The sequence below is a fragment of the Blastococcus sp. KM273129 genome (assembly GCF_021698995.1).
Classification (GTDB): domain Bacteria; phylum Actinomycetota; class Actinomycetes; order Mycobacteriales; family Geodermatophilaceae; genus Blastococcus.
Window position 1 is genome coordinate 55552 of record NZ_SSXB01000014.1, and the last position, 48992, is coordinate 104543.

Annotated in this window: 44 protein-coding genes and 1 pseudogene (1 of these 45 running past the window's edge); 19 read left to right on the plus strand and 26 right to left on the minus strand. The window is 75.3% G+C overall.

What is annotated here, in order from left to right; genetic code table 11:
- The 5 genes from moaA to E9565_RS06365 form a co-directional block, all read left to right on the plus strand.
- Positions 1-738, plus strand: the 3' portion of a protein-coding gene (gene moaA, locus E9565_RS06345) for a GTP 3',8-cyclase MoaA (RefSeq protein ID WP_236834343.1). The gene continues 318 nt to the left of window position 1, outside the view; only the last 738 of its 1056 coding nucleotides appear in the window; its start codon lies off the left edge, out of view; the stop codon is at positions 736-738.
- 1 nt (position 739) lies between these two features.
- A complete protein-coding gene (locus tag E9565_RS06350; protein ID WP_236825445.1) occupies positions 740-985 on the plus strand; it encodes a MoaD/ThiS family protein in 246 nt (81 codons plus the stop codon).
- An 85-nt stretch (positions 986-1070) separates the two neighbouring features.
- Positions 1071-1265, plus strand: a complete 195-nt coding sequence (locus E9565_RS06355) for a hypothetical protein (RefSeq protein WP_236825446.1) — start codon at positions 1071-1073, stop codon at positions 1263-1265.
- A gap of 48 nt (positions 1266-1313) precedes the next feature.
- Positions 1314-1823 (plus strand): histidine kinase, encoded by a 510-nt coding sequence (locus tag E9565_RS06360; RefSeq protein ID WP_236825447.1) that lies wholly within the window; start codon positions 1314-1316, stop codon positions 1821-1823.
- Positions 1824-1827: 4 nt separating this feature from the next.
- A complete protein-coding gene (locus tag E9565_RS06365; protein ID WP_236834344.1) occupies positions 1828-2667 on the plus strand; it encodes an SMP-30/gluconolactonase/LRE family protein in 840 nt (279 codons plus the stop codon).
- Positions 2668-2676: 9 nt separating this feature from the next.
- Here E9565_RS06365 and E9565_RS06370 read toward each other — a convergent pair whose 3' ends face one another.
- The 6 genes from E9565_RS06370 to E9565_RS06395 form a co-directional block, all read right to left on the minus strand.
- Positions 2677-3087 carry a molybdenum cofactor biosynthesis protein MoaE gene (locus E9565_RS06370; protein WP_236825449.1) on the minus strand — a complete coding sequence of 137 codons (411 nt, stop codon included), beginning with the start codon at positions 3085-3087 and terminating at the stop codon, positions 2677-2679.
- On the minus strand, positions 3084-3662 hold the full coding sequence (locus E9565_RS06375) for an NTP transferase domain-containing protein (RefSeq protein ID WP_236825450.1): 579 nt from the start codon (positions 3660-3662) through the stop codon (positions 3084-3086). The genes E9565_RS06370 and E9565_RS06375 overlap by 4 nt, the downstream gene beginning before the upstream one ends.
- A gap of 13 nt (positions 3663-3675) precedes the next feature.
- Positions 3676-4722, minus strand: coding sequence for an ABC transporter ATP-binding protein (locus tag E9565_RS06380; RefSeq protein ID WP_236834345.1), 1047 nt, complete (start codon positions 4720-4722; stop codon positions 3676-3678).
- Positions 4719-5519 carry an ABC transporter permease gene (locus tag E9565_RS06385; protein ID WP_236825452.1) on the minus strand — a complete coding sequence of 267 codons (801 nt, stop codon included), beginning with the start codon at positions 5517-5519 and terminating at the stop codon, positions 4719-4721. The genes E9565_RS06380 and E9565_RS06385 overlap by 4 nt, the downstream gene beginning before the upstream one ends.
- On the minus strand, positions 5516-6268 hold the full coding sequence (modA, locus tag E9565_RS06390) for a molybdate ABC transporter substrate-binding protein (RefSeq protein WP_236834346.1): 753 nt from the start codon (positions 6266-6268) through the stop codon (positions 5516-5518). Before modA ends, E9565_RS06385 begins: the two co-directional genes overlap by 4 nt.
- Before the next feature lie 107 nt (positions 6269-6375).
- Entirely contained in the window at positions 6376-6768 is a 393-nt protein-coding gene (locus E9565_RS06395; protein WP_236825454.1) for a molybdopterin-binding protein, read from the minus strand.
- 90 nt (positions 6769-6858) lie between these two features.
- Here E9565_RS06395 and E9565_RS06400 point away from each other — a divergent pair, with 90 nt between their 5' ends.
- The 6 genes from E9565_RS06400 to E9565_RS06425 all read left to right on the plus strand — a co-directional run bounded on the left by E9565_RS06400 (position 6859) and on the right by E9565_RS06425 (position 15399).
- A complete protein-coding gene (locus E9565_RS06400) occupies positions 6859-8097 on the plus strand; it encodes a DUF2786 domain-containing protein (protein ID WP_236834347.1) in 1239 nt (412 codons plus the stop codon).
- Positions 8098-8846: 749 nt separating this feature from the next.
- Positions 8847-9842 (plus strand): HNH endonuclease signature motif containing protein, encoded by a 996-nt coding sequence (locus tag E9565_RS06405; RefSeq protein ID WP_236834348.1) that lies wholly within the window; start codon positions 8847-8849, stop codon positions 9840-9842.
- Between the two features lie 126 nt (positions 9843-9968).
- Positions 9969-11681 (plus strand): ATP-dependent DNA helicase RecQ, encoded by a 1713-nt coding sequence (locus E9565_RS06410; RefSeq protein WP_236825457.1) that lies wholly within the window; start codon positions 9969-9971, stop codon positions 11679-11681.
- 116 nt (positions 11682-11797) lie between these two features.
- Positions 11798-13453, plus strand: a complete 1656-nt coding sequence (locus tag E9565_RS06415; RefSeq protein ID WP_236825458.1) for a carbamoyltransferase C-terminal domain-containing protein — start codon at positions 11798-11800, stop codon at positions 13451-13453.
- A 145-nt stretch (positions 13454-13598) separates the two neighbouring features.
- A complete protein-coding gene (locus E9565_RS06420) occupies positions 13599-14042 on the plus strand; it encodes a DUF4383 domain-containing protein (protein ID WP_236825459.1) in 444 nt (147 codons plus the stop codon).
- 145 nt (positions 14043-14187) lie between these two features.
- Complete coding sequence (locus E9565_RS06425) at positions 14188-15399, plus strand: acyl-CoA dehydrogenase family protein (RefSeq protein WP_236825460.1); 1212 nt, start codon at positions 14188-14190, stop codon at positions 15397-15399.
- A gap of 19 nt (positions 15400-15418) precedes the next feature.
- Here E9565_RS06425 and E9565_RS06430 read toward each other — a convergent pair whose 3' ends face one another.
- On the minus strand, positions 15419-15619 hold the full coding sequence (locus E9565_RS06430; RefSeq protein WP_236834349.1) for a hypothetical protein: 201 nt from the start codon (positions 15617-15619) through the stop codon (positions 15419-15421).
- Between the two features lie 72 nt (positions 15620-15691).
- The gene (locus E9565_RS06435; protein ID WP_236825462.1) at positions 15692-15907 is read right to left on the minus strand and encodes a hypothetical protein; all 216 of its coding nucleotides are present in this window, start codon (positions 15905-15907) and stop codon (positions 15692-15694) included.
- A gap of 137 nt (positions 15908-16044) precedes the next feature.
- Here E9565_RS06435 and E9565_RS06440 point away from each other — a divergent pair, with 137 nt between their 5' ends.
- A complete protein-coding gene (locus E9565_RS06440; protein ID WP_236825463.1) occupies positions 16045-16995 on the plus strand; it encodes an acyl-ACP desaturase in 951 nt (316 codons plus the stop codon).
- A gap of 10 nt (positions 16996-17005) precedes the next feature.
- On the opposite strand, the gene E9565_RS06445 is transcribed toward E9565_RS06440, so the two are convergent.
- Both E9565_RS06445 and E9565_RS23135 read right to left on the minus strand, forming a co-directional pair.
- The gene (locus E9565_RS06445; RefSeq protein WP_236825464.1) at positions 17006-17524 is read right to left on the minus strand and encodes a GNAT family N-acetyltransferase; all 519 of its coding nucleotides are present in this window, start codon (positions 17522-17524) and stop codon (positions 17006-17008) included.
- Positions 17525-17568: 44 nt separating this feature from the next.
- Positions 17569-19092: an LCP family protein gene (locus E9565_RS23135; RefSeq protein WP_236834350.1), complete on the minus strand. Its 1524-nt coding sequence runs from the start codon at positions 19090-19092 to the stop codon at positions 17569-17571.
- Positions 19093-19226: 134 nt separating this feature from the next.
- On the opposite strand from E9565_RS23135, the gene E9565_RS06455 reads away from it, so the two are divergent.
- The 3 genes from E9565_RS06455 (at position 19227) to E9565_RS06465 (ending at position 23548) form a co-directional block, all read left to right on the plus strand.
- The gene (locus E9565_RS06455) at positions 19227-20030 is read left to right on the plus strand and encodes an exodeoxyribonuclease III (RefSeq protein WP_236825466.1); all 804 of its coding nucleotides are present in this window, start codon (positions 19227-19229) and stop codon (positions 20028-20030) included.
- Between the two features lie 30 nt (positions 20031-20060).
- Positions 20061-20807 carry a peroxide stress protein YaaA gene (gene yaaA, locus E9565_RS06460; protein WP_236825467.1) on the plus strand — a complete coding sequence of 249 codons (747 nt, stop codon included), beginning with the start codon at positions 20061-20063 and terminating at the stop codon, positions 20805-20807.
- A gap of 140 nt (positions 20808-20947) precedes the next feature.
- Positions 20948-23548, plus strand: coding sequence for a SpoIIE family protein phosphatase (locus E9565_RS06465; RefSeq protein ID WP_236834351.1), 2601 nt, complete (start codon positions 20948-20950; stop codon positions 23546-23548).
- 12 nt (positions 23549-23560) lie between these two features.
- On the opposite strand, the gene E9565_RS06470 is transcribed toward E9565_RS06465, so the two are convergent.
- Complete coding sequence (locus E9565_RS06470; RefSeq protein ID WP_236825469.1) at positions 23561-25270, minus strand: DEAD/DEAH box helicase; 1710 nt, start codon at positions 25268-25270, stop codon at positions 23561-23563.
- A gap of 63 nt (positions 25271-25333) precedes the next feature.
- Here E9565_RS06470 and E9565_RS06475 point away from each other — a divergent pair, with 63 nt between their 5' ends.
- Positions 25334-26752, plus strand: coding sequence for an amidase (locus E9565_RS06475; protein ID WP_236834352.1), 1419 nt, complete (start codon positions 25334-25336; stop codon positions 26750-26752).
- Between the two features lie 67 nt (positions 26753-26819).
- Here E9565_RS06475 and E9565_RS06480 read toward each other — a convergent pair whose 3' ends face one another.
- The 4 genes from E9565_RS06480 to E9565_RS06495 all read right to left on the minus strand — a co-directional run bounded on the left by E9565_RS06480 (position 26820) and on the right by E9565_RS06495 (position 35752).
- The gene (locus E9565_RS06480; protein ID WP_236834353.1) at positions 26820-28205 is read right to left on the minus strand and encodes a glucose-6-phosphate dehydrogenase; all 1386 of its coding nucleotides are present in this window, start codon (positions 28203-28205) and stop codon (positions 26820-26822) included.
- Positions 28202-30061 carry a glycoside hydrolase family 15 protein gene (locus E9565_RS06485; protein WP_236834354.1) on the minus strand — a complete coding sequence of 620 codons (1860 nt, stop codon included), beginning with the start codon at positions 30059-30061 and terminating at the stop codon, positions 28202-28204. The genes E9565_RS06480 and E9565_RS06485 overlap by 4 nt, the downstream gene beginning before the upstream one ends.
- A gap of 251 nt (positions 30062-30312) precedes the next feature.
- Positions 30313-35334 carry an NAD-glutamate dehydrogenase gene (locus tag E9565_RS06490; RefSeq protein ID WP_236825473.1) on the minus strand — a complete coding sequence of 1674 codons (5022 nt, stop codon included), beginning with the start codon at positions 35332-35334 and terminating at the stop codon, positions 30313-30315.
- A gap of 46 nt (positions 35335-35380) precedes the next feature.
- On the minus strand, positions 35381-35752 hold the full coding sequence (locus E9565_RS06495) for a phage holin family protein (protein ID WP_236825474.1): 372 nt from the start codon (positions 35750-35752) through the stop codon (positions 35381-35383).
- Between the two features lie 114 nt (positions 35753-35866).
- Between E9565_RS06495 and E9565_RS06500 the strand changes: the two genes are divergently transcribed.
- Both E9565_RS06500 and E9565_RS06505 read left to right on the plus strand, forming a co-directional pair.
- Positions 35867-36322, plus strand: a complete 456-nt coding sequence (locus tag E9565_RS06500; protein ID WP_236825475.1) for a hypothetical protein — start codon at positions 35867-35869, stop codon at positions 36320-36322.
- A gap of 124 nt (positions 36323-36446) precedes the next feature.
- Positions 36447-37652 carry an ATP-binding protein gene (locus E9565_RS06505; protein ID WP_236825476.1) on the plus strand — a complete coding sequence of 402 codons (1206 nt, stop codon included), beginning with the start codon at positions 36447-36449 and terminating at the stop codon, positions 37650-37652.
- A 12-nt stretch (positions 37653-37664) separates the two neighbouring features.
- Here E9565_RS06505 and E9565_RS06510 read toward each other — a convergent pair whose 3' ends face one another.
- Entirely contained in the window at positions 37665-39431 is a 1767-nt protein-coding gene (locus tag E9565_RS06510) for a PP2C family protein-serine/threonine phosphatase (protein WP_236825477.1), read from the minus strand.
- 218 nt (positions 39432-39649) lie between these two features.
- On the opposite strand from E9565_RS06510, the gene E9565_RS06515 reads away from it, so the two are divergent.
- Positions 39650-40099: an ATP-binding protein gene (locus E9565_RS06515; RefSeq protein WP_236834355.1), complete on the plus strand. Its 450-nt coding sequence runs from the start codon at positions 39650-39652 to the stop codon at positions 40097-40099.
- Positions 40100-40280: 181 nt separating this feature from the next.
- Here the strand turns inward: E9565_RS06515 and E9565_RS06520 are convergent, their stop codons facing one another.
- The 10 genes and pseudogenes from E9565_RS06520 to E9565_RS06565 all read right to left on the minus strand — a co-directional run.
- Positions 40281-40775, minus strand: a complete 495-nt coding sequence (locus E9565_RS06520; protein ID WP_236825479.1) for a hypothetical protein — start codon at positions 40773-40775, stop codon at positions 40281-40283.
- Complete coding sequence (locus E9565_RS06525) at positions 40772-41134, minus strand: response regulator (protein WP_236825480.1); 363 nt, start codon at positions 41132-41134, stop codon at positions 40772-40774. Before E9565_RS06525 ends, E9565_RS06520 begins: the two co-directional genes overlap by 4 nt.
- On the minus strand, positions 41135-41674 hold the full coding sequence (locus E9565_RS06530; RefSeq protein WP_236834356.1) for a chemotaxis protein CheX: 540 nt from the start codon (positions 41672-41674) through the stop codon (positions 41135-41137).
- Positions 41671-42054 (minus strand): response regulator, encoded by a 384-nt coding sequence (locus tag E9565_RS06535; RefSeq protein ID WP_236825482.1) that lies wholly within the window; start codon positions 42052-42054, stop codon positions 41671-41673. Before E9565_RS06535 ends, E9565_RS06530 begins: the two co-directional genes overlap by 4 nt.
- A gap of 1 nt (position 42055) precedes the next feature.
- Positions 42056-42880, minus strand: a complete 825-nt coding sequence (locus E9565_RS06540) for a protein-glutamate O-methyltransferase CheR (RefSeq protein WP_236825483.1) — start codon at positions 42878-42880, stop codon at positions 42056-42058.
- Positions 42877-43986, minus strand: coding sequence for a chemotaxis response regulator protein-glutamate methylesterase (locus E9565_RS06545; RefSeq protein ID WP_236834357.1), 1110 nt, complete (start codon positions 43984-43986; stop codon positions 42877-42879). Before E9565_RS06545 ends, E9565_RS06540 begins: the two co-directional genes overlap by 4 nt.
- A gap of 552 nt (positions 43987-44538) precedes the next feature.
- Complete coding sequence (locus E9565_RS06550; RefSeq protein WP_236834358.1) at positions 44539-45441, minus strand: hypothetical protein; 903 nt, start codon at positions 45439-45441, stop codon at positions 44539-44541.
- 255 nt (positions 45442-45696) lie between these two features.
- Entirely contained in the window at positions 45697-46149 is a 453-nt protein-coding gene (locus E9565_RS06555) for a chemotaxis protein CheW (RefSeq protein ID WP_236834359.1), read from the minus strand.
- Between the two features lies 1 nt (position 46150).
- Positions 46151-48583: a chemotaxis protein CheW gene (locus E9565_RS06560; protein WP_236834360.1), complete on the minus strand. Its 2433-nt coding sequence runs from the start codon at positions 48581-48583 to the stop codon at positions 46151-46153.
- A 187-nt stretch (positions 48584-48770) separates the two neighbouring features.
- Positions 48771-48992 (minus strand): annotated as a pseudogene (locus tag E9565_RS06565) (methyl-accepting chemotaxis protein); the annotation flags it as partial.

Consider the following 48992-nt stretch of genomic DNA (forward strand, 5'->3'; position numbering starts at 1 on the left):
GCGACGGCGCTGCGCCCGCGGCCCGAGGTCAGCCTGACCACCAACGCCATCGGGCTGTCCCGGATGGCGCCCGCGCTGGCCGGGGCCGGGCTGGACCGCATCAACGTCAGCCTCGACACGCTGGACCGCGAGCGGTTCAAGCAGCTGACCCACCGCGACCGGCTGGACGACGTCCTCGCCGGGCTCGCCGCCGCGCGCGACGCCGGGCTCACCCCGGTGAAGGTCAACGCCGTCCTGCTGCACGGGATCAACGACGTCGACGCCGTCCCGCTGCTCGACTTCTGCCTGGAGCAGGGGTACGAGCTGCGTTTCATCGAGCAGATGCCGCTGGACGCCCACCACGCCTGGACGCGCGGGCGGATGGTCACCGCCGAGGACATCCTGGAGCGGCTGACGGCGGCCCACGAGCTCGCGCCCGACAGCGAGGAGCGGGGCTCCGCGCCGGCCGAGCGCTGGCTGGTCGACGGCGGTCCGGCGACCGTGGGCGTCATCGCCTCGGTCACCCGGTCCTTCTGCGGCGCCTGCGACCGCACCCGGCTCACCGCCGACGGGCAGGTCCGCAACTGCCTGTTCGCCCGCGAGGAGTCCGACCTGCGCACGGCGCTGCGCGAGGGCGCCACCGACGCCGAGCTGGCCGACCGCTGGCGGATCGCCACGCTGGGCAAGCTGCCCGGCCACGGCATCGACGACCCGTCCTTCCTCCAGCCGAGCCGCCCCATGTCGGCGATCGGGGGCTGAGGTGCCCGCCGTCACCGTCCGCTACTTCGCCGGCGCCCGCGCGGCGGCCGGCGTCGACACCGAGCCCTGCGAGGCCGACACGCTGGACGAGCTCGTCGTGCGGGTCTCCGGCGCGCACGGTGCGCGGCTGGAGCGGGTGCTCGCCGCCTGCTCGTTCCTCGTCGACGGCGCCCAGCCCCGCGACCGGGCGGCCCCGCTGCCCGCCGGTGCGGTCGTCGACGTCCTCCCGCCCTTCGCCGGGGGCTGAGCCGCGCTCCACCGGGGTCCAACGCCCTCCCCCGGGAGCCGGACGGCCTTTGCCCCGAGCCGACCGCACCGGGAGGATGGGCGCCATGAGCATCTTCGACAAGGCGAAGGCGAAGGCCGAGGAGCTGTTCGGCCGCGCCGAGGAGCTGTACGGGGAGTCCCACGGCGACGCCGCGGCGAAGGTCGACGGGGAGGCCCACCGGCTGGAGGCCGAGGCCGAGGAGGCCGAGCTGGAGCGCGACGAGCGGACCGACGACGACGGGCTCGCCGGGGCCCGCTGATCCTGCTGCGGGCGGTTGGCGCCGCCCGCCCCGGGTAATACGGTCGCCATGGTTCCGCTAGGGATCGCAGACGTCGCACCGTGGCCGGACTGGCGAGCGGCCGCGGAGGGCGCGCTCGCGTTCCTGGCCGAGCACGTCGGCTGGGATCTCTGGATGGTCACCCAGGTCGTGGAGGACCGGCAGGTCGTCCTCCTGGCCCATCCCGACCGGGCCGTGCGCCCCGGCCTGGTGCTGCCCTGGGAGCGCAGCTTCTGCCGGCAGATGGTGGAGGGCAGCGCCCCCCGGCTGGCCACGGTGACGGCCGCGGTCCCCGAGTACGCCTCGCGGACGACCGGCCCGCTGCGCGACATCGCCGCCTACGTCGGCATCCCGCTGCTCACCCGGGACCTGCAGCTGTTCGGCACGCTGTGCGGGGTCGCCTACCGGGCCAAGCCACGCAGCGCCGCCCGGGAGCTCTCCGTCGTGGAGGCCGCCGCCCGCATGCTGAGCACCCTGATGGCCGCGGGGTGGGACCCACCGCCGCTGCCGGGCGAGCCCGACCGGGAGGTGGTGTGCTGAGCCGGTGCGCGCCGAACAGCTGACCGGTCCCGTCTGCCACCACGGCGAGGGGCCCGTGTGGTCACCGGCCTGGGGAGGGCTGCGCTGCGTCGACATGCTCGCCGGCGACGTCCTCGCGGTGGGTGACGACGGCGCGGTGACCCGCCGGCACGTCGGTGCGGTCGCGGCGGCGCTCCGCCCGCGCCGCGGGGGTGGCGCGGTCATCGCCGTCGAGCGCGGCTTCGCGCTGGAGGCCCCCGACGGGGCGGTCACCCCGCTGCCCCCGGTGTGGAGCGATCCCGGCGTCCGCATGAACGACGGCGGCTGCGACCCCGACGGCCGGTTCTGGTGCGGCTCGATGGCCTACGAGCAGACGCCGGGCGCCGCCGCGCTGTACCGGCTGGACCCCGACGGCAGCGTGCACGAGGCGTTCGGCGGCGTCACGGTGTCCAACGGGCTGGCGTGGAACCCCGACGGGTCGCTGGCCTACTACGCCGACACGGCCACCCACCGCATCGACGTCCTCGACTACGACCGGGACGCCGGGCTGACCGGCCGCCGCCCGTTCGTGACCTTCGCCGGCGACGGCAACCCCGACGGGCTCACCGTCGACGCGGAGGGCGGCGTCTGGGTGGCGCTCTACGGCAGCGGCGAGGTGCACCGCTACGACGCCGGCGGCCGGCGGGACGCCGTGGTGGAGCTGCCCACCCCCCAGGTGACCGCCTGCACCCTGGGCGGCCCCGGCCTGGACCGGCTCTTCGTCACCACGTCGGCCGAGGGTGGCCCGGACGACGGCATCGCGGGGTCGTTGTTCACCGTGGACGCCGGCGTGCGCGGGTTGCCGGTGCGGGAGTTCGCCGGCTGAGGGGGCCGCCTACGGGCAGGCGACCCACTCCTCCTCGCCGTCGCCGAAGACCTGCCGCTTCCAGATCGGCAGCCGCCTCTTCACCTCGTCGACGAGCTCGGCGCAGGCGGTGAAGGCCTGGCCGCGGTGGGAGGCGCTGACCGCGCAGGCGAGCGCGACGTCCCCGATGCCCAGCAGGCCGACGCGGTGGCTGACGGCGACGGCGTGCACCTCGGGGCGGGCGGCGAACTCCTCGGCCAGCTCGACGAGGACCTCGGCCGCGCTCGGGTGGCCGACGTACTCGAGCTCGGTCACCGTGCGGCCGCCGTCGTGGTCGCGGACGACGCCGGCGAAGGAGACCACCGCCCCCGCCGCGGCGACGGAGACGGCCTCCTCGTGCTCGGCGACGGACAGCGGCGCGTCGAGGACCCTGGCGATCACGGCGCCGACGCTACCCCCGGCGGCGGCACGTCGAGGTCGACCGGATCGGCCAGGCCGGTGCAGTCCACCTCGACGACGTCGTGCGCGGCCAGGTACCGGCGGGCGCCCTCGTCGCCGGTCGCGGTCTCCGCGACGCCGGCCCAGTGGTCGCGCCCGATCAGCACCGGGTGGCCGCGGACGCCGTCGTAGGTGGCGGTCGCGAGCGCGTCCGGGGCGGCGTGGGCGGCGACGGCCCGCAGCGCCTCGGGCGTCATGCCGGGCATGTCGACCAGGGTGACCAGCGCGGCGTCCACCCTCCCCGGGAAACCGCGCAGCCCGTCCAGGCCGGTGCGCAGCGAGGAGGCCATGCCCGACTCCCAGTCCTTGTTCGCCAGCACCACGGCGTTCGCGAGGCGGGCGCTGCGCCAGACGTCGACCGCCCGCGCGCCGAGCACGACGAGCACCGGGTCGCAGACAGCGCCCGCCGTCGCCACGGCGCGCTCGACCAGCAGGCTGCCCTCGTACTCGACCAGCGCCTTGGGCATCCCGTAGCGGCGGCCGCCCCCGGCGGCCAGGACGACGGCTGCGGTCCTCATGCGCCCCACTCTCTCAGCGCGCGTAGACGGCGACCTCGGAGGCCTTGACACCGGCCCACACCTCGGCGCCCGGGACGAGTCCCATCTCGGCGAACGAGGTGGCGGTGACGTCGGCGACCAGCGGTACCTCGCCGTCGAGCTCGCAGCGCACCGTGGCCCCGTGCGGGGTGGCACCCACCACCCGCTCCCGCCAGAGGTTGCGCGTGCTGCCGTCCGGCCGGGTGGTGTAGAGGGCCACCGACTCGGGGCGGATCGCGGCGAACACCGGCCCGGCGGCCTCCTCGGCGATGGCCACCGCCGCCCCGCAGTCGAGCCGCACCGACCGGCCCGCGCCGGTGCCCGGCAGCAGCGACAGCCCCACGAGCCGGGCCACGTAGTCGGTGCGCGGCCGGCGGGCCACCTCGGCCGGGGTGCCCGTCTGCACGACCCGCCCCTCCTCGAGGACGACGACGCGGTCGGCGAGCGCCATCGCGTCCACCGGGTCGTGGGTGACCAGCACGGTGCTGCCGCGGAAGCCGGCCAGGTGGCGGCGCAGCTCGGCGCGGACGGTCAGCCGGGTGCGCGCGTCCAGGGCCGACAGCGGCTCGTCGAGCAGCAGCAGGGCCGGGTCGCCGACCAGCGCGCGGGCCAGCGCCGCCCGTTGCGCCTGCCCCCCGGAGAGCTCGGCCGGCCGCCGGGCGCCCAGCCCGTCGAGCCCCACCCGGGTGAGCCAGGCCGCCGCGGCCGCCCGCGCCTCCCCGCGGCGGGCGCCCCGCGTGCGGAGGCCGAAGGCGACGTTGTCGGCCACGCTCAGGTGCGGGAAGAGCAGGGCGTCCTGGAAGACCATGCCCAGCGCCCGCCGGTGCGCCGGGCGGGAGGTGACCCCGTCGTCCCAGACCTCGCCGCCGACGACGACCCGCCCGCGGTCGGGGGGCAGCAGGCCGGCCAGCACCCGGACGAACGTGGACTTGCCCGCGCCGTTCGGGCCGAGGAGGGCCAGCACCTCGCCGTCGGCCACCTCGACGTCGACGCGGAGGTCGAGCTCGCCGCGGCGGGTGCCGACGGACGCCTCCAGGCTCATGCGGCCCCCGCCCGGCCGAGCCAGCGGTCGCGGAGCAGCAGCAGGGTGGCCAGCGAGACCGCGAGCAGCACCACCGAGAGGACGATCGCCGCGTCCGGGTCCCGCTGCAGCGCCAGGTAGACCGCCAGCGGCATCGTCTGCGTGGTGCCGGGGAAGTTGCCGGCGAAGGTGATCGTGGCGCCGAACTCCCCGAGCGCCCGGGCCCAGCAGAGCACCGCGCCGGCCGCGATCCCCGGCGCGACGAGGGGGAGCGTGACCCGGCGGAACGTCGTCCAGCGGCCGGCGCCGAGCGTGGCGGCGACGTCCTCGAAGCGGCTGTCCGCGGCGCGCAGCGCACCCTCGACGCTGATGACCAGGAACGGCATCGCGACGAAGGTCTCGGCGATGACGACGGCGGCGGTGGTGAACGGGATCGTGATGCCGAAGGCGTCGTCCAGCCAGGAGCCGACGATGCCCTGCCGCCCCAGCACGAGGAACAGCGCGACGCCGCCCACGACCGGCGGCAGCACCAGCGGCACGGTGACCAGCGCCCGGAGCACCGAGCGGCCGCGGGCCCGCGAGCGGGCCAGCACCCACGCCAGCGGGACGCCGAGCACCAGCGAGAGCGCGGTGGCGAGCGTGGCCGACACAAGGGAGAGCCGCAGCGCCTGCCCGACCGCCGGTTCCGCCAGCTGGCCGGCCAGCTGCGACCACGGGGTGCGGACCAGCAGGCCGAGCAGCGGGAGCACGAGGAAGGCGACGCCGAGCGCGGCGGGGACGAGCAGCGGGCCCGGGACGCGGGTGGCGGGGCGGGTCACGGCGTCCGGAACCCGGCGTCCCGCAGCAGCTCGCGGCCCTCGGCGGAGAGCACCAGGTCGACGAACGCCTGCGCCGCGGCGGGGTCCCGGGCACCCGCCAGCACGCTGATCGGGTACCGGTTGGCGGCCGCCGCGGCCTCCGGCACCTCGATCGCGTCGACGGTCTGCTGCCGGGCGGCTGCGTCGGTGACGTACACGAGCGCCGCGTCCACCTCCCCGAGCTCCACCTTCTGCAGGGTGGCGCGGGCGTCCTCCTCGTAGGTGTCCGGCCGAGCGGTCACGCCGGCGGCGGCGAGGAGCCGCTCCGCCGCCGCACCGCAGGGCGCGTCCGGCGCGCAGAGGGCGACGGCCAGGTCCTCCCGGGCCAGGTCGGCGAGCCCGGTGACGCCGGCCGGGTTCCCCTCGGGCACGGCGAGGGTCAGCACGTTCTCGGCGAAGACCTGCGGGTCCTCGGCCAGGCCCGCGTCGGCGACCACCTGCATCTGCCGCTCGTCGGCGGAGGCGAAGACGTCGATCGGGGCGCCCTGGCTGATCGCCGTCGCCGCACCGGCGCTGCTGAGGTAGCCGAAGTCCACGTCGACGTCCGGGTGGCGCTCGCGGTACGCCGCCTCCACCCGCTCGAAGACGTCGATGAGCGAGGCCGCCGCGTACACCGTGAGCGTGCCGCCGGGCCGGTCGGCGTCCGGGTCGTCGGCGCCGCACCCGGCGAGGAGCGCGGCTGCCGCGAGCAGCACGAGCAGCGGACGCATGCCCTCCCCTCCCGGACGCCGGCTCCGGTGGCCGCGTCTGCGGAGCATCAGAGCAGCCTTCTCCGCGGCTGCGCAAGAGGCGCGAGGGGAGCCGCCCGCAGCTGCGGCTAGGGCACGTCGACGCTGACCTGGGTGGCCTTGACGGTGGCGACCGCCCGGACGCCGACAACCAGCCCGAGCTCGTCGGCCGCCTCCCGGGACATGAGGGAGACGACGCGGAAGGGCCCGGCCTGGATCTCCACCTGCGCCATGACGCCGTCGCGGACCACGTTGGTGACGATGCCGGCCAGCCGGTTGCGGGCCGACGACGGCGTCGTCCCGGGCTCGGGGGCGTCCCGGAGCTGGGTGGCGAGGCGGGCGAGGTCGGCGCCCTCGATGACCGCCGGGCCTCCGCCGTCCCGGTGCGCCGGCAGCCGTCCGCCGTCCACCCAGCGGCGGACCGTGTCGTCGCTGACGCCGAGCAGCGCGGCCGCCTCGGCGATGCGGTAGGTGGCGCCCACGGCAAGACCCTAGCCGCGGCCTGTGGACGACGGGCGCAGTCCACGGGCCGCTCCTCCCGGGCGTCGGCCCGGGCGGGCACCATGCCCCGCGTGATCGACGACGCCTGGCTCGCAGACCTGCTCCGGCACCGGGCCCCGAGGCTCACCGACGCCGGGGCGGCCGCCGAGCTGGCGGGGGTGCTGAGCGCGCGCGGGGTCCCGCTCGACGAGGACGGGGTGCTCACACGCACGCTGCTCGCCGCGCTGGACGAGACGTGGGAGCGGGGCTGGCAGCCGGCCGACGTCGCGCACGCCGCCCGGCGGCAGGCCGGTGCCGGGTCGGTGCCGCTGCTCGTGGCGCTGGTCGCCGAGCACGCGCGCCGGTCCGACGCCGTGTCCCGGGCGCCGGAGGGCTGGGTGCGGCAGCTGCGCGAGCTCGGGGCGCTGGACGCCGACCCTCCAGCCGGCGCTCTCGCCTGCACGGTCGTCGCCGCGTGGCACCGGGCGGAGCAACGGGCCCCGGCCGAGGCGTGGCGCATCGTGCTGCAGCTCACCGGCGTGCTGCGCACCGCCGCGCGGCTCGAGCTGCTGGTGCCGCCGCCCTCGCGGTGGGGCGCTCCGCGGGCGCGCGCGGACCGACCGGCTGCGGACGGCGACCGGGCGCTCCGCCGGATCCGCGGGCTGCTGGCCAAGGCGGAGTCGACCGCGTTCCCCGAGGAGGCGGAGGCGCTGACCGCCAAGGCGCAGGAGCTCATGACCCGGCACGCCGTGGACGCGGCCCTGCTCGGCGACGGCACACCGTCCGGCATCGACGTCGACGCCCGCCGGGTGCACCTCGCCGACCCGTACGCGCGGGCCAAGACGCAGCTGCTGGGCGCCGTCGCGGAAGCGAACGGGGTGCGGCTGGTCTGGTACCAGGGCCTGGGCATCGCCACCCTGGTCGGCGTGCGGGCCGATCTGGACGCGGTGGAGCTGCTGTTCACCTCGCTGCTGCTCCAGGTCGCCCACGCGCTCGCCGCCGCGGAGCGGCAGGACGGGCGGCGCTCGGGTTCGCGCACGTTCCGCCGCGCGTTCCTGCTGGGTTACGCCCACCGCATCGGGGAGCGGCTGGCCGCGGCGCGCCGGAGGGCGACCGAGGAGGCCGCTGCGGAGGCGGCGGCGGAACGCGGCGCGGACCTGCTGCCGGTGCTGCGGTCGCGGCAGGCGGCGGTCGAGGCGCGCACGGCGGAGCTCTTCCCGAAGGTGCGAGCCGGCCGCAGCCGGTCCTCGGTGGACGCGGGCGGCTGGTACGCGGGCAGGGCCGCCGCGGAACGCGCCGACGTCGCCCCTCGGCGGGCACCCCTCCGCTGACGCCCCGGAGCCGGACCGAGTCACCGGTCCGGCGTTCCCCACGCGGGCCGGCCCGCCACCGCGCGAGCGCCACCGCGATCACGTTTCCGCGGGAACGCCTTCAGCCCTCCCAGTGCGGGCCGGCCCACCACCCCTCGACCGTGTCGAGCGGTCCCCGCGGGAACGCTCGCCCCCCTCCCCGCCCGGGCCGGCGGTGCCACGGCAGGCGGGCGCCGACCTGTCACCGCTCCCCGTGAGATCGCCTCGGGCATCCCACGCTGGCCGGTCGGGCCACGCGTCGTGGCGTCACCGCGCCAAGGCGTTCCTGCGGGAACGCCGCACCCTCGTGGGCAGCGGTTGTGTCACACCTCGCCGTCAGCTTTCGTACATGTGTTCGACATTCGTGGATGACGGCCCGGTCGCAGAGACACCACTGGAGCAGCTCGCCCTGGCCATCACGAGCGGGGCGGTGCGGTTGGCGGCGGCGACGGCCACCTGGCTCCGGCTGGTCGCCGAGTTCGACCAGCGGGGCGGCTGGCACGGGGTCGGCATCCTCTCCTGCGCCCACTGGCTCGCCTGGCAGTGCGGCATGGGCCCCGGCGCCGCCCGGGAGCACGTCCGCGTCGCCCGGGCCCTGCGCGGCCTGCCGCGGATCGAGGCGGCGTTCGCCGCAGGCCGGCTGTCCTACTCGAAGGTGCGCGCCCTGACCCGGGTCGCCGAGCCGGACTCCGAGGCGGCGCTGCTCGAGTTCGCCTTCGCCGCCACCGGCGGTGACCGCCCTCGCCGAGGCGCGCGCCGCGCTGGACCGCCGCCCCGGCGACCCCCCGCGGCGAGAGGTCGTCGTCCACGTCGACACCGCCGTCCTGGCAGACGACACCGCTGCCGGCCGCGCCCACGTCCAGGGCGGGCCCGCGCTCACCGGCGCCCAGGCCCGCCGGCTGCTCTGCGGGGCGACCGTCGTGGCGATGATCGAGCGCGGGCGGGAGCCGCTGGCCGTGGGACGCCGGAAGCGGCGGGCCACCGGGGCGCAGCGCCGGGCCCTGCTGCGGCGGGAGGGTGGCTGCGCCCGCCCGGGCTGCCCCGAGTCCCGGCCCGAGCGCCTGCACGTGCACCACATGCACCACTGGATCCTCGGCGGCCGGACCGACGTGGCCGACATGGTGCTCCTGTGCGACGTCGACCACGGCCTCGTCCACGAGCGCGGCCTGGTGATGAGCCGCCAGGAGGGCCGGCTGGTGGTGACCACCCCCGAGGGGCAGCGCGTCTGGGGCACCGCCGACGCCGCCTTCACCGGCGGCCTGCACGGGGCGCCCCCGGACCCCGCACGCGGGGACGACCCCTACGCCGGTGTCGCGCCGATCGACACCACGGTCGGACGCCGCCCCGCCGACGCGCCCGCTCCCGAACGCAAGACCCGCCGCAGCCCCGGGGCGCCGGGCCACCGCAGGCGGTCACCGGCCCGGCCGGACCGTGGGGCCGGGCCCACCTCGAGCCGCAGCGACCGAGGACGTCGCCGCCCGGGTCGATCCCCCGGGCACGGCCGCGTCGGCGCATCCCCGGCGACCACGAGATCCCGGCTGCCCCTCTCGACCGCGACGGCCCGGCTCGACCGGGTCCTGTCCGCCGAGGGCCCGCCGGACCTGCCCGCTGCGGGACCCGCACCCTACGAGCGGCTGGACATGCACTGGGCGATCGGCGTCCTCATGGGCAACCGCGACCTCCTCCGGCGGCTGGACGCGGAGGGGAGGTCCCCCCTCGGCGGCTGAGCCGGCGTTCCCGCGGGAACGTCGTGAGCACCGCAGGGACGCCGGAGCACCTCGGGAGCACCGCGGGGGATGCGGCGTGGGCCAGCGCACCGTTTGCCGCACACCCCCGCCGGGGAGAGGCAGCCGGTGCCTCCCTCCTCCGAGCGGGACAACCCCGCCGGCGCCAGCGCCTCCGTCCGCACCCGCCGCATCCGCGAGTTCGCCCGCGAGGTCCTCGGCTACGAGGAGTTCCGCCCCGGCCAGGAGCGGGCCATGCAGTCCGTGGTCAGCGGCCGCGACACCCTCGCCGTGCTGCCGTCGGGCGCCGGCAAGACGGCGATCTACCAGGTCGCCGGCCAGCTGCTGGACGGGCCGGTGCTGGTCGTCTCCCCGCTCATCGCCCTGCAGCGCGACCAGGTCGAGCGGCTCACCGAGCTGGCCGACGACGCCGGTGGCGCGGCGCAGCTGAACTCCGCCCTCTCGGCCGGGGACCAGCAGGAGGCCCTCGACGGGCTGCGGGACGGAACGGTCCGCTTCCTCTTCCTCGCCCCGGAGCAGCTGGCCAAGCCCGAGGTCGTCGACGTGATCGCAGCCGCCGAGCCCGCCCTGTTCGTCGTCGACGAGGCCCACTGCGTCTCCGCCTGGGGCCACGACTTCCGCCCCGACTACCTGCGCCTGGGCACCGTGATCGAGCAGCTGGGCCACCCGACGGTGCTGGCGCTCACCGCCACGGCCGCCCCGCCCGTGCGCGCCGAGATCGTCGAGCAGCTCGGCATGCGCGAGCCCGAGGTCGTCGTCGCCGGGTTCGACCGGCCGGAGATCCGGCTGGAGGTGGACCAGCACGCCGACGCGCGGAGCAAGCAGGACGCCGTCCTGGAGCGGGTGCTCACCGAGGTCGGCGAGGGGCGCGGCCCCGGCATCGTCTACAGCGCCACCCGCAAGGGCACCGAGGAGATCGCCGCCGCCCTCGCCGACCGCGGGCTGCGCACGCACCCCTACCACGCGGGGCTCAAGAAGTCCGACCGCGAGGAGACCCAGCGCGCCTGGATGGACGACGAGCTGGACGTCGTCGTCGCCACCACCGCGTTCGGCATGGGCATCGACAAGCCCGGCACCCGGTTCGTCGTCCACGCCGAGCCGGCCGATTCCGTGGACAGCTACTACCAGGAGATCGGCCGGGCCGGTCGCGACGGCGACCCGGCCCTCGCCCTCCTGGTCTACCGACAGGAGGACCTCGGGCTGCGCCGGTTCTTCGCCGCCGGCGCCCCCGCCGAGGAGGAGCTGCAGCAGGTCGCGGGCCTCGTGCAGGCCGCCGCCGCGGCGGGCATCGACGACGGCGTCGACGTCAAGGCCCTCCGGGAGGAGACCGGTCGCGCCGCCACCCCGCTGGTGCGCGACCTCAACCTGCTCGAGCAGGTCTCGGCCGTCGTGCTGGACGAGGACGGCGCGGCCCACCCCGCCGACGGCGCCCCGCCGCCCGGGGAGGCGGCCGCGCAGGCCCGCGAGCTCGCCGAGCACCACGAGAAGGTCGACCAGTCCCGCGTGGAGATGATGCGCGGCTACGCCGAGACCACCGAGTGCCGCCGCCAGTTCCTCCTCGGCTACTTCGGCGAGCAGCTCGACGAGCCGTGCGGCAACTGCGACAACTGCTCGGCCGGCACCGCCCGCGAGCACGTCGCCACCGAGCCCGACGACACGCCCTTCCCCGTGGAGACACCGGTCCAGCACACCGAGTGGGGCCCCGGCGTCGTCATGCGGGTCGAGGACGACCGGCTCACCGTGCTGTTCGACGAGGTCGGCTACAAGACCCTCGGCCTGGCCGCGGTCGTCGAGCACGACCTGCTCCGCCCGCGGAGCTGACCGGCCACCCGCCTCGACCTGCGGGACCGGCCGAACCCACCCATGATCACCAGCAGGAGAGCGGGTCGAGGCGCCTGGAGCAGACAGGGCACGGACCCGGGAGAAGGAGTGCACGCGTGAAGGTCCTCGGCATCAACGCGATCTACCACGACCCCGCGGCGGCGCTGGTCGTCGACGGCCGGGTCGTGGCCGCCGCGGAGGAGGAGCGGTTCAGCCGCCGCAAGCACGGCAAGCGCCCGCTGCCGTGGAGCGCGTGGGAGCTGCCCGAGCTCTCGGCCGCGTGGTGCCTCGAGCACGCCGGCGTCCGCCCCGAGGAGCTCGACGCCGTCGCCTACTCCTTCGACCCCGCGCTGATGGGCACGCCCGAGGACTCCGGCCTGTTCGACGACGGCGACACCATGCGCAAGAAGTACGCCGAGATGGCGCCGGACTTCCTCGCCCACGCCCTCCCCGGCCTGGACCCGGCGAAGGTGCGCTTCGTGAAGCACCACGTCGCGCACGCCGCCTCCGCCGGGAAGGCCGCTCCCCAGCGCGACAACGCGGTGCTCGTCCTCGACGGCCGCGGCGAGGCGCACAGCCACCTCGCCGGCCGCTACGTCGACGGGCAGCTGGAGGTGCTCGCCGGCCAGGCGCTCCCCCACTCCCTCGGCCTCATGTACGAGGAGCTCACCGACCACCTGGGCTTCCTGCGCAGCTCCGACGAGTTCAAGGTCATGGCGATGGCCTCCTACGGCAAGCCGCGCTTCCTCGGCGAGCTGTCCGAGCTCATCCGCGCCACCGACGACGGCGGCTTCCGCACCGAGCGGATCGACTTCGCCGAGTTCGCACCCCGCCTGCGCAAGGGGGACGACTGGACCGAGGCGCATGCCGACCTCGCCGCCAGCGTGCAGACCCGCCTGGAGGAGGTGCTGGTCGACCTCGCCCGCTGGGTGCACGAGCAGACCGGCGAGAAGACGCTCACCATGGCCGGCGGCACCGCGCTGAACTGCGTGGCCAACACCCGCATCCTGGCCGAGAGCCCGTTCGAGCAGGTGTGGGTGCAGCCGGCCGCCGGCGACGCGGGCACGGCGCTGGGCGCGGCCCTGCACGTCGCCGCCGAACTGGGCGAGCGCACCGAGCCGATGGCCGGCGCAGACCTCGGCCGCGGCTGGAGCGACGCCGAGATCGAGCGGGTCCTGCAGACGGCCGCGATCACCTACGAGCGCCCCGACGACGTCGCCGAGGCCGTCGCCGAGGTGCTCGCCGACAACGGCATCGTCGCCTGGTTCCAGGGCCGCAGCGAGTACGGCCCCCGCGCGCTGGGCCACCGCTCGCTGCTCGCCCACCCCGGCTTCGAGGCCAACCTCGAGCGGATGAACGACGTCAAGGGCCGCGAGCAGTTCCGCCCCGTCGCCCCGATGGTGCTGCTGGAGCGCGCGCCGGAGATCTTCAGCCGCGGGCCGATCCCCTCGCCGTACATGCTCTTCGTCCACGACGTCGCCGAGGAGTGGCGCGACCGCATCCCCACGGTCACCCACGTCGACGGCACGGCGCGGATCCAGACCATCGACCCGGCGGACGAGCCGCTGGTGCACCGGATGATCTCCGCCTTCGAGCGGCGGACCGGGCTGCCGGTGGTGGTGAACACCAGCCTGAACACCGCCGGCCGCCCGATGGTCGACGACCCGCGGGACGCCCTGGAGTGCTTCGGCTCCGCCCCGGTCGACCTGCTGGCGATCGGCCCGTTCGTCGTCCGCCGGTCGCAGGCCACCCCCCGCCCCGGCCAGGGCTGAGCCGGGCGGGCCGGCCGCGTATCGGTTCGGCAACGCCGGTCGCGCGCACGGGTGGCGGCCGTTACCCGGGCCCTGCCACGGGTAACGGCTCCCTGGCAGTGACCTGTCAAGCACCTGGCAGGCCGGACGACTATGGGAGGACATCATGTCTGCAACCCGCGGTAACACCGGCGCGGACCGGGGCCTGACCTGGCCGCAGATGCTCGCGGCGGTCATCGGGGCCGTCTATCTGCTCGTCGGGATCGTCGGATTCTTCGTCACCGGGTTCGACGACTTCTTCGCGCACGACACCGGGGAGACCATCCTCGGGTTCGAGGTCAACCCGTTCCACAACATCGTGCACATCCTGATCGGTGCGGCGGGCCTGGCGCTGTTCCGGACGCTGAGCGGCGCCCGGACCTACGGCTGGCTGCTGGCCATCGGGTACGGCGCGGCCTTCGTCTACGGCCTCTTCGCCGTCGACCAGGACTGGGACTTCCTGAGCCTGAACTGGGCCGACAACTGGCTGCACCTGGTCAGCGCCCTGGCCGGCCTGGTCATCGCGCTGGGCCCGGTGAAGCGCGCCGTCGAGGGCCGCACCCGCGTCTGAGCAGCTCGGGCGGGCCCCGGACGGGGCCGCACCGCGGAGCCGGGTCCCGTCGTCCCCGAGGACGGCGGGGCCCGGCTCCGCGCTTCTCCGGGCACCCGGCACCCCCGATGCGACGGCCGTCACGTCCGGCGCTACGTTGCCGGGCATGGACTTCGCTCTCTCCGCCAAGGCCGAGGACGTCTGCGCACGCGCGTGGGACTTCATGCGGGAGCACGTGTTCCCCGCCGAGCCGGTGTACGACGCCTGGCGCGCGGAGCGCGGTCACGACGACCACGAGCACCCGCCGATCCTCGAGGAGCTCAAGGCGGAGGCGCGCAAGCGCGGCCTGTGGAACCTCTTCCACCACGAGGTGGGCGGGCTCACCAACCTCGAGTACGCCTCCGTCGCCGAGATCACCGGCTGGTCCCCCGTCATCGCCCCCGAGTCGATGAACGTGGGCGCGCCGGACACCGGCAACATGGAGACGCTCATGCTGTTCGGCACCCCCGAGCACAAGGAGCGCTGGCTGAACCCGCTGCTGGAGGGCGAGATCCGCTCCGGGTTCGCGATGACCGAGCCCGACGTCGCCAGCTCCGACGCCCGCAACATCCAGACCTCGATCGTCCGCGACGGCGACGAGTACGTGATCAACGGCCGCAAGTGGTGGACCTCCGGCGCCGCCGACCCGCGCTGCCAGATCTTCATCGTCATGGGCAAGACCGACCCCGACGGCCCGCCGCACCGCCAGCAGTCGATGGTGCTCGTCCCCCGCGACACCCCGGGCCTGGAGATCATCCGGCACCTGCCGGTCTTCGGGTACCAGGACCAGCACGGCCACTCGGAGCTGCGGTTCACCGACGTCCGCGTGCCGGTCAGCAACATCCTCTCCGGCGAGGGCGACGGCTTCATGATCGCTCAGGCCCGGCTGGGCCCCGGACGCATCCACCACTGCATGCGCGCCATCGGCATGGCCGAGCGGGCGCTGGCGCTGATGGTGGAGCGGAGCAAGAACCGGGTCGCGTTCGGGCGCCCGCTGGCCGACCAGGGCACCGTCCGCGAGGCGATCGCCCTGTCCCGCATCGAGATCGACCAGGCGCGCCTCTACGTGCTGAAGACGGCGGACCTGATCGACAAGTACGGGGCCAAGGGCGCCCGCACGGAGATCTCCGCGATCAAGGTCGCCGCACCCAGGGTCGCCCTCGACGTCATCGACCGCGCGATCCAGGTGCACGGCGGCGCCGGCGTCAGCAACGACACCGTGCTGGCCCGCTTCTACGCCAGCGCCCGCACGCTGCGCATCGTCGACGGCCCGGACGCGGTGCACATCCGCGGCGTCGCCAAGGAGGAGCTCGCGCGCGAGCGCCCCTTCACCGGCTGAGCCGGCGCCGAGGGGCGGCTCAGGGCGTCAGCGTCGTCCCGAAGCCGCCCCCGGCGAGCTTGGCCATCAGCTGGGTCCGGTCCAGCCCCACCTCGGCGAGCGCGTCGCCGTCGCGGTCGGTGTCGATGCGGTCGGGCAACCGCTGCTCGACCTTCTCCGCCGTGTCGTTGTCCCCCTCGGTGCGCAGCACGCGCACCAGCTCCTGCTTGTCCAGCTCCACCGGTTCCTCCCTCGCCGCTCCTGGGCAGGGAGTGTGCTGCGGGTCACCGCTCCCCGCAACGGCGGGCGCAGCTCACCCCCGGCCGGCGCGCCGCACCAGCCAGGCGCCCGCGGCCGCGAGCACCACGGCCACGGCCAGCTGCGCGATCGCGACGCCGCTCTGGTCGCTGGCGAACCAGGTGGGGGTGGAGACCAGCAGCACCAGCGCGACACCGAGCACGAACAGCCCGACGAGCCGCTCCCGGCGGGCGTTGCGCGGGGCGGGGGTGCCGGGAGCCGGGTCGGTCATGCCCCCAGCCTGCCAAACCGGGCGCCGCGGCCCGCGTGCGGTGAGGGGGCGCACCAGGATGCCGCGTCGGGCCGCCGGCCGGGTCCAGGCGGCGTACGGTGCGACGCAGGCAGGCCGAGCCGACCCCGGAGGTCCCCGTGTCGCAGACGTCCCCGCAGGCAGCCGTGCTCATCGAGCTCGAGCCCGTCGTCGCCGAGAACCTCGACCGGCACATCCGGATGGCGAAGGAGTGGCACCCGCACGACTACGTCCCCTGGGACGAGGGGCGGAACTTCGCCTTCCTCGGCGGGGAGGACTGGTCCCCGGAGCAGTCCCGGCTGGACGCGACGGCCAAGGCGGCCATGTTCGTCAACCTGCTGACCGAGGACAACCTGCCCAGCTACCACCGCGAGATCGCCACCCGGTTCGGCCGGGACGGCGCCTGGGGCCAGTGGGTGGGCCGCTGGACGGCGGAGGAGGGCCGGCACGGGGTCGCGCTGCGCGACTACCTCGTGGTGACCCGCGGCGTCGACCCAGTCGAGCTCGAGCGGGCCCGGATGGACTACATGACCACCGGCTACGACTCCGGGGACAAGACCCCGCTGGAGGCCGTCGCCTACGTCTCGTTCCAGGAGCTGGCCACGCGCGTCTCCCACCGCAACACCGGCCGCGCCACCGGCGACCCGGTCGCCGACAAGCTGCTGGCCCGCATCGCCACCGACGAGAACCTGCACATGATCTTCTACCGGAACCTGGTGACGGCGGCGTTCGACATCGACCCGGACGAGATGATGAAGGCCGTCGCCAAGGAGGTCATGACCTTCGAGATGCCGGGCGCGAACATGGCGAACTTCCGGAAGAACTCGACGATCATCGCGAAGGCCGGCATCTACGACCTGCGCCTGCACCACGACGAGGTGGTCAGCCCGATCCTGCGCACCTGGAAGGTCTTCGAGCGCACCGACCTCGGGCCCGAGGGCGAGCAGGCCCGCGAGCAGCTGGCCGCGTTCCTGGCCGGGCTGGACGCCGAGGCCACCCGCTTCGTGGAGAGCCGGGAGCGGCTGCGCGCCCGCATGGCGGCCCGGGGGGAGACCCCGGTCCAGGTGTGACCGCAGGCCGTCAGAGCGGGCAGGCCATCACGATCTCGTCGCGGTCGTCGCCCGGCGCCACGCGGATCGCGCCGGGCAGCCGGCCCACCTCGACGTAGCCCAGCCCCTTGTAGAACTCGTCCACCCCGGTGCCCCCGCGGGCGGTCAGGTGCAGGAACTCCCAGCCCCGGTCGCGGGCGATCCGGTGCACGCCGTCCATGAGCACGCGGCCCAGGCCCTGCCCCTGGCGCGAGGGGTGCACCTGCACCCGGAGCACGGTCCCCCAGTGCCGGCGCAGCGGGCTCAGCGAGCCGACGACGCTGGCGAACCCGGCGGTCTCCCCGTCCACCTCCAGCAGGGCGAGCACGTCCCGGCCCGAGTGGACGCCCTCCAGCAGCTTGTCCAGCAGCGGGACGACGTCGTCCCCGGTGACCGGCGGCACGAAGCCGACCGCGCCGCCGGCGTTGGTCACGTCGATCCAGCAGCGCAGCAGCTCGGCGCGCAGCGCGTCGTCGACGGTGGAGACGGGGCGGACGACGGCGGCGGGCACACGGGCATTCTCCGCCCCGCCCCGGACCGGGCTCGACGCGGGCCTCAGCCCTGCTTGGTCGGCGGCTCCCCGGCGGCGCGGGCCTCCGCCGCCCGCTCCGGGTCGTAGGCGCAGGCGTCGGCGACATCGGTGGCCGGCCCCGCCGCCGGCTCCGGGGCCTCCGGGGCGTCGGCCACGTCCGCCGGCGGCTGGGTCGCCGCCGCGGGCACGGGCACGGGCGGGTCGATGGCGTCCTGGACGAGCTGCCGGATGGCGTCGTAGTCGGGGTAGGCGGGGTCGATCACCGGGGGGTCGAGGACGACGCTGCGGATCTCGGCGTCCTTCACGCGGAACGCCAGGTCCACGAAGTCGTCCAGCCGCGTCCGCGGGATGTCGGTGCTGACGATGTCCTCGGTGGTCGCGGCGAGCTGCTGGTAGCGCTGCAGCAGGGTGACCGGGTCGGCGGCGTCGACGATCGCGGAGATCGTGCAGCGCTGCCGCTCCATCCGGTCGTAGTCGCTGAGCCCGAACCGGCCCCGGGCGAAGTCCAGCGCGGTGGTGCCGTCCATCCGGACGTCCCGGCCGGGCGCGATGTAGTCGTCGGGCAGCTCCCCGGTGCTCGGGTTGCCGTTGACCGGGACGTAGTAGTTCACGTTCACCGTGACGCCGTCGAGCGCGTCGACCAGCCGGCTGAAGCCCTCGAGGTTGACCAGCACGAAGTAGTCGATCCGCAGCCCGAGGGCCTCCCCGACCCCCAGCTTCAGGAAGTCGGCGCCCGGGTCGTCGGTGGGGCCCAGGGCGTCGGGGTACCAGGCGGGGCCGTTGCGGTAGACGGCGTTGAGCAGGCTCTCGCTCTCGCTGCCGGCGTCGAAGCCGTCGGGGTAGAGCTCGCCGAGCGGGCTGTCCTCGGGGAAGGGCAGGTCCTGCAGGTTGCGGGGGAGGCTGACCAGGACGGTCTCGCCGGTCTCGACGTCGGTGCTGGCCACGATGACGGTGTCGGTGCGCACGCCCTCGCGGCCCTCCCCGCCGTCGCCCCCGAGCAGCAGGACGTTCACCCGGTCCCGGCCGCCGAAGAGCTCGGCGGTGTCCTCCTCGTCCGCGTCCACGGTGGCCGACTCGCGCTCGTCGTCGAAGACCCCGGCGATGAGGTCGCGCGACGTCGTGGCCAGGTGCCCGGCGAAGACCGCCGGGGCGGCGATCGCGGCGGCCAGCAGCGCCACGACGGCACCGCCCACGACGTGCCGCCCGCGTGAGGTGCCCCGGGGCACCAGCACCCGGTAACCGGCGACGACGACGGCGATCCACAGGGCGGCCAGCAGGCCGACGCCCACCGTCGCCCACAGCAGCACGTCGGTGTCGACGAGGGTGCGCGCGGCGACCTGCTGCCCGGCGGTGGCCAGCCACAGCCCGCCCGCGACGAGCAGGAGGAAGACGGCGAGCACCGCCGCGCCGAGCCGCCGCCGGCCGGCCGCCAGGAACGCGGTCCCGGGCACGAGCGCCCCCAGGGCCGTCCAGCCCAGGGCGGCGCCGAAGCCGCGCCGCTGCCCCTGCGCCGGTGGGCGTGCGCCCGCGTCCCCGTACCCGCTCACCGGGCCATGCTCCCACTGTTCGGCCAGGTGGGGGCGCCGACGGCGGACCACCCGGTCGGGACCGCCCGATCCGGCGACCCGGGGGGCCGGCGCCGGGCCGCTCGCCGTCGGGGCTGCTCCGTAAGCTCCGCGGCGTGCGACTGGCCACCTGGAACGTCAACTCGATCCGCACCCGCGCCGACCGCGTCGCCGCCTTCCTGCAGCGGCACGACGTCGACGTCCTGGCGCTCCAGGAGACCAAGTGCCGGGACGACCAGTTCCCCGAGATGGTGTTCGGCGCACTCGGCTACGAGGTCGCGCACGTCGGCCACTCGCAGTGGAACGGCGTCGCGATCCTGTCCCGGGTCGGCCTCGACGACGTGACCACCGGCTTCGCCGGGATGCCGTCGTGGTCGGCGAAGGAGGGGGTGGCGCCCAGCGCGGAGGCCCGCGCCCTGGGCGCCACCTGCGGCGGGGTGCGCGTGTGGAGCCTGTACGTGCCCAACGGCCGGACGCTGGAAGATCCGCACTACGCCTACAAGCTGGAGTGGCTGGCCGCGCTGCGGGGCACCGCCGCGGGCTGGCTCGCCGAGGACCCGGCCGCGCAGGTGGCCCTCGTCGGCGACTGGAACATCGCCCCGCAGGACGACGACGTCTGGGACATGTCGGTGTTCAGCCGGTCCACGCACGTCTCCGCGCCGGAACGGGCGGCGTTCCAGGCGGTGGTCGACGCCGGGTACGCCGACGTGGTGCGCCCGCACGCGCCGGGCCCGGGCGTCTACACCTACTGGGACTACACCCAGCTGCGCTTCCCCCGGCGTGAGGGCATGCGGATCGACTTCGTGCTGGGCTCCCCGGCCCTGGCCGCCCGGGTCGACCGCGCGTTCATCGACCGCGAGGAGCGCAAGGGCAAGGGCGCCAGCGACCACGCCCCGGTGGTGGTCGACCTCGCGGAGTGACGCGGCGCCGGCTGCCTAAGCTGGCTCCCCGTGCTCGTGCTGCTGCCCCCGTCGGAGACCAAGGCGCCCGGGGGCGAGGGCCCGCCGCTCGACCTCGACGAGCTCACCGCGCCCGAGCTGACGCCGGTCCGCGCGCGCCTCGCCGGAGCGCTGGTGGACCTCTCCGGCGACGTCCCGGCCTCCCGCGCCGCCCTGGGCCTGTCGCCGAAGCAGGACGACGAGATCACCCGCAACGCCGCGCTGTTCACCGCGGCCACTCTCCCGGCCCTCGAGCGGTACACCGGCGTCCTCTACGACGCGCTGGACGTGCGGTCGCTCACCCGCGCCCAGCGGGCCCGGGCCGACCGGCGGCTCGCCGTCGGGTCGGCGCTCTTCGGCCTGGTGGCGGGCGGCGACGGCATCCCGGCGTACCGCCTGTCGGCCGGCTCCGCCCTGCCCGGGCTGCCCACCCTCCGCGCCCTGTGGAGGCCCGCGCTCGGGCCGGTGCTGGCCGACGTCGAGGGGCTCGTCGTCGACCTGCGCAGCGGCTCCTACGCGGCGCTCGCCCCGGCCCCCGGCGCGGTCACCGTGACCGTGCTGAGCGAGCGGCCCGACGGCACGCGAGCCGTCGTCAGCCACTTCAACAAGGCGCACAAGGGGAGGCTCGCCCGCGTGCTCGCCACCACCACGGCCGAGCCGGGCGACGTGGTGCGACTGAGGGGTCTGCTGAGGCGGGCGGGGTTCCACGTGGAACACGACGGCGGGACGGCGTTGACCCTGGTCGTGCCCGCCCACTGAGGCCCATCTCTCCCGGCTCGGCCCGGCGGTTGGTTGCACGCAACCTGCCCGCCGTGACATAACTGCTGGGACCCGGCGCACCCGAACCACGCGGCGCCCGGGCATCTCGCATCCGGCGACCGCCGGGCAGGAAGGCTTCGGTGGACGGAACGGACCGCACGGTCGACGCGGGACCGAGCCTCGGCGAGCGGTCCGCAGCCGAGCTCAGGCTGGACCCCACCCGGGTCGAGGCCGCCCGCCGCATCCTGCCGACCGCGGAGCGCCCCGGGCTGGACCGGCTCGCCGAGCTCGCCGCCCGCCTGCTCGGTACCAGCGGCAGCCAGGTCTCGCTCCTCCTCGACGTCCAGCTCGTCGCCGCGGGGACCGGCGCGGCGGCCGTCGGCACCACCGGGCCGCTCGAGGAGTCCCTCTGCACCGTCACCGCGGCCCTGCCCGCCGGTGAGGCCCTCGTGGTCCCCGATGCCCGGGCCGACGAGCGCGTGCGCGACCTCCCGCCGGTGCGGGCCGGCGTCGTGGGCTCCTACCTCGGCACCGTGCTCTCCGACTCCGCGGGCACACCCGTCGGCGCGCTCTGCGTCTTCGACCCGGAACCGCGCCCCTGGGCGAGCTCGGAGATCGCGACGCTGCGCCAGCTCGCCGCCTCGGTGATGACCGAGCTGCAGCTCGCGGCGCTGCTGCGCCGGTCCGAGGACGACCGCATCCGGTGGGAGCTGGCCACCGGGGCCGGCGGCGTCGGCACCTGGGACTGGGACCAGTCGACCGGTGAGCTGGCCTGGGACGAACAGCTCATCGCGATGTTCGGCTACGGCAGCGACGACTTCGGGCGCACCATCGACGCCTTCAACGCGCGCCTGCACCCCGAGGACGCCGAGTGGGTCGGCGAGGCGCTGCAGCAGGCCGTCGACACCGGCGGCGAGTACGACGCCACCTACCGCATCGTGCGCCCGGACGGCGAGACCCGCTGGATCCACGCCCGCGGCCGCGCGCTGGTCGACGGGGAGGGGCGCACCACCCGCATTCTCGGCACCGCCTACGACGTGACGGGCGAGCGGGAGGAGGCCAGCCTGGTCACCCGGGTGCTCGAGGCCATGCCCGCCGGCTTCTACAGCCTCGACCGCGACTGGCGGTTCACCTACGTCAACGCGGTGGCCGAGAAGCTGCTGCAGACCACCCGGGACGAGCTGCTGGGACGGGAGCTCTGGGAAGCCTTCCCGGACGCGGTGAACAGCGTCTTCGAGGACCGCTACCGCGAGGCGGTCCGCACCGGCGAGCCGGTCGCGTTCGACGCCTACTACCCCGCACCGCTGGACGGCTGGTACGAGCTCCGGGCCTGGCCCAGCCCCGACGGCCTCTCGGTGTACTTCCTCGAGGTGACCGAGCGGCGGCGGGTGCAGGAGGAGGCCGAGCGGGTGGCGCAACGGCTCGCCCTGCTGGCCAGCGTCAGCGCCGGCCTCGCCGGCCCGCTGGACCAGCACGGCGCGATGCAGCACCTGCCCCAGCTCGTCGTCCCGGCGCTCGCCGACTTCTGCATCGTCACGATCGTGGACGGCGACGGGCGCGCCCGCGACGTCGGCTCGTGGCACGCCGACCCGGAGCTGCGCCCGGTCCTGGAGCGCTACACGGAGGTCCGGCTGGACACCATGCCGCCGGACTCCCCCGCCGCCGTCTCGCTGCGCACCGGGGAGCAGCGGCGCAGCCTGGGCTCCGCGGTGCTGGACATGCTGCCCCCGGGCGAGTCCCGCGACCTGCTGACCCGCCTCGATCCGCGCGAGGCCGTCGTCCTGCCCATGCGGGGGCGCAACCGCACGCTCGGCCTGCTCACCGTCTACTACTCCCGGGCCACCCCGACCCGTGCCGAGGACCTCGTCACCGCGCAGGAGGTGGCCGACCGCGCCGGGCTGGCGCTGGACAACGGCCGCCTCTACAACGCCCAGCAGCAGCTCGCCGAGGGCCTGCAGCGCAGCCTGCTCACCGAGCCGCCCGAGCCCGACCACGCCGAGATCGCGGTGCGCTACCTCCCCGCCGCGGAGGCCGCCCGGGTCGGCGGCGACTGGTACGACGCCTTCCTGCAGCCCGGGGGCGCGACGATGCTGGTGATCGGCGACGTCGTCGGGCACGACACCGAGGCCGCGGCGGCCATGGGGCAGCTCCGCGGGCTGCTGCGCGGGGTCGCCACCTACAGCGACGCGGGCCCGGGCGAGGTGCTCCGTGGGCTGGACGCCTCGATGACGACGCTGCAGATCACCACCATGGCCACCGCCGCGGTGGCCCGGCTGGAGCAGACGCCCGACGAGGTGCAGCAGGGCGTCACGCGCCTGCGCTGGGCCAACGCCGGGCACCTGCCGCCGCTGATCCTCACCCCGGCGGGCCAGGTGGCCGAGCTCGGCGAGTGGACCGGTGACCTGCTGCTGGGCGTCGACCCCGGCACGCAGCGGCGCGAGTCGGTCGCCACGCTGGAGCGCGGCTCGACGGTCATCCTCTACACCGACGGCCTCGTCGAGCGCCGCGACTCCGACCTCGACGAGGGCATCCAGCGGCTGCGCTCGGCGGTGGTCGAGCTCGCCGACCTGCCGCTGGAGGACCTGCTCGACGAGCTGCTCGACCGGCTGGTGCACGGCCACCCCGAGGACGACGTCGCGCTGGTCGCCGTCCGGCTGCACCGGCAGGACCGGCCCCGGCCGCCCGAGGCCGGACCGGCCCGCGTGCCCCCCACCGTGCCGCGGGACCCGGCCCAGGGCTGAGCCGCGCGCCGGTCAGCGGCCGCGGTCGCGCCGCACCTGGGCCTTGCGCCCCTTGATCATCGTGGCCCGCAGCGCCTGCACGACCTCGTCGGCGGCCGCCTCGGGCACCTCGACCAGGGCGAACCGCTGGTGGATCTCGATCGACCCGACGTCGCGCCCGGTGAGCCCGGTCTCTCCCGTGATGGCGCCGACCAGGTCGCCCGGGCGGATGCCGGCGTCCCGGCCCACTCCCACGAAGAGCCGGGCGGCCGGGCCGCCGGGCCGTCCCGCGGGCCGGCCGGGCCGTTCGTCGCGCCGGCCGCCGTCGCGTCCGCCACCGGCCCGCCCGCCGTCCCGCTCGGGGCGGAAGGAGACCTGCGGGATCTCCTCGTCGTCGTCCACCGGGCCGGTCGCCTCGTGGGCGAGCTTCACCGCTGCGAGCGCGACCTCGACGAGGTCGAACTCGTCGGTGAGGGTCTCGACGACGACGCGGAAGCGGTCCAGGTCGTCGGTGAGCAGGCTCTCCCGCAGCGCGGCCCGCGTGAGGTCGAGCCGGCGGGCCCGGAGGTCGGCGACCGTGGGCACCTTCTCCACGGGGATCGGCGCGCCGGCGACCCGCTCGATGGTCTTGAGCATCCGGTGCTCGCGGGGCTCGGCGAGGGTGATCGCCACGCCCTCGCGGCCGGCCCGGCCCACCCGGCCGATGCGGTGGACGTAGGACTCCGGTGCCGAGGGGACGTCGTAGTTGACGACGTGGGTGAGCGTCTCGACGTCCAGCCCGCGCGCCGCGACGTCGGTGGCCACCAGCAGCTCCGCCGTCCCCCCGCGCAGCCGCCCCATGACCCGGTCGCGCTGCTCCTGGCTCATGCCGCCGTGCAGCGCCTCGGCCCGGTAGCCGCGGCCGTTGAGCGTCTCGGTGAGCGAGTCCACCTCCTCGCGGGTGCGGCAGAACACGATCGCCGCCGTCGGCGCCTCGACGTCGAGGATCCGGCCCAGCGCGGCCGGCTTGGCGCCGCGGGGCACCACGTAGGCGGTCTGCCGGATGCGGGGCGCGGTCCCCGGCGCCGCCCGCTCCCGGGCGATGGTGATCCGCACCGGGTCGGAGAGGTGGCGGCGCGCCAGCGCGTCCAGCCGGCGCGGCATGGTCGCCGAGAAGAGCACCGTCTGCCGCTGCTCCGGCGTCGCGTCGAGGATCGCCTCCAGGTCCTCGGCGAAGCCCATGTCGAGCATCTCGTCGGCCTCGTCGAGCACGACGGTGGCGATCCCGTCGAGGCGCAGCGCGCCCCGGTTGAGCAGGTCGAGGGCCCGGCCGGGGGTGGCGACGACGACGTCGACACCCGACTCCAGCGAGCGCAGCTGCCGCACGATCGGGGCGCCGCCGTAGACCGGCAGCACGCGGGCGCCGAGGTCGCGGCCGTAGCGGTGCAGCGCCTCCGACACCTGCACGGCGAGCTCCCGGGTGGGCACCAGCACCAGCGCCACCGGCGGGCGCTCGGTGCGGTGGGCGGGCATCCGCTGCAGCACGGGCAGCGAGAAGGCGGCGGTCTTGCCGGTGCCGGTGGCGGCCTGGCCCAGGAGGTCGCGCCCCTCGGCCAGCGGCGGGATCGCCTGCTGCTGGATGGGCGTGGGCTCCTCGTAGCCGAGGGCGGAGAGCGCCCGCAGCAGCTCCGGGCGCAGGCCGAGCTCGTCGAAGGTGGCGCCCTCGAGGGTGGGGTCGCCGGCGGGGGCGTGGTCCTCGGTCATCGCGGTCCATCGTTCCCCCCGGCCGGCGACGACGCGCGCCCGGGCTTCTGGCAGGCTGCCGGGGTGACCGCCGACGACGACCTCTGCACCCGTCCCGCGACCGAGCTCGCCGCGCTGGTCCGCGACCGCGAGGTGTCGGCGCGCGAGCTGCTGGAGGCGCACCTGCGCCGCATCGAGCGGCTGGACCCGCAGGTGAACGCCGTCGTCACCCTGGACGCCGAAGGGGCCAGGGCGGCCGCGGACGCCGCCGACGCCGCCCAGGCCGCCGGCCGGCCGCTCGGCCCCCTGCACGGGCTGCCGGTCGCCCACAAGGACACCCACGCCACCGGCGGTATGCGCACCACCTGGGGGTCACCGCTGCACGCGGAGACCGTGCCGGACGCCGACGAGCTGGTGGTGGCCCGCCTGGTCGGGGCCGGGGCGGTCCGGGTGGGCAAGACCAACGTGCCCGAGTTCGCGGCCGGCTCGCACACCTTCAACCCCGTCTTCGGCGTGACGCACAACCCCTACCGGCACGGGCTCTCCGCGGGCGGCTCCAGCGGTGGGGCGGCGGCGGCCCTGGCGGCCGGGTTCGTGCCGGTCGCCGAGGGCAGCGACATGGGCGGGTCGCTGCGCAACCCGGCCGCGTTCTGCAACGTCGTCGGGCTGCGGCCCACCCCGGGCCGGGTGCCCACGTGGCCCGCCCCGATGGCGTGGTCGCAGCTGTCGGTGCAGGGCCCGATGGGCCGCACGGTCGCCGACGTCGCGCTGCAGCTCTCGGTGATCGCCGGCCCCGACCCGCGGGTGCCGATCGCGCTCTCCGACGACCCGTCCGGCTTCGCCGCGCCGCTGCCCGAGCGCCTCGACGGCCTCCGCGTCGCGTGGGCGCCGGACCTGGGTGGGCAGGTGACCGTGGACCCGGCCGTCACCGCCGTCCTCGCGCCGTCGGTCGCCGTCTTCGAGTCGCTGGGCGCCACGGTGGAGGAGGCCTGCCCCGACCTCTCCGGCGCGGACGAGGTCTTCGGCACCCTGCGGGCGTGGCTGTTCGACGCCGCGTTCAGCGAGCTCGCGGCCCGCCACCCCGACCAGGTGAAGGCGTCGATCCGCTGGAACGCCGAGCTCGGTGCCGAGCTCACCGGGGCGGACCTGGCCCGCGCCGAGCAGCTGCACACGAAGCTCTACGAGCGGGTGGTCGCCTTCTTCGAGCGGTACGACGTGCTGCTCGCGCCCACCACGCAGGTGCTCCCCTTCCCGGTGGAGGTCGAGTACCCGACCGAGATCGCCGGCGTCCACCAGGAGAACTACCTGGAGTGGATGCGCTCGTGCACGGTCGTCTCCGCGACCGGCTGCCCTGCGCTGTCGGTGCCGGGCGGCTTCACCCCCGACGGGCTGCCGGTCGGGCTGCAGGTGATCGGCCCCCCGCGGGCCGACCGCCGGGTGCTGGAGGTGGGCCACGCCTTCGAGCAGGCGACCCGCTTCGGTGAGCGCCGCCCGCCCCTCTGACCCGTTCTACGGCTCTCTAGCGTCGGAGCTAGAGAGCCGTACACGGCCCTCGACGGCGTCCTCCCTCTCAGGTGCCCTGATCGTGGCCAGGGGTGGGGCCGTCGGAGCCGGCCGGGTACTCCAGCAGCGGCACGTCGCCCGCGGCCCACGCCGCGAGGATCGGTTCCACGATCCGCCAGGACTCCTCGGCCTCGACGTCGCTGATGCCCAGCGCCGCCTCGCCGGCGAGCAGGCCCTTCAGCAGCAGCCCGTAGGCCGAGAGCGCCTGCGGTGGGAGCTGCGCGGCCAGCGTCCGCCGCTCCAGGTCGAACGGGTCACCGGCGCCGTTGAGGTTGACCTCCAGGCTGATCGCGTCGGGGTCCAGCCGCAGCCGCAGCACGTCCGGCTCGGGGTGCGCCTCCCCCTCCTGCCGCCCGAACGCCAGGTGCGGCACCGGGCGGAAGCGCAGCACGATCTCGTGCCGGTCGGCACCTAGCGCCTTGCCCGACCGCAGCCGGAAGGGCACGCCGGCCCACCGCCAGTTGTCGACCTGCACCGTGTACTCGGCGTAGGTCTCGGTGCCGCGGTCGGGGTGGACGCCGGGTTCGGCGGTGTAGTCGGGCAGGTCCCGCGCCCCCACCCGGCCCGCGGTGTAGCGGGCGCGCACGGTGTCCCGGCGCGGGTCGTCCGGCGAGCGGACGGCGCGCAGCACGTCGGCCTTGCGGGCGGCGAGGCCGCGGGCGTCCAGGGCGGCCGGCGGCTCCATCGCCACCACGGCCAGCACCTGCAGCAGGTGGTTCTGGAGCATGTCGCGCAGCGCGCCCGCGGTGTCGTAGTAGCCGGCCCGCCCCTCCAGGCCGAGGGTCTCGTCGAAGACGATCTCCACCTGCTCGACGTGCTGGGCGTTCCACACCGGCTCGAAGACCCGGTTCGCGAACCGCAGCCCGAGGATGTTGAGCACCGTCTGCATCGCCAGGAAGTGGTCGGTGCGGAAGACCTGCTCCTCCGGCACCAGCCGGTGCAGCACCTCGTTGAGCGCCTGCGCGTCGGCCAGGTTGCGGCCGAAGGGCTTCTCGACGGCGACGACCGCACCCTCGGGCAGCCCGACCTCGGCCAGCGCCTCGAGCGTGGGCAGGAAGACGGTGTTGGGCAGCGCCAGGTAGACCACCGGCACGCCGCCGGCGCGGGCCAGGCCCGCCCGGAGGTCGGCGGGGACGGTCACGTCCCCCTGCCGGTACCCCAGCCGGCCGACCAGCCGCTCGCGGGCCGGCTCGGGCACGTGCGCCGCGTGCTCGGCCAGCCGGTCCCGCGCCCAGCCGCGGTACTCCTCGTCGGTCCAGTCCTCCCGGCTGACCGCCACCACCGCGGCCGGCTCGGCGGGGCCACCCGCGGCGGCGAGCTCGGCGAGCCCGGGCAGGAGCAGCCGGCCGGTCAGGTCCCCGGTCCCGCCGAGGACGACGAACGAGCGGGTCACCGTGCCGCACCTCCCCCCGCCGCGGCCGTGGCCCGGGCGAGGTTCCAGCCGCTGGCGATCACCCCCACGTGGCTGAACGCCTGCGGGAAGTTGCCCAGGAAGGCGCCGGTCGACGGGTCGACCTCCTCGGCGAGCAGGCCCAGCTCGGTGGCCCGGCCGCAGAGCGAGTCGTACAGGGCGTGCGCCTCGTCGAGCCGCCCCTGCCCCGCCAGGTTGTCGACCAGCCAGAAGCTGCACAGCAGGAAGGCCCCCTCGGTGCCCTTCAGGCCGTCGGGCGACTCCTCGTGCAGGTAGCGGTAGAGCAGCCCGTTCCCGGCGTCGAGGTGCCGCCGGACGGCCTCGGTGGTCGCGACCATGCGGGGGTCGTCCGCCGCGACGACCCGGCGCAGCGGCAGGCTGAGCAGCGAGCCGTCCAGCCCGCCGCGGTCACCCCCGCCGGGCGGGGCGAGGTGCTCGGTGAAGGTGCCGCGGTCGGAATCCCACGACTGCTCCAGCAGGGTGCGGTGGATCCGGTCGGCCTCGGCCCGCCACCGCTCCCGGGGGTGCGGGAGCCCCAGCAGGTCGGCGATCCGCAGCGCCCGGTCGACGGCGACGTGGCACATCGCGACCGAGTAGGTGAACGGCCGCCCGGCGTCGCGGATCTCCCAGATGCCGTGATCGGGTGTCCCCCACCGGGAGATGGCCTGCTCGGCCAGGGCCTGCAGCGAGATCCACAAGGGCTCGCTCACCTCGCCGCCGCCGCGCACCCACTGGTAGGCGACGTCGAGCAGCTCCCCGTAGACGTCGTTCTGCACCTGCCGGGCCGCGCCGTTGCCCCAGCGGACCGGGGAGGAGCCGCGGTAGCCCGACAGCGTGGCGTCCAGCCACTCGGTCGCCGGCGGCTCCCCGTCGAGGGAGTACATGATGTCGACCCGGCCGCGCCGCTCGACGTTGCGCAGCGTCCAGGCCAGGAAGGCGTAGGACTCCTCGCCCATGCCGATGCGGTTGAGCGCGTAACCGGTGAAGGCGGCGTCGCGCACCCAGGTGTAGCGGTAGTCCCAGTTGCGCTCCCCGCCGATGCCCTCGGGCAGCGAGGAGGTGGCGGCGGCCATCACCGCCCCGGTGGGCACGTGGTCGAGGAGCTTCAGCGTCAGCGCGGAGCGCCGCACCAGGTCGCGCTGCGGGCCCTCGTAGGCCAGGCAGCCGGCCCAGTCACGCCATGCCGCCGCGGTCTGGTCGACCAGCCGCTGGGGGTCGTGGCGGGCGCGGGTGTGGGTCTGCCCCGACCACTGGAGGGTGACGGTCAGCCGCTCCCCGGCCGCCAGCCGCGCCCGGCCGGTGATCGCGCCGTCGCCGCTGAGCGTCAGCGGGTGCGAGCACCACAGCAGCAGGTCCAGGTCCGGGCGGGCCGGCCAGCGGATCCGCCAGGCCTCGAGCTCCGAGCGCACCTGGACGCCGTCCTTCGGGGCCAGCCGGACCTCGACGTCGACGGACCCGGAGAGCACCCGGGCGGTGCGCAGGACCTCGCCTCGCCCGGCCGGCACCGGCTCGGCGAGGTCGGCGCCCGACCGCAGCGGCAGGCAGTCGGTGAGCTCCAGGACGCCGCCGTCGCAGTGCAGCTCGGTGACCAGAACGCCGGTGTCGGGCAGGTAGCGCTGCGCCGCCTCCCGGAGCCCGGCCGGGGTCACGGCGAACGTCCCGCCGCGCCGGGCGTCGAGCAGCCCCGCCACGAACGGCTCGCCGTCGAACGTCGGCAGGCAGAGCCACGGGATCGAGCCGTCCCGGGCGACCAGCGCGCAGGTGACGCCGTCCCCGATGAGCCCGTGGTCCTCGATGGGCAGGTAGCCGTCGGTGCGGTGGAGGGGGCGGAGCGGCACGGGCGGTCCTCGCGTCGGGGGCAGCGGTCCCCAGCACCCTGCCCGCGCACGGGCCCGCCAATCCCGGCCGCACGTGACGGTCCTGCGACTGGCCTGTTCTACGGCTCTCTACGGTCGGGGCTAGACGGCCGTATGGCCACCCGGATGCGCACTGCTTGCGGTAGCCGGCCCGCCACACCCGATCGAGATCCGCGAAGCCGGGTCATCAGCCCCTCGATGGGCACGACGTCGCCGATCTCGCGGGGAAGGGCTCACGTCCCCTCCGGGCGCGGGAGCCGCCGGGCCCGGCGGCGCTTGCGCAGCCCGCGGAGGGTCCGGACGGCGACCAGCAGCTCGGCGAGCTCGTGGCGCTCCCCCGCGGTGATGTCGGCCAGCTGGGCGGCCGCGCGGCGCTGCGCGGGGTCCCAGCCCTCGGCCCACCGGCCCACCAGGCCACCGGGCTCCTCGTCGTCGCCGGTGCGCAGGCTGAGCACGTCCTCGGTGAGGGAGGACTGCTCCATCGCCAGGTCGTCGCGCAGCGACGCCCGCGCCATGGAGGGCCAGCGCCGGTCCCGGGGCAGGGCGAGGACCTGCTCGCGCAGCGTCACCAGCCCCAGCCGCTCGGCCAGCCCCTGCATCACCTGGCCGGCCAGGGTGACCGGCGCCCCGGTCCGCTCGGCGACCACCGCGAGGTCCAGCGCGGCCGGCAGCAGCGGCGCCGAGGCCACCCGTGCGGCGAGCTCCGCGGGCAGGCCGGCCTCCTGCAGCCGGGCGGCACGCGAGGCGTAGGCCTCCGCCTCGCCGCCGAGCAGCCAGCCGGGGAGCCCGGCCTCCACCGCGGTGACCGCCGGGGCGAACCGGTCGACCACCTCCGCCAGCGGCGGCGGGTGCTCGGCGGTGAGTTCCGGCTGGCGCAGCAGCCAGCGCGCCGCCCGCTCGGCCAGCCGGGTGGCCTCCGTGCGCGCCTCCACCTGCGCGGCGGCCGAGACCTGGTTGTCCAGCGGGCGGACGGCGTCCCACATCCCGTCGACGCCGAACACCGCGCGGGCCACCGCGTGCGCGCGGACGACCGCCGGCAGCGGCACCCCGGTCTCCTCCGCGAGCCGGAACAGGCCGGTGACCCCGGCGATGTCGACCGCGCGGTTGGTCAGCACCGTCGCGATGATCTCGCGGCGCAGCGGGTGGCTGGTGACCGCGGCGGGGAACCGGCCGCGCAGCGGGCCGGGGAAGTAGTCGACCAGCAGCGCCTCCAGCGCCGGGTCGTCCGGCAGCGGCGAGGCCAGCACGGCGTCGCCGGTCTCCAGCTTGGCGTAGGCCAGCAGCACCGACAGCTCCGGGCTGGTCAGCGCGTGCCCGTCGCGGCGGCGCTCGGTGAGCGCGCGGTCGTCGGGCAGCGCCTCCACCGCCCGGTTGAGCCGGCCGGTGCGCTCCAGCGAGCGGATGAACCGCTCGTGGGAGTCCATCAGGCTGCGCGCGGCCGCGGCCTCGCCGGCGAGGGTCGCGTTCTGCGCGTGGTTGTGCGTGAGGACGGCGGCGGCGACGTCGTCGGCCATCTCGCCGAGCAGCGCCGCGCGCCCCTCGGCGTCGATCCGCCCCTCGTCGACCACCCGGTTCAGCGCGATCTTGATGTTGACCTCGTGGTCGGAGGTGTCCACGCCGGCCGAGTTGTCGATGGCGTCGGTGTTCACCCGGCCGCCGGCGAGCGCGTACTCCACCCGGCCGCGCTGGGTCAGGCCGAGGTTGCCGCCCTCGCCCACGACCCGCGCCCGCAGCTGCCGGCCGTCGACCCGCACGGCGTCGTTGGCCTTGTCGCCGACCTCCAGGTGGCTCTCCCCGGCGGCCTTGACGTAGGTGCCGATGCCGCCGTTGAACAGCAGGTCCACCGGGGCGAGCAGCACCGCGCGGATCAGCTCCACCGGGCTCAGCGAGGTCACCCCGCCGGGCAGCCCGAGAGCGGCCCGCACCTGCTCCGACACCGGCACGGTCTTGGCCGTCCGCGGCCACACCCCGCCGCCCTCGCTGATCAGGGAGGTGTCGTAGTCGGCCCACGAGGAGCGGGGCAGCTCGAACAGGCGCCGGCGCTCGGCGAACGACGTCGCCGCGTCGGGGGTGGGGTCGACGAAGACGTGCCGGTGGTCGAAGGCGGCGACCAGGCGGATGTGCTCGCTGAGCAGCATCCCGTTGCCGAACACGTCGCCGGACATGTCGCCGATGCCGGCGACGGTGAAGTCCTCCTGCTGCACGTCGACGTCGAGCTCGCGGAAGTAGCGGGTCACCGACTCCCAGGCGCCGCGGGCGGTGATGCCCATCGCCTTGTGGTCGTAGCCCACCGAGCCGCCCGAGGCGAAGGCGTCGCCCAGCCAGTAGCCGCGCTCCAGCGCCACCTCGTTGGCCAGGTCGGAGAAGGTCGCCGTCCCCTTGTCGGCGGCGACGACGAGGTAGCTGTCGTCGCCGTCGTGCCGGACCACCTTCTCCGGCGGGACGACCGCGCCGTCGACCAGGTTGTCGGTGAGCGACAGCAGCGCGCCGACGAACGACCGGTAGCAGGCCTGCCCCTCGGCGAGCACCTCCTCGCGGGAGGCGGGGTGGGTCGGGGAGTCCGCGGGCGGCCGCTTGACGACGAAGCCGCCCTTGGCGCCGGTGGGCACGATGACCGTGTTCTTGACCATCTGCGCCTTCACCAGGCCCAGCACCTCGGTGCGCAGGTCCTCCCGCCGGTCGGACCAGCGCAGCCCGCCGCGGGCCACCTTGCCGAACCGCAGGTGCACGCCCATGACGCGGGGCGAGCTGACCCACACCTCGTGCGCCGGGCGCGGCTCGGGCAGGTCGGGCACCTCGGCCGGGGCGAGCTTGAGCGCCAGCGGGGTCGGCCGCTCCGGGGTGGAGGCGTAGTACGTGGTCCGCTGGGTGGCGGTGACCGCGGCCAGCAGCGAGCTGAGGACGCGGTCGGCGTCGAGGGAGGCGACCTCGCCGATCGAGCGCTGCAGCGCCGCGACCAGGTCCGCCTGCCGGGCGTCCCGGCCGGTCACCCGCCCCGGCGAGAAGCGCGTCTCGAACAGCGCCACCAGCCGCGCGACGACGCCGGGGTGCGCGGCCAGGGTCTGCTCGACGTAGGCCTGGCTGAAGGGCAGCCCGGCCTGGCGCAGCCACTGCACGTAGGCCCGCACGACCGTCACCTGCCGCCAGTTCAGCCCGGCGAGCACGACCAGCGCGCCCAGCCCGTCGTCCTCGGCCTCCCCGCGCCAGACCGCGCCCACGGCCTCGGTGAACCGCTCGGGCAGCGAGCGCAGCAGCGGTAGCTCGACCGGCGGGACGGCGACGCCGAAGTCGTAGATCCAGGTGGGCGGCGCCCCGATGCGGTCGATCTCGTAGGGGCGCTCGTCGACGACGTCGACGCCCATGTTCTGCAGCATCGGCAGGATCTGGGAGAGCAGCAGCCGCTCGCCGACCCGGTAGACGGTGAGCCGGCGCTCCCCCGCCGACCCGGCGGCGGGTGTGGACAGCCGCAGCGCCAGGTCACCGGGGGCCAGCCCGTCCAGGCGCACCAGGTCCTCGACGGCGCGCTGGGCGCTGAAGTCCTCCTGGTAGGCGGCGGGGAAGGCGTCGGCGATCCGCGCGAACACCTTCTCGGCGTCGGCGCCGAACCGGGCGGCCAGCGCGTCGGAGAGCTCGTCGGTCCAGCTCCGGGCGGCGGCGGCGAGCTCGGCCTGCAGCGCCTCGACGTCGACGTCGACCTGCTGCTTCGCCCCCTGGCGCCCCACCGGGGGCCGCACGACGAAGTGCAGCCGGGCCAGCACCGACTCGGTGGACCGGGCCGTGAACTCGATGCTGGTGCCGCCCAGCCGCTCGAGCAGCAGCTGCTGCATCGCCACCCGGACCTCGGTGGTGTAGCGGTCCCGCGGCAGGTAGACCAGCGCCGACCAGAACCGGCCGGTGGGGTCCCGGCGCAGGAACAGCCGGGTCTGCCGCCGCTCCTGCAGGTGCAGCACCGACATCGCGACCGGCAGCAGCTGGTCGGCGCCGACCTGCATCAGCTCGTCGCGGGGGTAGGTCTCCAGGACGTCGAGCAGCTCCTTGCCGGTGTGGCTGTCGGCCGGCACGCCGGAGCGTGCGATGACCTCGCCGACCCGGCGCCGCACCAGCGGGACGTCGAGCACGCTGGTCGTGTACGCCGACGTCGGGAACAGGCCCACGAACCGGCACTGCCGCCGCGTCCCGTCCCGCCCGTCGGGCAGGGTGACGCTCACCAGGTCCAGCCAGGCCCGCCGGTGCACCGTCGAGCGGCTGTCGGCCTTGGTGACGGTGAGCAGGTGGTCGACCGGGGCGCTCGCGGTCTCCGGCGTGCTGCCGGACGTGCCGCCCATGCCGGTGTCGCTGCGGAGCACCCCGAGCCCGGTGCCCGCCACCGGCTGGACCGCCGGGCGGTCCGGGTCCTCGGAGAGGGTCACCTCGCGGGCCCCGAGGAGCACGAAGTTCTCGTCGGCCAGCCAGCGGAGCAGCGCCGCGGCCTCGGCCGGGTCGTCGGCGGCGTCCCCGACGTCCGCCGGGGCGCCGGGGCGCTCCTCCACCCGGGCGGCGAGCGCCCGCAGGCGGTCCCGCATCCGGCCGGCGTCCTCGTGCACCGCCCGGACGTCGTCCAGGACGGTGCGCAGCCCGGCCACCAGGTCGTCGGCGGCCTCCGCGTCCAGGGGGCCGTCGAGCACGATCGCCATCCAGGACTCGGCGAGCGCGTCGGCGCCGCAGGAGGCGGCGTCCCCGCTGTCGCAGAAGGTGAGCACCCGCCCGCGGACGTCCCGGCGCAGGACCAGCACCGGGTGGACGACGTGCTCGAGCGCGAACCCCTGCCGCGTGACCTCCGCGGTGACCGAGTCGACGAGGTAGGGCATGTCGTCGGTGACCAGCCGGATCACGGTGCGGCCGGCCCCGCGGCCGCCCGGGACGCCCCGCACGTCGACGGTCGCGGCGCCGGGCGGGCGGACCTCGGCCAGCGCCAGGTGCCCCAGGGCGAGCGCGGCGAGGTCCGCGGGGTCGGTGCCGAGGACCTCCTCGGCGGGCTCGCTCCAGTAGTAGCGCCGGAAGAACGCCGGGACGTCGCCGGCGGTGCACCCCTGGGGGAGCGCCGCCGCGCCGCGCTCGGCCTCGGTGACGGCCAGCTCGGCCGCCTTCCGCAGCAGCTGCTTCTTCTCGTCGCGGCCGGCCTCGAGGGCGGCGAGCTCGGTGAGAGAGCCGCTCGAGGGGCCGCCGTCCCGGTCGCGCACCGGGGTCCCCGGGGCGACGCCGGTGTCACTGGCCATGTCGGGCCACGCTACTGCCCGCTGAGACCAGCGTCACGGTGACGCCTCAGCGGTCGAGGAGCTGGTCGGCGATCCAGCCGACGACGGCGAGGATGAGCCCGCCGATCACCGCGGTGCCGAAACCGTCGATGGTGAGCCGGTCGGTGATCGCCGCGGTCAGGCCGAGCAGCGCCGCGTTGACCACGAGCAGGAACAGGCCGAGCGTGAGCAGCACGAACGGCAGGGAGAGCAGCCGCAGGACCGGCCCGACCAGGGCGTTGACCACACCGAAGATCAGCCCGATCCACAGGTAGCTGCCGTACTCCCCCAGCGGCCCGTCGGGGTTGGGCAGCACCTCCAGCCCGGGGAGCACGTCGAAGTAGGTCAGCCCGTAGAAGGCCGCCGCGAAGATCACGACCTTGAGCAGGAACTTGATCACGTGCCGACGCTAGCCCCGCTGCGCGCCCCATCGTGGGATCTGACGCCGTCTGCCGCCGTCTAGACCCTGGGCTAGACAGTGGCAGATCACCGTCGACGCACGCAGAATGCCGTCGTGACGAGCGCGGAGGAGCCGCTCGCGATCCGGCTGCCGCCCTGGGTGCGGACGCTGGGTCCGGTGCTCCTCGCCCTGTGGCTGGCGGAGGTCGTCCTGCGCCACCAGGCGTGGGGGCGGTCCCTGGTGCCCGTCGTGGTCCTCACGGGCCTCGTGGCGGTCGTCGTCGGCCGGATGCTGTCCTGGAGCGTCGTCGGGAGCGCGGACGGACGGCTCACGGTCCGCAACACCTGGTCCACCCGGACCTTCCTGCGGGGGGAGATCACGGCCGTCGGGATCGACCGGGCCGGTCGCCCGGCGCGCGGCTGGGCGGTGTTCCTGCTCCTGGACGACGGCACCCGCCACCGGCTGGACGTCACCGAGGCACCCTTCTTCGGCCCCTCCCACGACACGCTGGAGCGGCAGGCCGCCGCGGTGCGGGCCTGGCTGGACGGGCGGGCGCACGCGCACCTCTGACGCCCGCGGGCCCGCTCGCCGCCTCGTGCGGACCGGGCGGGCGGCGACCGCCGCGGCCGACACGCCATCGGCACTTCTACGGATCTCTACGACGGGCGCTAGAGATGCCCATACGGTGCGATGCATGGATCCCGTCCGGAACCCCTACGCCCCGGGTGCCGGCCAGCGCCCGCCCGAGCTGGCCGGCCGCGACGACGAGCTGCAGGCCTTCGACGTCGTCCTCGAGCGCATCGCGCGCGGCCGCCCGGAGCGGTCCCTGGTGCTCACCGGCCTGCGCGGCGTCGGCAAGACGGTGCTGCTCAACCAGCTGCGCTCGGCCGCCATCACGCGGGGTTGGGGCACCGGCAAGATCGAGGCGCGGCCCGAGCAGTCGCTGCGCCGGCCGATCTCCTCCGCGCTGCACATGGCGCTGCGCGAGCTGGGCCCGCGGCACGGCGACCAGGAGTCGGTGGCCGAGGTGCTGGGGGTGGTGAAGGCGTTCGCCCAGCGGGGGTGGGTGGGTTCCGACGGCACGGTGGCCAAGGTGCGCGACCGCTGGCAGCCGGGCATCGACGTCCCCGCCGCCACCGGGCGGGCCGACTCCGGCGACATGGAGATCGACCTGGTCGAGCTGCTGAGCGACGCCGCCGGGGTGGCCGCCGACATCGGCAGCGGGATCGCCCTGTTCATCGACGAGATGCAGGACATCCAGCCCGACGACGTCTCGGCGATCTGCGCCGCCTGCCACGAGCTCTCGCAGCAGGGTGCGCCGCTCATCGTCGTGGGCGCCGGGCTCCCCCACCTCCCGGCCGTCCTCTCGGCGTCCAAGAGCTACTCGGAGCGGTTGTTCCGCTACCTGCGCATCGACCGGCTCGAGCGCGCCGCCGCCGACCGGGCGCTGCTCGCCCCTGCCGAGCGGGAGGACGTCACCTTCGAGCCGGCCGCCCTCGACGCCCTCTACGAGGCGGCCGACGGCTACCCCTACTTCGTGCAGGCCTACGGCAAGGTCACCTGGGACGTCGCGGCCTCCTCCCCCATCACCGCCGCGGACGTCGCCATGGCGGCACCGGTCGCGGAGGCCGAGCTCGCCGTGGGGTTCTTCGGCTCGCGCTACGACCGGGCCACCCCCGCCGAGCGGGAGTACATGCACGCGATGGCGGAGCTGGGCGGGCCGGGCGGCGCGGCGGTCGCGACCTCCGAGGTCGCGGTCTCGCTGGGGCGCAAGCCCGCGTCGCTGTCCCCCGCCCGTGACTCGCTGATCAAGAAGGGGCTGGTCTACTCCGCCGAGCGCGGCCAGATCGCGTTCACGGTGCCGCACTTCGGCCGGTACCTGCTGCGCCACCCCGACTGAGGGAGGACCGGCTCACGCCGGGTGGGGGACCGCCGGCGGGAGCACCTCGGGCCCGGCCTCGACGGGCCGGGGGCGGTCGACCGCGTGCGCCCGCACCGCCAGGACGGCGACGTCGTCCTCGACGCCCTCGCCGAGCATCTCCTCGAGCAGCCGGTCGCAGAGCTCGTCCAGGGAGAGATCGGCCGACCCGGTCAGCACGGCCCGCAGCCGCTCCCGGCCGTCGTCCAGGAGCTCACCGCGCCGCTCGAAGAGGCCGTCGGTGAACAGGACGAGCGTGCTGCCGTCGGGCAGCAGCGCGACGCCGTCGGAGAGCTGCCCGACCCAGCCCGAGCCCAGCGGCGGCCCGACCGGGACGGCCAGGTCGCGCACCGTGCCGTCGGCCAGCAGGAGCAGCGGGTCGGGGTGGCCGGCCGCGGCCCAGTGCAGGCGGCGCACCCCCGCGGCCCGCTCGGCCTCGCCCTGCTCGATGCGGCAGACCAGCGCGGTGGCCATCGCCGGCACCGCTAGCCCCACCAGGGCGTTGTCCACCCGGTGCAGCAGCCCGGCCGGCTCCTCCAGCCGGTCGAAGGCGATCGCCCGCACCAGCGTCTTGATCTGGCCCATCGCCGCGGCCGCCGCGATGTCGTGGCCCATCACGTCGCCGATGACCAGCACCGTGTCACCGTCGGGCTGCAGGAAGGCGTCGTACCAGTCGCCGCCGATGGAGATGCCGTGCGTCGCCGGTCGGTAGCGGACCGCGAGCTCGAGGTGGTCCGGCTGCACCGGCGGGGAGAGCAGGCTCAGCTGCAGCCGTTCGGCCACCTGGTGGTTGAGGGTGGCCAGGCGCGCGTTGTCCAGTGCCAGGGCCGCCCGCCGGGAGGCGATCTCGGCCGTCCGCAGCTCCGCCGGCGTGTGCGGCCCCCGGTCGGCGCCGTTGACGAGGGTGAAGGCGCCGAACACCTCACCCCGGGCGACCAGCGGGAAGGTGGCCACCGCGGAGGGGGCCAGCGGTGCGAGCGCCGCGCGGCTCGCGTCGTCCCGGATCATCGTCTCGAAGTCGTGCTCGGTGAGCCGCTCGATGACGACCGGCTGGGCCCGGCGCAGGGCCACCGGCACCGGGGCGCTCGTGTCGTTGGAGGCCACCCGCGCGTCGGCGTAGCGGTGCATCGCCTCCGCCATCGCAGGGTCGCGGTGGGCCCGGCCTACGTCCCGCCGGGTGCCGTCGGGGTCGACGACGCTGACCAGGCACCAGTCGGCCAGCTCCGGCACGACCCGTGCGGCGAACCGGCCGACCGCCTCGTCCGCGTCGAGCGTGGAGGTCATCTCCTGGCTGATCTCGCCGAGGAGCATGAGGAACCGGCCGGACTCCTCCGCCACCCGAGCGGCCCGCGCCGCTTCCGCGGCGGCCACCTCGCGGGCGCGGACGGCGGCGGCGCGCTCCTCCTCGGCGCGGCGTGCCAGGGTGATGTCGTCGTAGGTGACGACCAGGCCGGCGTCGGTCAGGAAGGCGTCGGCCCGGAACCAGGTGCCCAGCGGCTCGTACCAGGCCTCGACGCTGCCGGACCGGCCCGAGTCGCGGACCGAGCGGTAGAGGCGATCGAACGGACCGCCGACGGCCTCGGGGAACTCCACCCAGATGTCCCGCCCGAGGAGCTCGGGGACGGTGCGGGCCAGCACCCGCGCCCCCGCCGGGTTGATGTACCGGAAGCGCCAGTCCCCGGACAGGACGAACATCGGGCGCTCCATGCCCTCGACCGCCTGCAGCAGCAACCCGCTCAGCTCTGGGGCGGTGCCGTCCACCCTCATCCGTGCCGTGCCCCGTCCCGCCGCGCGGTCGGCAGCCTGACTGGAGAGCCTGACCGTTCCGCGGGCGGATGGCAATGCCGCAACCCCGCTTCCCTCCTCCGGAGGGGCGCGTGATGCCGCGCACACTCCGGGATCAGCGCGGCGCAGGGGGTTGACACCGACCGGGTCTGGGAACCCACGGAACGGTCGACGACCCGAGACGAGGGGGGAGCATGGGGCGACTCGCGTGGCCGGTCCGACCGCTGCCGGACGGGCGCGGCGAGGTCTGGCGCTGGCGGCTCGGGTCCCTCGCGGAGCTCCCGCGGGCCCGGGCGGCGCTGCGGTCGCTGATGCACGACGTCGAGGAGGCGCCCGCCGACGACGTCTCCGGCGAGCAGCTGGTGCTGGCGTTCGACGAGCTCGCCTCCAACGCCCTGCGGCACGGGGAGCAGCCCGTCGTCGCCACCGTCATCGCCGGCAGCGGCGGCTGGCTGCTGGACGTGAGCGACCAGGCCCCGCAGGCCATGCCGGCCCCCACGGTCGACCGCGATCCGGCGAAGGGTGGCATGGGGTTGCAGCTGGTGGCCCGGCTGTCGGTGGCCCACGGCTGGTACGTCGACGACGACCGCAAGCACGTCTGGGCCTGCCTGCCCACCGCCTGCGAGGAGCGCGCGTCCGCTTAGCCGCGGTTCCACGTGCAACACGAGACCCCCGCCGCTCCGAGGAGCGACGGGGGTCTCGTGGTCCGCGGTGGGCACGGTCGTCCCGAGTGGGCCCCGGAGGGGTCCGCGCAGGGACGACGCAGCGGCTCGGCGAGCGCCGGGGACGGCACCTGGCCGCGGTGCGGTCCGGAGGACCGCGATGTCATGGCACGACGAAGCTGAGCGCTCCCTTGCCGTAGGTGGGCACCTCGATGGCGAGGTCCACCCGGTTGAACGCCGCCAGCATCCCGGCGAGGTCGCCGGGGAGCTCCTCCCCCGGGGCGTAGAGCCTGTGCAGCTTGGAGTGCGGGGCGCCCGGGGTGTTGAACAGCGCGGACAGCACGTTCACCACCTCGTGCAGCGCCTCGAGCTGCATGGCGGTCAGCTCGCCGTCCTCCTCGACGGCGTCCTGGCACCCGCCCGGGGGCAGGAGGGCCAGCGCGCCGCCGGTGTAGGCCGCCGCGCCGAGGTCCAGCAGGCACAGGGCGTTGACGGCCATCTGCGGGTCGACGTAGACGGCGACCGCCACCGGCTTCTCCGGCGTGGGGGTGACCGGCGCGCCGGGCGAGACGTTGACCGCCTTGCCGACCAGACCGGTCAGCATGTCCCGGACGTCCTTGGCGGCGGGCAGCTGCACACCCGTGGTGGGGGCGGTCACGCGATCACCCCGTCCAGGTGCTCCTTGAAGGTGTCCTCGGTGAAGGGCTTGGCGATGAGGAAGAGGGCGCCGGCGTTCGCCGCCCTCTCCCGCATCTCCGCGGAGCCCTCGGAGGTGACGAAGCCGAACGGGACGGCCGAGCCGGAGGCGCGCAGCGCCTGCAGGCACTCGATGCCGGTCATGTTCGGCATGTTCCAGTCCGACAGCACCAGGTCGGGCTGCTCGGAGGAGACCTTGGCCAGCGCGTCGGCGCCGTCCTCGGCCTCCACGATGTCGTGGTCGTCGTAGCCGGCCTGGCGCAGCGTGCGGATGACGATCTGCCGCATGACGCGGCTGTCGTCGGCGATCAGGATCTTCACTCAGGACACCTCGTTCTCGCGGGTAGGGGTGGAGCCGGGCAGGGGCGGGAGGGCCCCCTGCACCGAGATGGCGACGGGCTCGCCGCGCCAGAGCAGGTCCAGCCGGCACACGTCGGCCGGGTTGCGGACCAGCGGTGCGTTGCCCACCTGGGGCAGGCTGAGCGCCGAGGGGCCCGGCAGCGCGGCCTTCACGTTGCCGCCGACGACGTTGGCGATCTCGCCGAAGGCGTCGGCGACGTCCTCGCCGTCCAGCACCGCCGGGGCGGTGTCCCGCAGCAGGGCGCGGGAGAGCTCCTCGGCCGTGCTGCGGGCGGTGGTCAGGACGACGCTGCCGGTCCAGGGGCCGACGACGTCGACCCAGCTGGACACGATGTCGACCGGCAGCTCGCCCGGCAGCGGGACCAGGACCTCGTCCTCGCCGATGAGGGCGACCCACGCCTCGGCGGCGATCGCCTCGACGGTCGCCAGGTCGATCAGGTCGGTGATGACCGGGCGCACGTCACTGGCGCGACGCCGCGCGCCGGTGTCCGTCGTCGTCACAGGGAGACCTCCTGCGGGAGCAGGCCGAGGAGCGCGAGCTTGTCGCGGATCGCGTCGGCGGTGAACGGCTTGATCACGTACTCGTGCGCGCCGGCGGCCAGCGCCCGGACGATCTGGGTGTGCTCGCTCTCCGAGGTGACCATCATCATGGTCATCGAGCGCCACGCCGGGTTCGCGCGGACGGCCGAGACGAACTGCAGCCCGTCCATCACCGGCATGTTCCAGTCGATGGTGGCCAGGTCGGGGAGCCAGCCCTCGCCCAGCACGTCGAGCGCGGCCCGGCCGTGCTCGGCGTCCCGCACCTCGTAGCCGAAGCCGGCGAGGATGCCGGTGACGATCCGGCGCATGGCGCGGGAGTCGTCGATCACCAGTGCACGCATGTCATGCCCCCTTCAGCGGGCGGTAGGCGGAGCTGCGGCCGACGACGACCCGCTCCCAGGAGTCGTCGACGCCGAGGGTGGTCTCGGCGGCGCCGAGGAACAGCCACCCGTCGGGCCGCATCAGGTCCCGCACACGGCGGAGGATCGACTGCTTGGTCGGCAGGTCGAAGTAGATGAGCACGTTGCGCAGGTAGACGACGTCGAACGGGCCCATCCGCGGCAGCGGCGCCGCGAGGTTGCACTCGCTGGCGTTCACCATGCGGCGCAGGTCGGGCGACACCTCCCACTCGTTGCCCGCGCGGGTGAAGTGCCGGACCAGCATCGGCGCCGGCAGGCCCCGGTTGACCTCGAGCTGGCTGAACCGGCCGGCGCGGGTGCGCTGCACCATCTCGCGGGAGAGGTCGGTCGCGGTGATGGACACCCGGGAGGTGGCGTTGGGCAGGGCGTCGTCCAGGAGCATCGCGATCGTGTACGGCTCCTGCCCGCTGGAGCAGGCCGCCGACCAGATCTGCAGCCGCTCGCTGGGCCCGCGGGCGGCGAGCAGCGACGGCAGCACCGTCGAGGTCAGCGCGGTGAACGGGTCGCCGTCGCGGAACCACGATGTCTCGTTGGTGGTGAGCGCCTCGACGATCCGCCGCGTGCTGTCGGCGTCCGGGCGGACGCGCACGTTCTCGACGAGCTTGGTGACGTCGGTCAGCCCCATCTGCCGGGCGATCGGCAGGAGGCGGGCCTCCACCAGGTACTCCTTGCCCGGCTGGAGCACGATGGCGCTCTCCTTGCGGACGAGGTCACGGACCCAGTCGAAACTGGTCGCGGTCAGACTCATCGACGACCTCCCACGGCCATGGCTGGTGCGGTGTTCAAGGGTGCGGCGCGCGCGAGGTGGCGCTGGATCGCCTCGGCGATCCGGTCGAGCGGCAGCACCTCGTCGGCGTAGCCGGCCTGGGCGACGGCCCCGGGCATGCCCCAGACGACGGAGGTCGCCTGGTCCTGCACGACGACGGTGCCGCCGGCGTTGCGGATCTCCCCGCAGCCGTTCCGCCCGTCGGCGCCCATGCCGGTCAGCACGACGCCGAGGACGGCGCCGTCGTACGCGGCGACCGCGGAGCGGAAGAGCGGATCGACGGCGGGGCGGCAGAAGTTCTCGGGCGGGTTCTGGTTCAGCGCCGTGGTGAACCCGGCGCGGCCGTCGGCGCGGACGACCAGGTGGTGGTCACCGGGGGCCAGGTGCACGGTGCCGGGTGCCAGCGGGGTGCCGTCGACCGCCTCGACGACGCGCAGCGGCGAGAGCCGGTCGAGCCGCTGGGCGAACTGGCGGGTGAAGACGGGGGGCATGTGCTGGGCCAGCAGCACCGGGACCGGGAGGGTCGCCGGCAGGGCGGGCAGCACCCGCGCGAGCGCCTCCGGCCCCCCGGTGGAGGAGCCGATGACGAGCACGGCCGGCTTCTTCCCCGGGCCGGTGCGGGGCGCCGCCGGCCGCGGCGGCGGGGCCACCGGGGCGGCCGGGCGCACGGGGGTGACCGGGCGCCCGGTGAGCGCCTTGATCTTCGGGATCAGCTGCTCGCGCACGCTCTCCATGGACTGCGCCACGCTGCCGACGTTGGCCGGCTTGGTCACGTAGTCGTTCGCCCCCGCCGACAGCGCGTCGAGGGTCGCGGTGGCGCCGCGCTCGGTGAGCGTGCTGCACATGATGATCGGCACCCGGTCGCGCGTCCTGCGGATCGCCCGGACCGCCTCGATGCCGTTCATCTCCGGCATCTCGATGTCCATCGTGACCAGGTCGGGCCGCAGCTGGGGCAGCTTGCCGAGGGCCACCTTGCCGTTGACGGCCGTGCCGACGACGTCGATCCCCGGGTCCGCGGAGAGCACGTCGGTGACGATCTTGCGGACGACGACCGAGTCGTCGACCACCATCACCCGGATCGGGTTCACACGTCCTCCTGGCCCCTGCCCGCGCCGATCGGCGGGCATGTTGTCTGTATCGGCATCTCCGCGTCCGGCTTGAGCCCTTCCGCGGTGCGGACCCCGCGTTCCCGGAATGTTCGGGAGATCGGCGGCGCAATTCCCCGGCGCGGCGCCGGAAAAGCCACACCGACGGCGCCCCGAGAAGCTCGACACGCATTCCTGGGAAATGGTCGGAGCGGTCCCGGGTGCGGCTCGCCGCGTGCCCTGGGCGGCCCCAGCGACGCCCGGGCTCGCGGGAGCGCGGCCGAGGGCGTGCTGGTGCTGCCTGGCATCTTCGGCGGCGGACCGGCCGTCTGAAGCCGACACGCACCATGCGTGGCGCGATCTTCTCGCCACCGATGCAGATCGACGGTGGCCGGGGCGACGACCACCCGGACCATTGTCGACAAAGCGCCGAGAATGGATCACCGACCGCCGTCGGGAATGATCACCGGGCGTCGCGGGAAATGATCACCGGCCGGGTCGGGAGATGATCGGCAGCCGGACCGGGAAGGCGTGGCGCGGAGGACCGGGGGCCGGTCAGGAGAGGGCGGCGACGCGCCGACCCGGCGCACGGAGCACCGCGGCGTTCTCGCCGCCGAGCAGGTCGTCGAGCACGATCGCCTGGACGCAGCCGGCCACGGCGTTCCACACGCCGGCGGCACCGTCGTGCAGGTCGAAGCCGCCGTCGAGGAAGGCCTGGACGGCCAGCAGCTGCGCCGCGGCCAGCGCCCGGGTGCGCCCGGAGACGTGCGCACCCCAGGAGGCCTCGTGCATGGCGGTGGCCCAGGGACGGTGCGCAGCGCGGCCCTCGTCGACGGCCAGGCGCCAGCGCGACCGGCCGGCGTCGTCCAGGTCGCGGACGGCGGCGAGGAAACCGGTCAGCTCCTCGGCGTCCGCCAGCCCCCAGCCGGTGGGCCCCGCCAGCGGGCCGGCGTCCAGGGCGCGGTCGAAGGCCGCGGTCAGCTCACGGCGCACCAGCGGCGGCAGCACGCCGGCGGCCCAGAAGCCGACGGCGGCGTCAGCCAGCACGTCGGCGGCCTGCTCCCACGTGCCGGGGTCGACCCGGCCGGCCAGCCGGTGCTCGCGGCCCAGGACGTCCTCGCGCAGCAACCGCTCCAGCGTCGGGGCGTCGCCGATGGTGCCGAGCTCCAGCTGGCGCACCAGGAGGGCGGTGCGGTCACCGGCGCCCTCGGCGGCGTCGGCCGCGGTGCGCACGTGGGGAACGGCGGCGGCCATCTCCCGCGCCCGGCGGTTCCGGACCGCCCGCACCCCACGCTGCTCGCGGTCCAGCCCACGGGCGGGGTGGGCGCCGGCGAGGCGGGCGAGCGCCGGCTCGTCGGCCCCCAGGCCGGCGAGCAGCACCTCGGCGACCTGCCGGCCGGCGGGCAGGCGGACCAGGTCGAAGCCGAGGGTGGCGGCACTCACCAGCGAGTAGGGCACGGTGCGCCTCCAGGGCTCCGGGGAACGGGACGGACCCATGCTGGCTGCCCGGGCGGGGCGGCACCATGCACCCGTCACCCCATCGCAGGACCGCAGGCACCCCTACAGCGCGTGTCACCCCGTGTGCGGTCAGCAATCGCTCACGTTGGGTCACCGTCCGCTACCCGGTGGTGGGGCTCGGCCGCTCCGGCTGTCCGGAACGCACGAGCGGCGGGGAGGAGGTCCTCCCCGCCGCTCGCCGTCACGATCCCGCTGCTACGCGCTGACGGCCTTCTGGACGTCCAGGGCCAGCAGCAGCTTCCCGTCGAGCTTGTAGGCGCCGCGGATGAGGTCGCGCGCCTGGCCCTCCAGGGTGTCCGGCGGCGCCTCGAAGTCGCTCGCGTCGACGTCGACGACGTCGGCGATGGAGTCGACCAGCATGCTCACGGCCTCACCGTGCAGCCGGACGACGATGACGACCGGGTCGGTGCCCTCGGGGCGGGCCGGCCGGCCGAGCCGCTCGCGGAGCTCGATGGCGGTGACCACCTGCCCGCGGAGGTTGATCAGGCCGGCGACGGCGGTCGGGGCGAGCGGCACGCGGGTGAGCTGCTGGCTGCGCAGCACCTCCTGCACGTGCTCGACCTCGATGCCGTACAGGTCGCCGTCCAGCCGGAAGGTGGCCAGCTGGCCGCTGGTCGCGGGGGCGAGCGTGCGGGTCGGAGCGGTCACGTCAGACCTCCAGCAGGGAGTCGGGGACGCCGGCCGGCGTCGAGGAGGAAGGGGCCGAGTAGAAGGCCGGGTCGGCGGCGAGGATCGCGGCCCGGACGTCGAGCAGCTCGGTCACCTTGTCGCCGAGGACGGCGGAGCCGAGCAGGCCCATGTCGTCGATGTCGCTGCGCACCGCGGCCTCGCCGTCGACGATGTCGAGGATCTCCTCGACGACGATCGCGACGCTGCGGCCGTGGTCGGAGTAGACGATGACCTCCAGCACCTCGCGGTCGGTCTCGCCGTAGGCGCCCAGGTGCCGGTCGAGGCGCACCATCGGCAGGATCGCGCCGCGGTACTGCACGACCTCCCGGTTGCCGACCTTCTCGACCGCCTCGCTGCGCACCTGCTCCAGGCGGGTGACGGTGTCCAGCGGGATGGCGACCCGGCGGCCACCGCCGATGGCGGCCAGGAGCATGCGCTGCCGGTCGGTCTCGGCCGACACGGTCTGCAGCGAGCCGGCGCGCGCCTCCTGGCGGTCGGTCGTCTCGGTGCGCAGCGCGCGGCGGGCGAGCGCCTGCACGTCGAGGATCAGCGCGACGGTGCCGTCACCGAGGACGGTGGCCCCCGAGTAGAGGCCGATCGCCTTGAGCTGTCCGCCGACCGCCTTGACGACGATCTCCTCGGTGTTGATGACCCGGTCGACCACGAGGCCGAAGCGCCGGCCCTCCGAGCGCAGGACGGCGATGACGACGTGGCCGTCGTGGCGCTCGGAGGTGAGGCCGAGGACGTCGGTGAGCCGGACCAGCGGGAGCAGCTCGCCGCGGAGGCGGTAGACCTGCGCGCCGCCCACCTCCTCGACGGCGTTCGCCGCCTTCTCGGCGTCGAGGCTGACCAGCTCCTGCAGGCTGATCTGCGGGATCGCGTACCGGTCGGAGGCGCACTCGACGGTCAGCGCGGGGACGATCGCCAGGGTCAGCGGGATGCGCAGGCGGCAGACGGTGCCCACGCCCGGGTCGGACTCGACCTCGATGGTACCGCCGATCGACTCGATGTTGGTCTTGACGACGTCCATCCCGACGCCCCGGCCGGAGACGTTGGTGACCGCCGCGGCGGTGGAGAAGCCGGGCAGGAAGATCAGCTGCAGGACGTCCGCCGGGCTCATCCGGTTCAGCGCCTCCTGCGTGAGCAGGCCGCGCTGCACGGCCTTGGCGCCGAGCTTGGCCGGGTCGATGCCGGCGCCGTCGTCGGCGACCTCGACCACCACCTGCCCGCTCTCGTGGCGGGCGCGCAGGGTCAGGACGCCCTCGGCGGGCTTGCCGGCCTTCTTCCGCGCCTCGGGGGCCTCGATGCCGTGGTCGACGGAGTTGCGGACCAGGTGGGTCAGCGGGTCCTTGACCGCCTCGAGCAGCGTCTTGTCGAGCTCGGTGTCGCGCCCCTCCATCTCCAGCCGGATCGACTTCTTGAGCTGCAGGCCGAGGTCGCGGACGACGCGCGGCAGCTTGGACCAGATGTGGTCGATCGGCTGCATGCGCGTCTTCATGACGCCCTCCTGCAGCTCGCTGGCGATGAGGTTCAGCCGCTGGGAGGCGCGGATCAGGTCGGTGTCGGTCTGGCGGGCGACGTTCTGCACGATCTGGTTGCGGGTGAGCACCAGCTCGCCGACCAGGAGCATCAGCTCGTCGAGCAGGTCGACGTCGACGCGGATCGTGCTGTCGGCGACGGCGCGGCGGGCCTGGCCGCCGGCGGCATCGGCGGCGGGGGCGCCCTCCCCCTCGGGGTGGTCGGCGACGGCGGGCTCGGGCACCGGGTGCTCCTCGGCGACGGGGGCCGGCGCGACCGGCTCCTCGGGTAGGTCGGCCCGCAGGTGCTCCTGCGGGGTCTCGGGCAGCTCCTCGACGGCGGGAGCGGGGACGGCCGCGGCGCGCGGGGCACGCTTGGCGGGGGCCCGCTTGACGGGGGCCTTCCTGGCCGGGGCCTTCTTCGCGGGTGCCTTCTGGGCCGCCGGGGGCTCCGCGGTCGCCGCCGCTGCGGGCTCCTCGGCCACGGGGGGCTCGGCGGCGGGGGCCGGTCCGTCCTCCATCGCGGCGCTGATCCCGGCGACGACGGCCGAGACGTCGACCGAGCCCTCACCCCCGGAGGCCTCGATCGAGGCGAGCAGCGAGCGGACCGTGTCGACCATCTGCAGCAGCACGCTGGTGCGCTGGGGGGTCAGTGCCAGCTCGCCGTCCCGCAGGCGGGACAGCATGTTCTCGCCGACGTGGGTGACCTCCTCCAGGCGGTTGAACGCCAGGAAGCCGCTGGTGCCCTTGATCGTGTGGATGGTCCGGAAGATGCTGGACAGCCGCTCGCGGGAGTCGGGCTCCTGCTCGAGCGCGACCAGGTCGGTGTCGAGCTGGTCGAGGTTCTCGTGGCTCTCCACGAGGAACTCCTCGACGATGTCGTCCAGACCGTCCACTGCTGCCTTCTCTCTTGTCGCGACGGGGCACGGGTGGCCCCGCTGGGGTGTTCGGCGGGTGGTCGCCGGGGGTCAAGGTGAATCCGCGCGGACGCCCGCCGGCCGTGTTATCGGCAGTGCGGCGCCCGCAACCGACCCCCGTCGGGGGTGGCGCCGGGCCGGCGCGGTGTCCGGCCCGGCGGTCCGCTCAGTAGGTGAACTGCCCGACGGTGCTGCGCAGGTCGGCGGCCATCCGGGACAGCTCGTCGACCGCCGTGCGGGTCTGGGTCAGCGCCTGCGTGGTCGAGTCCGCCGCCGTGGAGACACCGGTGATGTTCTCCGCGATCTGCGTGGTCCCACCGGCGGCCTCCTGCACCGACCGGGCCATCTCGTTGGTCGTGGCCGTCTGCTCCTCCACCGCCGAGGCGAT

Excerpts from the sequence above, each read along its gene's own strand:
- E9565_RS06355 (WP_236825446.1), top strand. The coding sequence starts at position 1,071 with ATGAGCATCTTCGACAAGGCGAAGGCGAAGGCCGAGGAGCTGTTCGGC.
- E9565_RS06360 (WP_236825447.1), top strand. The coding sequence starts at position 1,314 with ATGGTTCCGCTAGGGATCGCAGACGTCGCACCGTGGCCGGACTGGCGA.
- E9565_RS06375 (WP_236825450.1), bottom strand. The coding sequence starts at position 3,662 with ATGAGGACCGCAGCCGTCGTCCTGGCCGCCGGGGGCGGCCGCCGCTAC.
- E9565_RS06380 (WP_236834345.1), bottom strand. The coding sequence starts at position 4,722 with ATGAGCCTGGAGGCGTCCGTCGGCACCCGCCGCGGCGAGCTCGACCTC.
- modA (WP_236834346.1), bottom strand. The coding sequence starts at position 6,268 with ATGCGTCCGCTGCTCGTGCTGCTCGCGGCAGCCGCGCTCCTCGCCGGG.
- E9565_RS06420 (WP_236825459.1), top strand. The coding sequence starts at position 13,599 with ATGTCTGCAACCCGCGGTAACACCGGCGCGGACCGGGGCCTGACCTGG.
- E9565_RS06425 (WP_236825460.1), top strand. The coding sequence starts at position 14,188 with ATGGACTTCGCTCTCTCCGCCAAGGCCGAGGACGTCTGCGCACGCGCG.
- E9565_RS06435 (WP_236825462.1), bottom strand. The coding sequence starts at position 15,907 with ATGACCGACCCGGCTCCCGGCACCCCCGCCCCGCGCAACGCCCGCCGG.
- E9565_RS06470 (WP_236825469.1), bottom strand. The coding sequence starts at position 25,270 with ATGACCGAGGACCACGCCCCCGCCGGCGACCCCACCCTCGAGGGCGCC.
- E9565_RS06490 (WP_236825473.1), bottom strand. The coding sequence starts at position 35,334 with ATGGCCAGTGACACCGGCGTCGCCCCGGGGACCCCGGTGCGCGACCGG.
- E9565_RS06505 (WP_236825476.1), top strand. The coding sequence starts at position 36,447 with ATGGATCCCGTCCGGAACCCCTACGCCCCGGGTGCCGGCCAGCGCCCG.
- E9565_RS06515 (WP_236834355.1), top strand. The coding sequence starts at position 39,650 with ATGGGGCGACTCGCGTGGCCGGTCCGACCGCTGCCGGACGGGCGCGGC.
- E9565_RS06535 (WP_236825482.1), bottom strand. The coding sequence starts at position 42,054 with ATGCGTGCACTGGTGATCGACGACTCCCGCGCCATGCGCCGGATCGTC.
- E9565_RS06540 (WP_236825483.1), bottom strand. The coding sequence starts at position 42,880 with ATGAGTCTGACCGCGACCAGTTTCGACTGGGTCCGTGACCTCGTCCGC.